Source organism: Microbacterium sp. STRO-2N (assembly GCF_057747775.1).
On sequence record NZ_CM173223.1, the window covers coordinates 2,828,981 to 2,886,152 of the forward strand.

General features: G+C 70.1%; 48 protein-coding genes and 1 pseudogene (2 of these 49 cut by a window edge). 19 read left to right on the top strand and 30 right to left on the bottom strand.

All coding sequences use genetic code 11. From position 1 onward, the window contains the following. A protein-coding gene (locus AC3ANN_RS13170; protein ID WP_488337849.1) for a DUF2277 domain-containing protein crosses the window boundary here: on the bottom strand, positions 1-184 show its 5' portion. Its footprint begins 101 nt before the window's first position; the window shows 184 of its 285 coding nt (coding positions 1-184); its start codon is at positions 182-184; the stop codon falls past the left edge of the window. 49 nt (positions 185-233) lie between these two features. Next, entirely contained in the window at positions 234-917 is a 684-nt protein-coding gene (locus AC3ANN_RS13175; RefSeq protein WP_488337850.1) for a TetR/AcrR family transcriptional regulator, read from the bottom strand. A gap of 98 nt (positions 918-1,015) precedes the next feature. On the opposite strand from AC3ANN_RS13175, the gene AC3ANN_RS13180 reads away from it, so the two are divergent. Next, complete coding sequence (locus tag AC3ANN_RS13180; RefSeq protein WP_488337851.1) at positions 1,016-2,503, top strand: DHA2 family efflux MFS transporter permease subunit; 1,488 nt, start codon at positions 1,016-1,018, stop codon at positions 2,501-2,503. 59 nt (positions 2,504-2,562) lie between these two features. Here the strand turns inward: AC3ANN_RS13180 and AC3ANN_RS13185 are convergent, their stop codons facing one another. Both AC3ANN_RS13185 and guaB read right to left on the bottom strand, forming a co-directional pair. Next, the gene (locus AC3ANN_RS13185) at positions 2,563-3,240 is read right to left on the bottom strand and encodes a TMEM175 family protein (RefSeq protein ID WP_488337852.1); all 678 of its coding nucleotides are present in this window, start codon (positions 3,238-3,240) and stop codon (positions 2,563-2,565) included. Positions 3,241-3,287: 47 nt separating this feature from the next. Continuing rightward, positions 3,288-4,790 (bottom strand): IMP dehydrogenase, encoded by a 1,503-nt coding sequence (gene guaB, locus AC3ANN_RS13190; RefSeq protein WP_488337853.1) that lies wholly within the window; start codon positions 4,788-4,790, stop codon positions 3,288-3,290. Positions 4,791-5,097: 307 nt separating this feature from the next. Between guaB and AC3ANN_RS13195 the strand changes: the two genes are divergently transcribed. Genes AC3ANN_RS13195 through AC3ANN_RS13210 form a run of 4 tightly spaced genes read left to right on the top strand, consistent with a single transcriptional unit; the run spans position 5,098 to position 9,148 of the window. Further along, on the top strand, positions 5,098-6,405 hold the full coding sequence (locus AC3ANN_RS13195) for a branched-chain amino acid ABC transporter permease (RefSeq protein ID WP_488337854.1): 1,308 nt from the start codon (positions 5,098-5,100) through the stop codon (positions 6,403-6,405). 10 nt (positions 6,406-6,415) lie between these two features. Continuing rightward, positions 6,416-7,396: a branched-chain amino acid ABC transporter permease gene (locus AC3ANN_RS13200; protein ID WP_488337855.1), complete on the top strand. Its 981-nt coding sequence runs from the start codon at positions 6,416-6,418 to the stop codon at positions 7,394-7,396. Then, on the top strand, positions 7,386-8,411 hold the full coding sequence (locus tag AC3ANN_RS13205) for an ABC transporter ATP-binding protein (RefSeq protein WP_488337856.1): 1,026 nt from the start codon (positions 7,386-7,388) through the stop codon (positions 8,409-8,411). The genes AC3ANN_RS13200 and AC3ANN_RS13205 overlap by 11 nt, the downstream gene beginning before the upstream one ends. Next, positions 8,408-9,148, top strand: coding sequence for an ABC transporter ATP-binding protein (locus AC3ANN_RS13210; RefSeq protein ID WP_488337857.1), 741 nt, complete (start codon positions 8,408-8,410; stop codon positions 9,146-9,148). Before AC3ANN_RS13205 ends, AC3ANN_RS13210 begins: the two co-directional genes overlap by 4 nt. Before the next feature lie 146 nt (positions 9,149-9,294). Here AC3ANN_RS13210 and AC3ANN_RS13215 read toward each other — a convergent pair whose 3' ends face one another. Continuing rightward, positions 9,295-10,575, bottom strand: coding sequence for an ABC transporter substrate-binding protein (locus AC3ANN_RS13215; RefSeq protein ID WP_488337858.1), 1,281 nt, complete (start codon positions 10,573-10,575; stop codon positions 9,295-9,297). Positions 10,576-10,815: 240 nt separating this feature from the next. On the opposite strand from AC3ANN_RS13215, the gene AC3ANN_RS13220 reads away from it, so the two are divergent. Genes AC3ANN_RS13220 through AC3ANN_RS13230 form a run of 3 tightly spaced genes read left to right on the top strand, consistent with a single transcriptional unit; the run spans position 10,816 to position 13,612 of the window. Further along, positions 10,816-11,025: a heavy-metal-associated domain-containing protein gene (locus AC3ANN_RS13220; protein WP_488337859.1), complete on the top strand. Its 210-nt coding sequence runs from the start codon at positions 10,816-10,818 to the stop codon at positions 11,023-11,025. Continuing rightward, entirely contained in the window at positions 11,025-13,307 is a 2,283-nt protein-coding gene (locus AC3ANN_RS13225) for a heavy metal translocating P-type ATPase (RefSeq protein WP_488337860.1), read from the top strand. Before AC3ANN_RS13220 ends, AC3ANN_RS13225 begins: the two co-directional genes overlap by 1 nt. Next, complete coding sequence (locus AC3ANN_RS13230) at positions 13,304-13,612, top strand: metal-sensitive transcriptional regulator (RefSeq protein WP_127818564.1); 309 nt, start codon at positions 13,304-13,306, stop codon at positions 13,610-13,612. The genes AC3ANN_RS13225 and AC3ANN_RS13230 overlap by 4 nt, the downstream gene beginning before the upstream one ends. A 140-nt stretch (positions 13,613-13,752) precedes the next feature. Here the strand turns inward: AC3ANN_RS13230 and rarD are convergent, their stop codons facing one another. Together rarD and groES are read right to left on the bottom strand one after the other, a co-directional pair. After that, entirely contained in the window at positions 13,753-14,691 is a 939-nt protein-coding gene (rarD, locus tag AC3ANN_RS13235) for an EamA family transporter RarD (protein ID WP_488340840.1), read from the bottom strand. A 284-nt stretch (positions 14,692-14,975) separates the two neighbouring features. Beyond that, positions 14,976-15,272, bottom strand: coding sequence for a co-chaperone GroES (gene groES, locus AC3ANN_RS13240; protein ID WP_045275440.1), 297 nt, complete (start codon positions 15,270-15,272; stop codon positions 14,976-14,978). A gap of 285 nt (positions 15,273-15,557) precedes the next feature. On the opposite strand from groES, the gene AC3ANN_RS13245 reads away from it, so the two are divergent. From AC3ANN_RS13245 to AC3ANN_RS13260, 4 genes are read left to right on the top strand one after another with little or no spacing between them, the layout of a single operon-like run. Next, positions 15,558-17,531 carry an Hsp70 family protein gene (locus AC3ANN_RS13245; protein ID WP_488337861.1) on the top strand — a complete coding sequence of 658 codons (1,974 nt, stop codon included), beginning with the start codon at positions 15,558-15,560 and terminating at the stop codon, positions 17,529-17,531. An 8-nt stretch (positions 17,532-17,539) separates the two neighbouring features. Then, positions 17,540-20,113 carry a LuxR C-terminal-related transcriptional regulator gene (locus tag AC3ANN_RS13250; protein WP_488337862.1) on the top strand — a complete coding sequence of 858 codons (2,574 nt, stop codon included), beginning with the start codon at positions 17,540-17,542 and terminating at the stop codon, positions 20,111-20,113. A gap of 43 nt (positions 20,114-20,156) precedes the next feature. Then, positions 20,157-20,969: an IniB N-terminal domain-containing protein gene (locus AC3ANN_RS13255; RefSeq protein ID WP_488337863.1), complete on the top strand. Its 813-nt coding sequence runs from the start codon at positions 20,157-20,159 to the stop codon at positions 20,967-20,969. Positions 20,970-20,975: 6 nt separating this feature from the next. Further along, the gene (locus AC3ANN_RS13260; protein WP_488337864.1) at positions 20,976-21,614 is read left to right on the top strand and encodes a hypothetical protein; all 639 of its coding nucleotides are present in this window, start codon (positions 20,976-20,978) and stop codon (positions 21,612-21,614) included. On the opposite strand, the gene AC3ANN_RS13265 is transcribed toward AC3ANN_RS13260, so the two are convergent. The 4 genes from AC3ANN_RS13265 to AC3ANN_RS13280 form a co-directional block, all read right to left on the bottom strand. After that, positions 21,555-23,066, bottom strand: a complete 1,512-nt coding sequence (locus tag AC3ANN_RS13265) for a dynamin family protein (protein ID WP_488337865.1) — start codon at positions 23,064-23,066, stop codon at positions 21,555-21,557. The two genes, AC3ANN_RS13260 and AC3ANN_RS13265, sit on opposite strands and share 60 nt — an antisense overlap. A gap of 13 nt (positions 23,067-23,079) precedes the next feature. Continuing rightward, positions 23,080-24,978: a dynamin family protein gene (locus AC3ANN_RS13270; RefSeq protein WP_488337866.1), complete on the bottom strand. Its 1,899-nt coding sequence runs from the start codon at positions 24,976-24,978 to the stop codon at positions 23,080-23,082. Between the two features lie 44 nt (positions 24,979-25,022). Then, positions 25,023-25,325, bottom strand: a complete 303-nt coding sequence (locus tag AC3ANN_RS13275; protein WP_488337867.1) for a hypothetical protein — start codon at positions 25,323-25,325, stop codon at positions 25,023-25,025. Between the two features lie 125 nt (positions 25,326-25,450). Beyond that, complete coding sequence (locus AC3ANN_RS13280) at positions 25,451-26,410, bottom strand: hypothetical protein (RefSeq protein WP_488337868.1); 960 nt, start codon at positions 26,408-26,410, stop codon at positions 25,451-25,453. 165 nt (positions 26,411-26,575) lie between these two features. Between AC3ANN_RS13280 and AC3ANN_RS13285 the strand changes: the two genes are divergently transcribed. Beyond that, the gene (locus tag AC3ANN_RS13285; protein WP_488337869.1) at positions 26,576-27,763 is read left to right on the top strand and encodes a THUMP-like domain-containing protein; all 1,188 of its coding nucleotides are present in this window, start codon (positions 26,576-26,578) and stop codon (positions 27,761-27,763) included. Between the two features lie 5 nt (positions 27,764-27,768). Here AC3ANN_RS13285 and AC3ANN_RS13290 read toward each other — a convergent pair whose 3' ends face one another. The 10 genes and pseudogenes from AC3ANN_RS13290 to AC3ANN_RS13335 form a co-directional block, all read right to left on the bottom strand. Further along, positions 27,769-28,332 carry a hypothetical protein gene (locus tag AC3ANN_RS13290; protein WP_488337870.1) on the bottom strand — a complete coding sequence of 188 codons (564 nt, stop codon included), beginning with the start codon at positions 28,330-28,332 and terminating at the stop codon, positions 27,769-27,771. Then, complete coding sequence (gene tsaD / locus AC3ANN_RS13295; RefSeq protein WP_488340841.1) at positions 28,329-29,396, bottom strand: tRNA (adenosine(37)-N6)-threonylcarbamoyltransferase complex transferase subunit TsaD; 1,068 nt, start codon at positions 29,394-29,396, stop codon at positions 28,329-28,331. The genes AC3ANN_RS13290 and tsaD overlap by 4 nt, the downstream gene beginning before the upstream one ends. Positions 29,397-29,555: 159 nt before the next feature. Continuing rightward, a pseudogene (gene rimI / locus AC3ANN_RS13300) lies at positions 29,556-29,972 on the bottom strand (ribosomal protein S18-alanine N-acetyltransferase); the annotation flags it as partial. Next, a complete protein-coding gene (gene tsaB, locus AC3ANN_RS13305; protein WP_488337871.1) occupies positions 29,969-30,628 on the bottom strand; it encodes a tRNA (adenosine(37)-N6)-threonylcarbamoyltransferase complex dimerization subunit type 1 TsaB in 660 nt (219 codons plus the stop codon). The pseudogene rimI and the gene tsaB, both read right to left, overlap by 4 nt. A 237-nt stretch (positions 30,629-30,865) precedes the next feature. Beyond that, a complete protein-coding gene (gene tsaE, locus AC3ANN_RS13310; protein ID WP_488340842.1) occupies positions 30,866-31,312 on the bottom strand; it encodes a tRNA (adenosine(37)-N6)-threonylcarbamoyltransferase complex ATPase subunit type 1 TsaE in 447 nt (148 codons plus the stop codon). Positions 31,313-31,362: 50 nt separating this feature from the next. After that, positions 31,363-32,487, bottom strand: a complete 1,125-nt coding sequence (alr, locus tag AC3ANN_RS13315; protein WP_488337872.1) for an alanine racemase — start codon at positions 32,485-32,487, stop codon at positions 31,363-31,365. Next, on the bottom strand, positions 32,484-32,855 hold the full coding sequence (locus AC3ANN_RS13320) for a holo-ACP synthase (protein WP_488337873.1): 372 nt from the start codon (positions 32,853-32,855) through the stop codon (positions 32,484-32,486). The genes alr and AC3ANN_RS13320 overlap by 4 nt, the downstream gene beginning before the upstream one ends. A gap of 48 nt (positions 32,856-32,903) precedes the next feature. Continuing rightward, positions 32,904-34,754 (bottom strand): glutamine--fructose-6-phosphate transaminase (isomerizing), encoded by a 1,851-nt coding sequence (glmS, locus tag AC3ANN_RS13325; protein WP_488337874.1) that lies wholly within the window; start codon positions 34,752-34,754, stop codon positions 32,904-32,906. Positions 34,755-34,962: 208 nt separating this feature from the next. After that, positions 34,963-35,919: a type I pantothenate kinase gene (gene coaA / locus AC3ANN_RS13330; RefSeq protein WP_488337875.1), complete on the bottom strand. Its 957-nt coding sequence runs from the start codon at positions 35,917-35,919 to the stop codon at positions 34,963-34,965. Positions 35,920-36,067: 148 nt separating this feature from the next. After that, positions 36,068-37,672, bottom strand: coding sequence for a M28 family metallopeptidase (locus AC3ANN_RS13335; protein WP_488337876.1), 1,605 nt, complete (start codon positions 37,670-37,672; stop codon positions 36,068-36,070). A gap of 202 nt (positions 37,673-37,874) precedes the next feature. Here AC3ANN_RS13335 and AC3ANN_RS13340 point away from each other — a divergent pair, with 202 nt between their 5' ends. Next, positions 37,875-38,804 (top strand): Ppx/GppA phosphatase family protein, encoded by a 930-nt coding sequence (locus AC3ANN_RS13340; protein WP_488337877.1) that lies wholly within the window; start codon positions 37,875-37,877, stop codon positions 38,802-38,804. A gap of 18 nt (positions 38,805-38,822) precedes the next feature. Here AC3ANN_RS13340 and AC3ANN_RS13345 read toward each other — a convergent pair whose 3' ends face one another. The 8 genes from AC3ANN_RS13345 to AC3ANN_RS13380 form a co-directional block, all read right to left on the bottom strand. Continuing rightward, the gene (locus AC3ANN_RS13345) at positions 38,823-39,530 is read right to left on the bottom strand and encodes a hypothetical protein (protein WP_488337878.1); all 708 of its coding nucleotides are present in this window, start codon (positions 39,528-39,530) and stop codon (positions 38,823-38,825) included. Positions 39,531-39,778: 248 nt separating this feature from the next. Then, positions 39,779-41,800, bottom strand: a complete 2,022-nt coding sequence (locus tag AC3ANN_RS13350; protein ID WP_488337879.1) for a glycoside hydrolase family 32 protein — start codon at positions 41,798-41,800, stop codon at positions 39,779-39,781. A gap of 88 nt (positions 41,801-41,888) precedes the next feature. After that, positions 41,889-42,857, bottom strand: coding sequence for a glycosyl hydrolase family 32 (locus AC3ANN_RS13355; RefSeq protein ID WP_488337880.1), 969 nt, complete (start codon positions 42,855-42,857; stop codon positions 41,889-41,891). A gap of 91 nt (positions 42,858-42,948) precedes the next feature. Further along, the gene (locus tag AC3ANN_RS13360) at positions 42,949-43,920 is read right to left on the bottom strand and encodes a carbohydrate kinase family protein (RefSeq protein WP_488337881.1); all 972 of its coding nucleotides are present in this window, start codon (positions 43,918-43,920) and stop codon (positions 42,949-42,951) included. Next, entirely contained in the window at positions 43,917-44,876 is a 960-nt protein-coding gene (locus tag AC3ANN_RS13365) for a carbohydrate ABC transporter permease (protein WP_488337882.1), read from the bottom strand. The genes AC3ANN_RS13360 and AC3ANN_RS13365 overlap by 4 nt, the downstream gene beginning before the upstream one ends. 2 nt (positions 44,877-44,878) lie before the next feature. Beyond that, the gene (locus AC3ANN_RS13370; protein ID WP_488337883.1) at positions 44,879-45,820 is read right to left on the bottom strand and encodes a carbohydrate ABC transporter permease; all 942 of its coding nucleotides are present in this window, start codon (positions 45,818-45,820) and stop codon (positions 44,879-44,881) included. 58 nt (positions 45,821-45,878) lie between these two features. After that, on the bottom strand, positions 45,879-47,168 hold the full coding sequence (locus AC3ANN_RS13375; protein ID WP_488337884.1) for a sugar ABC transporter substrate-binding protein: 1,290 nt from the start codon (positions 47,166-47,168) through the stop codon (positions 45,879-45,881). Positions 47,169-47,209: 41 nt separating this feature from the next. Further along, positions 47,210-48,274: a LacI family DNA-binding transcriptional regulator gene (locus AC3ANN_RS13380; protein ID WP_488337885.1), complete on the bottom strand. Its 1,065-nt coding sequence runs from the start codon at positions 48,272-48,274 to the stop codon at positions 47,210-47,212. A 221-nt stretch (positions 48,275-48,495) separates the two neighbouring features. On the opposite strand from AC3ANN_RS13380, the gene AC3ANN_RS13385 reads away from it, so the two are divergent. Both AC3ANN_RS13385 and AC3ANN_RS13390 read left to right on the top strand, forming a co-directional pair. Then, a complete protein-coding gene (locus tag AC3ANN_RS13385; protein ID WP_488337886.1) occupies positions 48,496-50,112 on the top strand; it encodes a glycoside hydrolase family 68 protein in 1,617 nt (538 codons plus the stop codon). 96 nt (positions 50,113-50,208) lie between these two features. Next, on the top strand, positions 50,209-51,858 hold the full coding sequence (locus AC3ANN_RS13390) for a glycoside hydrolase family 32 protein (RefSeq protein ID WP_488337887.1): 1,650 nt from the start codon (positions 50,209-50,211) through the stop codon (positions 51,856-51,858). 3 nt (positions 51,859-51,861) lie between these two features. On the opposite strand, the gene AC3ANN_RS13395 is transcribed toward AC3ANN_RS13390, so the two are convergent. Beyond that, positions 51,862-52,911 carry a LacI family DNA-binding transcriptional regulator gene (locus AC3ANN_RS13395; RefSeq protein WP_488337888.1) on the bottom strand — a complete coding sequence of 350 codons (1,050 nt, stop codon included), beginning with the start codon at positions 52,909-52,911 and terminating at the stop codon, positions 51,862-51,864. A gap of 182 nt (positions 52,912-53,093) precedes the next feature. On the opposite strand from AC3ANN_RS13395, the gene AC3ANN_RS13400 reads away from it, so the two are divergent. The 3 genes in view from AC3ANN_RS13400 to AC3ANN_RS13410 are tightly spaced (at most 50 nt apart) and all read left to right on the top strand, a layout consistent with a single transcriptional unit that may run on beyond the window. After that, complete coding sequence (locus AC3ANN_RS13400) at positions 53,094-53,861, top strand: TRIC cation channel family protein (protein WP_488337889.1); 768 nt, start codon at positions 53,094-53,096, stop codon at positions 53,859-53,861. A 50-nt stretch (positions 53,862-53,911) separates the two neighbouring features. After that, positions 53,912-56,491: an ATP-binding protein gene (locus AC3ANN_RS13405; RefSeq protein WP_488337890.1), complete on the top strand. Its 2,580-nt coding sequence runs from the start codon at positions 53,912-53,914 to the stop codon at positions 56,489-56,491. Next, positions 56,475-57,172, top strand: the 5' portion of a protein-coding gene (locus AC3ANN_RS13410) for a hypothetical protein (protein WP_488337891.1). Its footprint extends 190 nt past the window's final position; 698 of the gene's 888 nt are visible here — the first part of the coding sequence; it begins with the start codon at positions 56,475-56,477; its stop codon lies beyond the right edge, outside the window. Before AC3ANN_RS13405 ends, AC3ANN_RS13410 begins: the two co-directional genes overlap by 17 nt.

Genomic DNA, 57,172 nt, shown 5'->3' on the forward strand with positions numbered 1-57,172 from the left:
CGTCGAGCAGGTGCTGTGTCACGTGGGCGATCTCGTGCACCGCTCGGTCGAAGGCCTCCTGGTTCGCCTTGGACGGCTTCGTCGTGCCCGCGATCTTGCGCACGTACTGGAGGGCGGCGGCGTGGACCTCTTCGGAGGATGCCGCGGGCTCGAAGTTGTGGAGCGTGTGGATGTTCCGGCACATGCCACCGACGATACGCCCGCTCTCCGACGGGTGACCAGGCCGAAGTGCCCTACCAGCGTTCGGTGCCGCGGGGCACCAGATCGAGCACGTGCGGGAGCTCGGTGGGGAAGCACGCGCGGAAGAGCTCGGTGATCTGCGGATCCGACCCGTAGTCGTCGACGAGGCGCAGCCCGATCATCGTGCTGATGAGCATGCCCTCGGCCATGAAGGACCGCGCCTCGTCGGCATCGAGGGCCATCTCATCGCGGAAGAAGCGCCACACCGCCGCGAACCCGCGCCGGGCGGCCGGGCCGATGACCGGGTGGCCTCCGAGCAGGTACGCGTGGGCGAGGGTCTGGTGCAGGCCCCGCACCTCGAGGAGGTCGACGTAGGCCTGGCCGATGCGCTTGCCCTTGGCCTTCTCGGGACTCAGACCCTTCTCGCGATCACCCTCGGGATCCTCCGCCGGGAGAGCGGCCCGGAAGGCGGTGAGCAGGCGCGTGAGAGAGTCGTCGAGCGCCGCGAGGAACAGGTTCTCCTTCGAGCCGAACAGCCGGACCACGTACGGCTGGCTGACACCGGCCGCTCGAGCGACCTCGTCGGTCGTCGCGCCCTCGTAGCCGCGCGCGCCGAAGACGGCGAGCGCTGCGACGAGGATCTGCCGGCGGCGTTCGTCCGACGACAGCCGCCTGCTCGGATCGGCGGTCTCATCGAGGGCGACGGCGTCGTCGCCGTGGAGCCGTGGGGAAGTCATGCACGAAAGGTTATCAGCGAATGACTTGACTTTGTAATCAGTCGATTACTACATTGCTCCTTGAAGGTAATCATCCAATAACAACCGGAGTTCACGGAATGACCGATACGCCCCTCGCCACCTCATCCCGACGGACGCGGCCGTTCGCACTCGTGCTGGCCGCGGCATCCCTCCCGATGTTCATGGCCACGCTCGACAACCTCGTCATGACCAACGCGCTCCCCGTCCTGCATCGCGACATGGGCGCGAGCGTCGAAGAGCTGCAATGGTTCGTGAACGCCTACACGCTGGCCTTCGCCGGCGCCATCCTCATCGCCGCCGCACTCGGCGACCGATTCGGCCGCCGCACCGTGTTCGCGATCGGCATCGCCCTCTTCGGTGCCGGCTCGGTGTTCGCCGCGCTCAGCACCGACCCCGGCCAGCTCATCGCCGCCCGCGCAGTTCAGGGGCTGGGCGCCGCCGCCGTCATGCCGCTGTCGCTCGCGCTGCTGAGCGGCGCCGTGCCGCGCGAGCGCCGGGCCCTTGCGATCGGCATCTGGGGCGGCGTCTCGGGTCTCGGCGTCGCCGTCGGACCGCTCGTCGGCGGCGCGATCATGGAGGGCTGGAACTGGCAGGCCATCTTCTGGATCAACGTGCCGGTCGCCCTCATCGCCATCCCCCTCGCGCTCGTCGTGCTGCGCAACGACTTCGGAGCGCGCGAGCGCATCGACGTGCCCGGTGCCGTGCTCGCCGCCGGCGGCGTGCTCGCCCTCGTCCACGCCATCGTGCGGGGCAACGAGGACGGCTGGGACTCCTTCGGCGTGATCGCCGAGATCGTCCTCGGCGCGGTTCTCCTCGTGGCGTTCTTCGTGTGGCAGACGCGGGCCAAGGCGCCGCTCGTGCCGCTGCGGCTCTTCCGCGACCGGTCGTTCTCGGTCACGAACATCATCGGCTTCGCGTTCAGCTTCGGCACGTTCGGGGCCGTGTTCATCCTCATCCAGTACCTGCAGGTCGTGCAGGGTTCGACCCCGCTCGAGGCCGCCGTGCAGACGACTCCGTGGACGCTCGCGCCGATGTTCGTCGCCCCGATCGCGGGCATGCTCGCGCCGCGCGTGGGCACGCGCGTCCTCATGGTGACCGGCCTCGCGCTGCAGGCGCTCGCGCTCACGTGGATCGGCACCGTGATGTCGGCCGACCTCGACTACCCCGTGCTCATCGCGCCGTTCATCATGGCGGGCGTCGGCATGGCGCTGGTCTTCGCGCCTTCGGCGACCGCGCTGCTGGCGACCCTCGGGCTCGTCGACCACGCCAAGGCGTCCGGCGTGAACTCGACCGTCCGTGAGCTCGGCGTCGCACTCGGCACGGCTGTCATGACCGCGATCTTCGTCGGCGCGGGCGGCGAGCTGCTGCCCGACCTCTACGTCGACGCCGCGCGTCCCGCCGTGCTCACCGGAGCGGCTGTTCTGTTCGCGGCGACGATCGCGGCGTTCTGGCTCCCGGCGGGGAGGTCCACGACGACGGTTCCGGATGCCGCGGCCGAGGCATCCGGAACCTCCACCGAGTCCGCGACCGATCCCGAAGCGACCCTGCCCGTCGGCATCCGCTGAGCGAAGACGCCACTCGCGTCGAGAACACGCGATACACGCGGGATCCGGGATCCCGCGTGCTATCGCGTGTTCTCGTCGCGAAGGGTCGGGCCGCCGGGCTCCGTCGCCTCGGACGTGGACCTGCGGCCCTCGAGCAGCCTCGTCACCACGCCGTCGAGGAGGAAGAGCAGGAACCCTGCGGAGCCGATCCACGGCGCCAGCACCACGCTGCCCGCCGAGAGCAGGAGGGCACTGAGCGAGCCGCGGCCCTGGACCACGGCATCCGTCTCTGTCACGTCCGGCATGAGCACGTCGCGGCGGCGGCGCGCCCAGCCCCATTCCAGCGCGCCGAGCAGGATCGCGAAGAAGAAGGTCACCGGCATCGCGAGGCGTCCGGCGAGGTACTCGGAGTACTCGGTCGTCAGCCCGGTGGCGAACGGCACCAAGACGATGAACAGCAGTCGCGCGCTGTTCAGCCACAGCAGCATCGTGTCGACGCGCGCGATGTATTCGAACTGGCGGACGTGCACCATCCACAGCAGGCACAGCAGCACGAAGCTCAGCGCGAAGTTGAAGAACAGCTCCGTCATCCCGCCGAGCGCGCTCCAGAGCTCCGCGTCGCTCTCGACCTCGCCCAGCTGGTGGGTCGTGAGGTCGAGCACGAGCAGCGTCGCGGCGATCGCGAACACCCCGTCGGTGAACGCCTCGAGCCGCAGGGTCCCCTGGGTCGCCGCCGGATGCCGCCGCTGCCTGATCACGTCAACAGGCTAGCGAGCGATCGCCGGGGGCCACGGCATCCGCGCTGTCAGCGCTTGTAGTTGGGCGCCTCGACGACGATCTGCACGTCGTGGGGGTGCGACTCCTTGAGGCCCGCCGCGGTGATGCGCACGAACTTGCCCTTGGCCTTGAGCTCGTCGATCGTGCGCGCGCCGACGTAGAACATCGACTGACGCAGCCCGCCCACGAGCTGGTACGCCACCGCCGAGACCGGGCCGCGGTAGGCGACCTGACCCTCGATGCCCTCGGGGATGAGCTTGTCGTCGCTCGGGACGTCGGCCTGGAAGTAGCGGTCCTTGGAGTACGAGGTCTTCTTGCCGCGCGTCTGCAGCGCACCGAGCGACCCCATTCCGCGGTACTGCTTGAACTGCTTGCCGCCCTGGAAGACGATCTCCCCCGGCGACTCGTCGGTGCCGGCGAGCAGCGAGCCGAGCATGACGGTGTCGGCGCCGGCGACGAGGGCCTTCGCGATGTCGCCCGAGTACTGCAGGCCGCCGTCGGCGATCACGGGGACCCCCGCTTCGCGGGCGGCGAGGGATGCCTCGTACACGGCCGTGACCTGCGGCACGCCGACCCCGGCCACGACGCGCGTCGTGCAGATCGAGCCCGGGCCCACGCCGACCTTGACCGCGTCGACGCCGGCGTCGATGAGCGCCTGGGCGCCCTCGCGCGTCGCGACGTTGCCGCCGATGACGTCGATGTGGTCGAAGCTCGCGTCGGCCTTGAGGCGACGGACGATGTCGATGACACCCGCGGACTGGCCGTTCGCGGTGTCGACCACGAGCACGTCGACGCCGGCGTCGCGCAGCGCCTCGGCGCGCTGCCACGCGTCGCCGAAGAAGCCGATGGCCGCGCCGACGCGCAGGCGACCCTGTTCGTCCTTGGTGGCGAGCGGGTACTTCTCGCTCTTGTCGAAGTCCTTGATGGTGATGAGGCCCGCGAGCTTGCCGTCGTCGTCGATGAGCGGCAGCTTCTCGACACGGTGATGCGCGAACAGCGCGATGACCTCGCCGGCGCTGATGCCCACTCGGCCGGTGACCAGGCCCTCGCGCGTCATGACGTCGCGGACCTTGGTGGTCTGCCGCTCGAAGCCCGACACGAAGCGCATGTCGCGGTTCGTCACGATGCCGACCAGGCGCCCCTCCTCGTCCACGACCGGGAGCCCCGAGATGCGGTACGTCGCGCAGAGGTCGTCGACCTCCTCGATCGTCGCGTCCGGGGTCGTCGTGATCGGGTCGGTGATCATGCCCGACTCGCTGCGCTTGACGCGGTCGACCATCGACGCCTGCTCCTGGATGGAGAGGTTGCGGTGGATGATGCCGAGACCGCCTTCGCGGGCGATCGCGATCGCCATGCGCGACTCCGTGACCGTGTCCATCGCGCTCGAGATCAGCGGCGTCGCCACCGTGATCCGCCGCGTGACGCGGGACGAGGTGTCGGCTTCGCTCGGGATGACGTCGGTGTGCCCGGGCAGCAGCAGCACATCGTCGTAGGTCAGTCCGACGAAGCCGAAGGGGTCGTGGTGCTCCATGGGGTCTCCTGCGCGCGCGGCGCGTGTCTCGGGGATGGACGGCGGCGGCCGGTGCGCTCGTGACGCTCCGTACTCGATTCTAAGCGCCGCAGGACGCCGTTTTGTTCCCGCGCGGGAGGGCCTGCGGGAGCGCCCGCATGCGCGCGCCGACCGGGCGCGGATTGCGATCGGATCACGTATCCACAGGGTGTCGTAGGCGAAACACGGCGGACACATTACAGTCGTACCGTCGTTCATCACGGCCGATGCGACCCGAGCTTCGGTGTACGCGTGGTGCCGAACTGGAGGTTCTGTGGGTCCTACGACTGTGACCACGAGACGTATCGCCGGAGTGCGCACGATCGCCGCGCTCTTCGGGCTGATGCTGATCATGCTCGGGCTGCTCGCCACCGCGACTCCCGCGCTTGCCGACGAAGACGATCCCTACCGCATCAGCGGGAACGTGCAGCTCGATGGAGAGCCGCTCGAAGGGGTCACCCTCACCATCGACGGCCCGGGGGGTGAACAGGAGGTCCAGACGGATGCCGAGGGCCAGTGGCGCGTCGGCGTCCCCGAGCGCGGTGAGACGTACGTCGTCACCCTCGACGAAGACACGCTGCCCGAGGGCATCGCGGTCGTCGATCCCGAGGACGACACCCCCAACGTCAAGGAAGTCGAGATGGGGCAGGGCGGCCGCGTCAGCGTCAACTTCTTCATCGGCGAGGGCGAGCGCAACGTCACGAGCTTCTTCGACCAGTTCATGCAGCGCGTCATCCAGGGCATCAGCTTCGGCCTGATGCTCGCGCTCGCGGCGATCGGCCTCACGCTCGTCTACGGCACGACGGGCATCTCGAACTTCGCCCACGGCGAGATGGTGACCTTCGGCGCCATCGCGGCCTACCTGCTCGTCGCCCCGGTGAGCCTCGCGCTCCCCTGGTACCTCGGCTACCCGGTCGCGGTGATCCTCAGCGCGGCGTTCGGGCTCGTGCTCGACATGATCCTGTGGCGACCGCTGCGCCGACGACGAGTGGGCGTGGTGCAGCTGATGATCGTCAGCATCGGCCTCTCGCTGGCCTTGCGGTACCTCTACCAGCTGTTCATCGGCGGCGGCACCCTGCAGCTCCCGGGGTCGGCCACCACGCAGATCCCGCTCTTCGGCGCCGTGCAGCTGAGCATCATCGACATGGTGTCGCTCGGCATCTCGATCGTCGTCATCGTCGCGTTCGCACTGTGGCTCACGCGGTCGCGCATCGGCAAGGCGACGCGGGCGATCTCCGACAACCCGTCTCTCGCCGCCGCGTCCGGCATCGACGTCGACGCCGTCGTGCGCGTGGTGTGGATCGTGGCGGGCACCCTCGCCGGCCTCGCTGGAATCCTCTACGCCTACTACCGGCCGGGCATCAAGTGGGACATGGGCGCGCAGATCCTGCTGCTCATGTTCGCCGCCGTCGTGCTCGGCGGCCTCGGCACCGCCTACGGCGCCCTCGTCGGCGCGCTGATCGTCGGCGTGCTGGTGGAGGTGTCGAGCCTGTGGATCCCCGCAGACCTCAAGTACGCCAGCGCACTGTTCATCCTCATCGTGATCCTGCTGTTCCGGCCACAGGGCATCCTCGGTCGACGCGAGCGGATTGGTTAAGGACACCCTCATGGACTTGCTGCAGATTCTCTCCAACACCGCCTCGTCGATCCTGAGCCCGGCGACGATCGGCTACGCCCTCGCCGCGCTCGGCCTCGCCGTGCACTTCGGCTACGCCGGACTGATCAACATGGGCATCGCGGGCTTCATGGCCATCGGCGCCTACGGCTACGCGATCTCGATCCTCTCGTTCGGCTTCCCGTGGTGGGCCGGCGCCCTCATCGGTCTCGCGGGTGCGGCGGTCTTCGCCCTCATCCTCGGCATCCCGACGCTGCGTCTGCGCGGCGACTACCTCGCCATCGTGACGATCGCGGCCGCCGAGGTCGTGCGACTGCTCTTCCTCACGACGGCGTTCGACGAATTCACGGGCTCCGCCGACGGCCTCAGCGGCTACCACGGCAGCTTCCGGGGCTCGAACCCGATTCCGGCCGGCGAGTACGGCTTCGGCCCGTGGATCTACAACGAGACCCAGTGGTGGGTGCGCATCATGGGCCTGGTGACGCTCGGCATCGCCGCGCTCGTGGTGTGGATGCTCACGCACAGCCCGTGGGGTCGCACGCTCAAGGGCATCCGCGAAGACGAGGACGCCGTCCGCTCGCTCGGCAAGAACGTGTTCTCGTACAAGATGCAGGCACTCGTGCTCGGCGGTGTGCTCGCCGCGGCAGGCGGCGTCGTGTACGCCCTGCCGTCGGCGGTGAACCCGGGCGTGTACGTGACGTCGCTGACGTTCTTCGTGTGGACCGCTCTTCTCCTCGGCGGCGCCGCGACCGTGTTCGGCCCGATCCTCGGCTCGATCATCTTCTGGGTGCTGCAGACGTTCCTCTCGAACGTGCTCCCGGTGATGGCCCAGGCCGGCTGGCTGCCGGGTCTGAACTCGATCCAGGCGGGCACCCTGCGCTTCATCCTCGTGGGCGTCGCGCTCATGCTGCTCGTCATCTTCATGCCACAGGGACTCCTGGGCAACAAGAAGGAGCTGACCTTTGTCAAATAACGACAACCCCAGCAACGGCACCACGTCCGCTCCGGCGACCGGCTCGGCGCCCGTCGCCCGTCCGAAGACCACGGGTCTTCACGTCGGCGACGCCGTGCCCGGTGTCGCCAAGGTCGATCCGATCATCGTCGCCGACGGCATCCATCGCTCGTTCGGCGGTGTGACCGCCGTCGACGTCGATCATCTCGAGATCCCACGGGGCGCGATCACGGCGCTCATCGGCCCGAACGGCGCCGGCAAGACGACGCTGTTCAACCTCCTCACCGGGTTCGACAAGCCCGACCACGGCACGTGGACCTTCGACGGCAGGTCGCTGCCGAACGTCCCCGCGTACAAGGTCTCGCGCATGGGACTCGTCCGCACGTTCCAGCTGACCAAGGCACTGGGCCTACTGACCGTCATGGAGAACATGAAGCTCGGCGCGAAGAGCCAGCGGGGCGAGAAGTTCTGGGCGGGCATGATCCCGGCGCTGTGGCGTTCGCAGGATGCCGAGATCGAAGAGCGCGCGATGGTGCTGCTGAAGAAGTTCAAGCTCGACGCCAAGGCCGACGACTTCGCCGCGAGCCTCTCCGGCGGGCAGCGGAAGCTGCTCGAGATGGCACGGTCGCTCATGACCGAGCCGACGCTCGTGATGCTCGACGAGCCGATGGCCGGCGTGAACCCGGCACTCACGCAGTCACTGCTCGACAAGATCCTCGATCTCAAGGACGAGGGCATGACCGTGCTCTTCGTCGAGCACGACATGCACATGGTCCGCCACATCGCGGACTGGGTCGTCGTCATGGCCGAGGGCAAGATCGTCGCGGAGGGCGACCCCGAGTCGGTCATGAAGAACCCCGCCGTGATCGACGCGTACCTCGGCGCCCACCAGGAGCTCGACCTGGGCGTCGTGACGGGTCGCATCGACGTCGTCCAGGCGGATCCGACGACGGATGCCGCCGCCTCGGCGTCGGCATCCGCCGCGACCCTCGTCGACGAGGGCGTGGCCGAGGAAGACAAGGAGGACGGCAAATGACAGCTCCCACCGCGACGGGGACCCCCGTCGTTGTCGTCGACGAGGTGCACGCCGGCTACCTGCCCGGCGTGAACATCCTCAACGGCTGCAGCCTTGTCGCCCACGAGGGCGAGCTCATCGGCATCATCGGCCCCAACGGCGCCGGCAAGTCGACGCTCCTCAAGGCGATCTTCGGGCAGGTCAACGTGCGCAGCGGCACGATCTCGCTCGAGGGCGAGGACATCACGGGCCTCAAGGCCAACAAGCTCGTGGCGCGCGGCGTCGGGTTCATCCCACAGAACAACAACGTGTTCCCGAGCCTCACGATCGCCGAGAACCTGCAGATGGGCCTCTACCAGCGCCCGAACGTCTACAAGGAGCGCCTCGAGTTCGTCACCGGCATCTTCTCCGAGCTCGGCACGCGCCTCAAGCAGCGCGCGGGCTCCCTCTCGGGTGGCGAGCGGCAGATGGTGGCCATGAGCCGCGCGCTCATGATGGACCCCAAGGTGCTGCTCCTCGACGAGCCGTCCGCGGGCCTCTCGCCCGTCCGACAGGACGAGGCGTTCATCCGGGTCTCCGAGATCAACAAGGCGGGCGTGACCTGCATCATGGTCGAGCAGAACGCGCGCCGCTGCCTCCAGATCTGCGACCGCGGCTACGTCCTCGACCAGGGCCGCGACGCCTACACCGGGTCGGGCCGCGAACTGCTCGGAGACCCGAAGGTCACCGAGCTCTACCTCGGCACACTCGGCACGTAGAGCCGAAACCCGACAGAAGAAGGGGACGGATGCCGCGGCATCCGTCCCCTTCTTCTTTCGGTACCCGTGCTCCCGGGCGCACGCGTCGGGAGACAGCGAAGCGGCCCCGGGTCCGAGGACCCGGGGCCGCCACGTGTCAGGGCAGATCAGCCCTCGTACGGCGCGAACGTGTTGTCAGGACCGTACTGGTAGATGTTGATGAAGCCCTCGGTCGGGTCACCGACCTCGTCGAACGTCACCGGGCTGGAGACGCCATCGTAGTCCGCGACGCCGCCGCCGAGGATGATGTCGGCGCAGTCCGCGAACGTCTCGCACTTCTCGCCGTCGCCCGAGCCGCCCGAGACCTCGATCAGCTTGGAGGCGATGTCGGCCGGGTCGGTCGACTGAGCCGCCAGCGAGGCCAGAGCGAGCAGCGTGACGGCGTCGAAGGACTCGGGCGCGTACGTGTAGTCCGTCAGCGCCTCGTCGCCGGACTCCTCGACGAACGCGTCGAGGCCGTCGATGAACTCCTGCACCTGCTGCGGGGTCGGACCGGGGTACGTTCCCTTGGCGCCCTCGAGCAGGCCCGCCGGGAAGTCCGCCTCGTACGACGCCATGTTGCCGTCGACCAGGTACAGGTTGTTCGGGTCGAAGCCGCGGTCCATCAGAGCCGGGAGGATCGTCTTGGCCTCGTCGAAGCTGATCACCGAGATCGCGTCGGGGTCGGCCGCGAGCACCTCGGAGATCTGCGCGTCGAACGACGTGTCGCCCTGGTTGTACGTCGGCTGTGCGACGACCTCGCCACCAGCCTCCTCGAAGGCCTCCTGGATGTACTTGGCCAGGCCGGTGCCGTACGCGTCGTTCAGGACGATCATGCCGAGCGTCTGGTGACCCTCCTCGGCGACGAAGTTGCCGTGCACCTCGCCCTGCAGCACGTCGGACGGCGCGGTGCGGAAGTACAGGCCATTGTCTTCGTACGTCGTGAACTGGTCGGACGTGTTGGCCGGCGAGAACAGGATGACGCCCTCACCGATGACCTGGTCGATGAACTGCAGCGACACACCGGACGACGCGGCACCGACGATGGCGGACACGCCCTCGGCGAGGACACGCGGGACCTCGGTCTCGTACGCCTTGTTGTCGAGGTCACCGGAGTCGCCCCACACGACCTCGACGTCGAGACCGGTCTCGGCGGCGTACTCGTTGATCAGCGACTGCGCGTAGGCGACGCCTGCCTCCTCGGGCGGGCCGAGGAACGCGAGGTTTCCGGTCTGAGGAAGCGCCGTCCCGATCGTGAGGCTCATTTCCTCTGCGGGACCGGCCTCCTCGGTCGGCTCTTCCGTGCCTCCTGTGCCGGCGGCACAGCCGGCGAGGACGAGGGCGCTGGCGCCGGCGAGCGCGATGCCACCGAGAAGAGTGGACTTGCGCGAGCGGGTGAAGACGCTCATGTTGCTCCTTGCTGTGTGTGGACCCGGGAACGGCTCGGGTGCCGACCCAATGCGATAAACCTAACCTCGCCACGCGCTTTCGAATGTTGCCATTCGTTAACGGTTTGTAACGCATCCGGATCGATCCGTCGCAGCCGGATCCTCGCCCGACGACCCCGCATACCCCTGCCCGGTATATGCTGATGGCAGGCGTACCCCGAGGGGGTATCGTGAATCGTCTAGTCGAAGGGCCACAGAACCATGGCAGAAGTGCAGTACACCGTGACCGGCATGACGTGCGGACACTGCGAGGCATCCGTGCGTCGCGAGGTGTCGAAGCTCGCGGGCGTCCAGGACGTCCAGGTGAGCGCCGCCGCCGGCACGCTGAAGATCGTCACCGCGGCGGAGCTCGCCGACGAGGCCGTCTTCGCGGCCGTGGACGAGGCCGGCTACACCGCCGCGCGCGCCTGATGGTCGCCGCCCCCGCCGCCCGGATCGAGCTCGAGATCGGCGGCATGACGTGCGCCTCATGCGCTGCGCGGATCGAGAAGCGACTGAACCGGATCGACGGGGTCGAGGCATCCGTCAACTACGCCACCGAGAAGGCCGTCGTGAGCGCCCCCGCGGGCATCGACCCGCAGTCGCTCATCGACGAGGTGGTCAAGACGGGGTACACCGCCGCTCTCCCCGCACCCCCCGCCGCGGAAGCCGCCGACGCGGGCCCCCCGCCGGATCCCGAGCTGACCGGGCTGCGGCAGCGCGTCATCGGCTCGGCGGTGCTCTCGGTGCCGGTGATCCTGCTGGCGATGATCCCGGCGCTCCAGTTCACGTACTGGCAGTGGGCGTCGCTCGCGCTGGCCGCGCCGGTGGTGGTGTGGGGCGCCTGGCCGTTCCACCGCGCCGCGTGGATCAACCTCCGCCACGGCGCCGCCACCATGGACACGCTGATCTCGCTCGGCGTCTCGGCAGCCTTCCTGTGGTCGCTGTACGCGCTGTTCCTCGGCGACGCCGGCATGCCCGGCATGATGGACGCGTTCGAGTGGTCGGTGCAGCCGAGCGACGGCGCGGGCAACATCTACCTCGAGGTCGCCTCCGGCGTCACGACCTTCGTGCTCGCGGGCAGGTACTTCGAGACCCGGTCGAAGCGGCGCGCGGGCGCCGCGCTGCGGGCGCTGCTCGAGGTGGGCGCGAAGGACGTCGCCGTGCTGCGCGTCCCGGCCGGCGGAGGGTCCCCCGTCGAGGTGCGCGTGCCCGTCGCCGAGCTGCGCGTCGGCGAGGAGTTCGTCGTGCGCCCCGGCGAGAAGATCGCGACGGACGGCGTCGTCGTCTCGGGCACCTCGGCGGTCGACGCCTCGATGGTGACCGGCGAGTCCGTGCCCGTCGAGGTCGGACCCGACGATGCGGTCGTCGGTGCCACCGTCAACGCCGGCGGGCGCCTCGTCGTGCGCGCGATCCGGGTCGGCGACGACACGCAGCTCGCCCAGATGGCACGGCTCGTCGAAGAGGCGCAGTCGGGCAAGGCCAAGGTGCAGCGGCTCGCCGACCGCATCTCGGGCGTCTTCGTGCCGATCGTGCTCGTCATCGCGCTCGGCACGCTCGCCGGCTGGCTCCTCACCGGCGCCTCGGCGTCCATGGCGTTCACGGCGGCCGTCGCGGTGCTCATCATCGCGTGCCCGTGCGCGCTCGGGCTCGCCACGCCGACCGCGCTGCTCGTCGGGACCGGTCGCGGAGCGCAGCTCGGCATCCTGATCAAGGGTCCTGAGGTGCTCGAGTCGACGCGCACCGTCGACACCGTGGTGCTCGACAAGACCGGCACCGTGACGACCGGCCGCATGGCGCTCGTCGACGTGGTGCCGGCCGCGACGGACTCCGCCACCGACGCCCGCCGTCAGGTGCTGCGTCTCGCGGGCGCCGTGGAGCACGCCTCGGAGCATCCGATCGCACAGGCGATCGCGCGCGCCGCAGCCGCCGAGACGGGCGAGCTGCCCGAGGTGGAGTCGTTCCAGAACGTGCCGGGCAAGGGCGTGTCGGGTGTCGTGGACGGGCACGCGGTGTTCGTCGGGCGCGACGCGCTGCTGGCGGACTGGGCGCTGACCCTCCCCGCTCCCCTGGCTGACGCGAAGGCGGCGGCCGAGGCATCCGGTCGCACCGCCGTCGTGGTCGCCTGGGACGGCGAGGTGCGCGGCCTCGTGGTGGTGGCCGACCAGGTCAAGCCCACGAGCCGCGAGGCGGTCGCGCAGCTGCGCGCCCTCGGGCTCACGCCCGTGCTCCTCACCGGCGACAACGCCGCGGCGGCGCGCGCGATCGCCGACGAGGTCGGCATCGAACGGGTCACCGCCGAGGTGCTGCCGCACGAGAAGGTCGACGCCGTCAAGGCGCTGCAGGCCGAGGGCCGTGTGGTCGCGATGGTCGGCGACGGCGTGAACGATGCCGCCGCCCTCGCGCAGGCCGACCTCGGCCTCGCGATGGGAACGGGGACGGATGCCGCGATCGAGGCCTCCGACATCACCCTGGTGCGCGGCGATCTGCGCAGCGCGGCCGACGCGATCCGCCTGTCGCGCACCACCCTCGGCACCATCAAGGTCAACCTGTTCTGGGCCTTCGCGTACAACGTGGCGGCGATCCCGCTCGCGGCGCTGGGCCTGCTCAACCCGATGATCGCCGGCGCCGCGATGGCCCTGTCGAGCGTCTTCGTCGTCGGCAACAGCCTGCGGCTGCGCACGTTCCGTTCCCTCCAGGAGAAGAAGTCATGACCGACGTCCAGACCCACGACCACACCCACCACGGCTACATCACCGACAAGGACAAGTACCTCAACCGCCTCAAGCGCATCGAGGGCCAGGCCCGCGGCATCCACAAGATGGTCGAGGACGAGAAGTACTGCATCGACATCCTCACGCAGATCAGTGCGCTGACGTCCGCCCTCGAGGCGGTCGCGGTGGGCCTGCTCGACGACCACCTGCGCCACTGCGTCGTCGACGCCGCACGCCTCGGCGGCCCGGAGGCCGACGCCAAGATCACCGAGGCCTCGCAGGCCATCGCGCGCCTCGTGCGCTGACGCCTCGGCCGCCCCTGCCGCCCCGGCCGCGGCATCCGTCGTCCCTCGTCGAGACCGGGGATTCCCGTCGAGACCGAGGGCGCGGCCGTCGGTCTCGCCGAGGATCCTCGGTTTCGCGGCGCGAAGGGCGGCGGGCAGCGTCAGGACGTGGCGACGGGTGCCGCGGCCGCCCGCGTGCGGCGGGCATGCAGCAGCGAGTCGATCGTGAGCACGATGAGGGCGACCCACACCAGGTCGAATCCGATCCAGCGCTCGAGCGGCATCGGCTCGAGGAGCACGAGCCAGCCGATGAGGAACTGCAGGATCGGCGCGACGAACTGCAGGATGCCGATGAGGGTGAGCGGCGCGCGTCGGGCGCCGGCGGCGAACAGCAGCAGCGGCACGGCCGTGATGACGCCGGCGAGGCTGAGCAGCAGCGCGTGCTCCCACCCGCTCGCGCCCATCGTGAGTCCCTCCGTCACTCCGACGACGATGAGCACGACCGCGGCGACCGGCATGAGCCACAGGGTCTCGAGCGTCAGGCCGCTCACGGCGTCGACCGACGGGCCGACCTGCTTCTTCACCAGCCCGTAGAAGCCGAACGACGCAGCGAGGGTGAGGGCGATCCACGGGAACGCGCGGTAGCCGACGATGATCACGACGACCGCGGCGACAGCGATGCCGATCGCGACCCACTGCGTCGGCCGCAGCCGCTCGTGCAGCACGAGCACCCCGAGCATGACGGTGACGATCGGGTTGATGAAGTATCCGAGGCTCGTCTCGATCACGTGGCCGCTCAGCGCGCCCAGGATGAAGACCTGCCAGTTGATGTAGATGAGCACGCCCGCGAGCGCGGTCAGCCACAGCAGGCGCCGCTGGCGCATGATGGCGGCCAGCCGGCCCCACGAGCGGGTCACCGTCAGCAGCAGCGCGCAGAAGATCAGCGACAGCACGATGCGCCACGCCACCAGCTCGAACGGCTTGGTCGGTGCGAGCAGCAGGAAGTACAGGGGCAGGAAGCCCCACAGGAGGTACGCCGAGAAGGCGTAGACCCCGCCGAGCGAGCGCTCGCGCGCCGACTCGATGCCGGCGGCGGGCAGTGCGATCCCCGCCGTGGATGCCGCCGCCGCCGCGAGATCGTCGACGCCGTCCTCGGCGCGGTTCGAGGTCGGTTCGGGAGTCACCGATCCAGCCTAGGCCCGCGCACGCCTGCCGACGCGGTCGCCCCCGGGACTCGGGTGTCACGACGCGCCGCGACCTCGTGCCCGTAGCGGCAGCTCGTGACACCGGCACCGGAGCGGGGCCGGCGGTGCCGCCAGGCCCGGACACGACGAGAGGGCCGGATGCCTCGGCATCCGGCCCTCTCGTACGTGCGTTGCGCGACTCAGCGGACGACGACCGCCAGGACGTCGCGAGCCGACAGGACGAGGAATTCGTCGCCGCCGAACTTGACCTCGGTCCCGCCGTACTTGCTGTAGATCACGCGGTCGCCGACGGCGACGTCGAGCGGGATACGGTTGCCGTTGTCATCGATGCGGCCAGGGCCGACCGCCACGACCTCGCCCTCCTGGGGCTTCTCCTTGGCGGTGTCGGGGATGACCAGACCGCTGGACGTGGTCTGCTCGGCCTCGACCTGCTTGATGACGATGCGGTCCTCGAGCGGCTTGATGGAAACCGACACGGTCTACCTCTTCTTTCTTGAGACTAAGACTCGTTAGCACCCGCACACTGAGAGTGCTAATGGCAGTCTAGGCAACGCTCTGGCACTCTCGCAACGTGAGTGCCAAACCGGGCGAAAGACGGCCCCGCGAGAGGCTCGCACGAACTCCGGCATCGTGTATCAGGACGCCCCGCGGCAGGCTCTGCGGAATGTGGAGTCCGTCGAGAAGCACCCCCTCGCGCTGGCTCCATATCAGTGGTAGACAATCCGAAGAGGGACCCGTCCTGATCTTTGGGGGATTCGGACATGGCATTGAGCACTTATGTGCTCGCCGTCGACGTAGGGACTAGTCGTACCGCCGCATCGACCGCGCGAGTCACAGCCGTTGGGAACGTCGAGGTTGCCCGGTTCGCGCTGGGGCGCCATGCCGAGAGCGCACCGAGCGCCGTCTTCATCGGTCCGGACGAACTGCTTTTCGGCGAGGCCGCCGAAAGACGCGGTCTGGCACAGCCCGAGCGACTGGTTCGCGAGTTCAAGCGGCGTGTGGGGGACGACGTCCCCGTCGTCGTGGGCGGCCGCTCCCACCCGCCCGAGGAGCTCTTCGCCGGCATGGTCTCATGGGTCGTCGACGCGGTGGTCGAGCGCGAGGGCCGCCATCCCGAGTCGATCATCGCGACGGTCCCCGTGGCATGGGGCGACTACCGTCGCCGCCTCGTCTTCGACGCCCTCACGCGCGCGCTGTCCTGCCCGATCGAACTCATCAGCGAGCCGGTGGCCGCGGCGTGGCACTACGAGTCGACCTCCCCCCTCTCCGATGGGCAGGTGCTCGCCGTGTACGACCTGGGCGGGGGGACGTTCGACGTCGCTCTCGTCGGCAAGAACCACGACGGTGAGCTGGGTGCGATCGGCACTGCTGCGGGCATCGGCGACTTCGGCGGAGCGGACTTCGACGACCTCATTCTGCGACGCACGATCGCGGCGGCCGGCCATTCGGCCGCGGAACTCGCCGGTGCCCTCGATGCCCGAGTCGCCCTGGCCGCGCTGCGTCGCGAGTGCATCGAGGCGAAGGAGGCGCTGTCGTTCGACTCTGAGGCGGCGATCCCGGTCCTCCTCCCCGGCGGCGCGACGACGGTCCGCCTGACGCGAGCCGAGTTCGAAGAGCTGATCGAGCACGACATCGACAGAACGCTCAACGTGCTGCAGTCGACCCTCGAAAGCGCCGGCATCGGTCGTCGCCTCGAAGCCATCCTGCTGACGGGCGGTTCATCGCGCATCCCTCGCATCGCCCAACTCCTGTCTGAGCGATTCGACGCCCCGATCGCCGTCGATGCCGACCCCAAGGCGGTCGTCGCTCTCGGCGCGGCACGCGTGCTCCTCGATCACACGCTCGCTCCGCGACAGGCGGGTGAGGAAGACGCCGAGCAGAGTGGGATCGCCCTCCCGGGCGAGACGGATGCCGCGCCCGCGGCCGCATCAGCGGCGCCGACCCGGCGAGGCTGGCTTCGGCGGCTGCCCGCAACCGCAGCCGTGGCCGGCGGCGCCCTCGTGCTCGCGAGCGGGATCGTGCTCGTGAGCGCGACCACGCTGGCCAGTGGATCGCGCGCCGGCGTGACCGTGGCGCCGGCGTCCCTGACCGACTGGCTCGAGCGTGCGTTCGCCGGCGACGCTGCGACAGCGCCCGAACCGGTCGCCGGTGCCAGGCAGACCGAGACGGAGCCGACGACCCCGAGCGTCGACGCGGGCGCGCGTGATCCCGGGGGAACGGCGAGCGATCCGCGCCGGCGCGCCGCCGAGCGCGCGAATGAGGCGCGCGACCGGATGACGCCGACCTCGGGCGCTGCTGCGCCCACTCCTAGCGGAGGCACGACGCGGGCGCCCGCGTCCTCTTCGACTCCCCCGTCCGGCGGCGCGACGCCGAAGGACACCGGGACTGACGCGGGCACCGACGCGGGAACGGATCCGGGCACCGACCCCGGCACCGATCCCGGAACAGACCCAGCCACCGACCCGGGAACCGATCCGGGCACCGACCCCGGGACAGACCCAGGCACCGACCCGGGAACCGATCCGGGCACCGACCCTGCAACAGACCCAGGCACCGACTCCGGAACAGACCCAGGCACCGATCCGGGAACAGACCCAGGCACCGACCCCGGAACAGACCCAGGCACCGACCCGGGGACCGACCCGGGCACCGACCCCGGCACCGGCGAGGACCCGCCGGATGCGCCCGTCGGTGAACCGGATCCGACGCCGACCGGCACCCCGGTGCCCGAATGATGCCCGCGATGCCGAGCTTGGCCGGTGCCGAGTCCACACGTGGCGGCGTCGGGACCCTGCCCGGCTTTCCCTCGATCGATGCTCTGCGCTTTCCGGGCGAACCCGCACGAGCGGTCGTCATAGGCAGCGCCGGGTCGGGGAAGAGCACGCTTCTGCGCCATCTCGTCGCTCTGTTCGCCGGTGAGGGCACACCCGCCGTACTGCTGCGACAGAGCGGAGACATCGACGTCACGCCGGCAGGCTCCGTCCTCCTCGTCGACGACGCGCACCTTCTCGACGACACCTGGCTGCGAGTCCTGGCCGAGCGCGCCGACGAGCCCGACGCAGGGCTCATCGTGACCGCGCGCAGCTGGCCCGTCGTCCCCGGCTTCGCCGCTGTCAGCCGTCGTCTCGAGCGCAGCCGGCCCGCGATCCTGCTCGGCGAGGTGTCGAGGCACCGTCTGCGCGAGGATGCGGGACCGGCCATCGCAGGTTGCGGTGACGCCGTGCTCGCAATGACCGGAGGTATCGCATGGCTCGTCCACGAGATCCTCCGCGTGCACGACGAACGCGACTGTCACGGCGACCCGCACCACGAGGTGCTCCGCGAGACCCTCAGGCCTCGCATCCTGCACAGGCTCATGTCAGTCGCCCCGCCGGTCCGCCGGCTGATCGACGATCTGGCCCTCGGCCTCACGACGGCGCCCGACGCCGACAGGGAGTCGCTCGTGGCGGAGGGATACGCCGAAGGGCTTCTCACGGCGGCCGGCCGACCCCCGGAGCTCGTCGTCGAGACGGTGCGCGCCGTTGCGCCGGTCGCTCAGAAGATCCATGTCATCGAGGCGAGTTCGCGCGCCGAGCTGCGCGACGCGACGCTGCTGCGAAGCCTCGACGGCCTCACGGATGCGAGGGCGGCGGAGGCGCTGGCCACAAGAGCGCGATCCTTGACGAGGGAGGACCCGACCCTCGCCGACGAGCTGCTGGCGAGGGCAGAGGCCTGCGGCGCCACGCCGGAATCGCTCGCGGAGGACCGGGCCCACGTGGCGTGGCAGCTCGGCCGCCTCGACGAGGCCGGCGCGATCCTCGACGGGTGGATCCAGGCCGCCCCTCTGGGCGGGATGCGGGCGGATCTCGCGGCGGCGATCTGGGCCGACCGCGGCATGATGAGCCTCGCGCACGACACCTACCAGGCCACGGAAGGCCTCGAAGGCGCCGACCGCACCTGGGCGGGCCTCGCCGCGATCGGCGCGGGGCGCCGGCCGGGCGCCGGCGAGGCGGGGGCGCGCGACCGTGGAGCCGACCCGCCCTCGACGTTGCGCGTCGCTCTTCGCCTCCTCGATCGGGGGCTCATCGCCACGCTGTCGCCCGACGCCGACGCGTCGGCGCTTCCCGACCTCCAGCGTGCGTCCGAGCTCTACACCGCCTCCCGCGATGCGAGCGCCTCGGTCGAACTGCCAGCCGTGGTCGCGGCGGCCGCCACGATCGGCCTCGGCGACCTCAAGACGGCGGACGCCATCATCCACGAGGCGCTGCGGGGCAGGCAAGGAGGCGGTCACCGCCAACCGCGCCTCCACCTGTGGGCGGCATGGTTCGCGCTGCAGCGCGAGCGCCCTGCGGATGCCCGCGCCGCCCTCGAGCGTGCGACGTCCGGTCGCCCACTGTCGCCGCGCGACGACGCGTTCGCCGCCACCATCGCCGTGGGCCTGGCACGCCGCTACGACGACGCCGCCGAGCTCGCATCGGTATGGGAATCCGCACGAACGCGCGTGCTGCGCGTCGAGCCCGATCTCTACTCGCTCCTGTCGCTCGGAGAAGCCGTCATCGCCTCGGCCCGCCTCGGCGATGCCGTCTCGATGCAGGCGGCCTTCGACCACGGCCTGCGGATCGTGGCGCAGCTGGGCGATCCACCCGCGTGGGCGGCGCCATTGCACTGGGCAGGCATCCAGCGCGGCATCCTGCTCAGCCGGCCCGAGGCGCTGGCGCCGCATGCGCGCGCTCTCGTCGCGGCGGCTGCGCACAATCGGCTCGCCGCCCGCATGGCGCAGGCAGGACGCGTGTGGACCTTGGTGCTCGCGGGCACCGTGGACCCCGACGCCGTCGAGACGGCCGCGCGAGCGCTCGGCTCGGTGGGGCTCGCGTGGGACGGAGCGCGGCTGGCCGGCCACGGCGCGGGGCGCTCGGTCGACCGCAAGGTGATCGCCCGTCTCCTCGCCTGCGCGCGGGAGCTGCACCCGCGCGAGACCCCGCGTGCGGCCGATCTCGGATCCGCCGGGGCTCCGGCATCCGACCCGTCCTCCGAGTGCGTGCTCAGCGACCGCGAGCGCGAAGTCGCCGAGCTCGTCCTCCAGGGCAAGACCTATGCCGAGATCGGTGCGGCGATCTTCATCTCGCCCCGCACCGCCGAGCACCACATCGCACACATACGTCGGCGTCTGGACGCCACATCGCGCTCCGACCTCCTGTCGAAGCTGCGCGTCGCGATCGAGGGGACTGCCACGCAGCTCGCCACAGACGCCGATCGAAGGGGCCCGCACAAGACCCCGCACCGCCCCCCATCGAGCATCGGGGCAACCCCCGATGCTCGATGGGGTGCCACTTCCTAATCTGAATCCACAGACGTCGAGTCTCATCGCGGAGGTATCGGGAATGAGCACCCCTCTGGCGACAATCGCCAACTCGATCATCGAGTTCATACTGAGTCTGCTGCGCGATCCGGCCGCCATGGCTGCACTGAAAGAGGATCCCGAGGGCACACTGGCGCGCAACAGGATGGAAGGTCTGTGCGCCGATGATGTCCGCGCTGTCGCTCCGGTCATCTACGACCGTCCGGATGTCGTGCCCAAAGCGCATCACACCCCGCCGCCACCGTCCGACAACGACGTCGTCAACGAGATCACGCGCATCACCAGCAACTGGACGTGGGTCGACAGCAGGGCGACGATCGTCGACCAGTCGGTCAACCAGAACATCTGGACCGAGGGCGGGGACGTGACACAGGAGTTCGACCAGAGCGCCGGCGTCGCATCCGGCGACGGCTCGGTCGCCTCCGGCGACGACACCACCGGCGTCGGCGCGCCCGATGACACCCCGCCCGACGAGACGCCTGACGACGGCGTCCCCGATCTTCCCGACCTGCCCGGGCTCGGCGATGACACCGACGACGGCGACGGAACCGGCGAGCCCGGGCAGGCCGATGAGGTCTCGGCTGCGGAGGAGGAGACGCCGGCGCCGACAGGTCAGCTCGACACCGGAGAGCCCGGCGCGTCGCAGCCAGCGGCCGACGCCGTCCCGGTGGTCGAGGCGGCGATCACGGACGCCGAAGCCCCGGCCTCCGAGTCTGCGGCCGCGCCCGCCTACACAGAGCCGGTCGCGGACGTCGACGAATCGGTGTGGAGCGAGCCCGAGACCCACGTCGTGGAAGAGGTCGCGTACCCGGAAGAGCTCGCAGAGGAACAGTAGGAGACGGTGACCGATCCGTCCGAGCAGGCGCGCCCGCCCGCGGTGGTCCCGCAGCGTCCCTCCGGTGCGCGGGAGACCTCGAAGGGGCCTCCGCAGCGCCCGCCCTTGCAGAATCCCAACACCGCCCCGGTGCTGACCAGGCTGACGCCCCCGTTCTCGATCCGGACGGCTCAGTTCTTCTGGATCCTCAGCTTCGCGATCGGCGGCTTCGCCGTCGTCTACTTCTTCGTGATCCGCAAGAACCAGGTTCCGCTCATCTCCGACGCGGTGCGCGCCGTCGATCCTGGACGCGCGGACGAGACCTACACCGCGGCCGCCGACATCATCTACTGGTCGGTCTTCGGTCTCCTGGTGGCAGTGCTGCTCGTGCAGATCACGCTCCTGGTGTCGTTCATGGCGCGACGGCCGAAGATCCGCTGGTGGCAGCTGCTCACCTGGGCCCTCCAGGTGGTGACGCTCGGCCTCTCGCTCGAGCTCGTGCTCACCGGCGAGCCCGCGCAACCGCTGCGCACGGTGCTCGCCGCCCAATGCGCTCTGGTACTGCTGGGCCTCATCTCGAGCGTGATGCCGAAAGCAATCGCCTGGTCAGCCCGGCAGCACGATGTCGTTCGACATCAGCGGGACGACGCGGCGCGGTCGCTCTGAGGCGATCTGCTCCAGACTGCGGATCACAGTGTTGCACAGGCTCACCGCACCACGCTCGGTGAGCGGCGACTCGGCGATTCCACGCCAGCGAGCGAGCAGTTCGTCCACCCGCTGCTGCATCACGGCGCCGTCCGTGTTCTCCTCCACGCCCAGTCGCGCCGCCGCCGACGCGCCCGCGCCTCCGACGATCCGCTCGGCATCGGCCAGCTGCTCCTCGGGCAGGGAGTATCCGCCGGCGCGGGTTCGCGACAGCGCGGCGAGCTCTCGCAACGAGTGCGTCGTCGCTGAGATGCGCTCGATCTCGGCCAGCAGCGCCTCGCTCCCAGGCCGCGGCCGCTCGCGCAGCACCTGGTCGAGCCCGGGAAGCACTCCGTAGACCTTGAGCGTGTCGGCGCGGGCACGGAAGTGATCGCGCACAAGAGCCTGCAGGGCCGTGAGACCGCTCTGCTGAAGCAGACCCTCGGCCAGCTCGGTGGAGGTGACGATGCCGCCGCGGATCAGCGCCGCGGCAAGACGCACGCCGAACAGTCCGAAGCGGGTGAGCAGCGCCCGCCGCGTGCTCTGACTGAGCGGCCCCTCCGCCGAAGGGCGGGCGAACCGATCCGCCGAGACCAGCATCCGCTCGCGCACGGCGCGGTCGAGTTCCGCGATCTGGCGGAGCGCGCGGAACTCGTCTTCGCGGAGCGTCCGCGCCGTCTCGGCGAGCAGCCCCGCGACCGGGATGACGTCCAGCACCAGCGCATGCAGGTCGCCGTCCTCGGAGTATCGACGTGCGACCTTCGCGGCCGAGAGCAGCGAGTCGATGCGCGCCGAGCCGATCTCGTCCGCGCGGGAGAGGACGGCGACGGCGTTCACGGTGAGAGTTCCGACGGCCGCCACATCGCGGAACGACTCCAGGAACTGGCGATCCGACGATCGCAGGTGCCTCATCAGATAGATCACGGCATCAGCCGCGGACGCGCTGCTCTTCTGGGTGAGGAAGCCGGTGGCCCGATCAGACACCTCCTGCGAGAGCGATGCGATGCCCGGGGTGTCGATCAGGACGAGCGAGCGCAGACTCTCGGAAGGCCAGCCGACGTCGATCCATGCCACGTCCGCCGCCGACGCGGCCCCGAGGTCGAACACCACGCAGCCGTCTTCCCGGCGGAAGCGCAGACTGCGTGGCGGGCCCTCGTGCGGATGAAGCGTGATCGTGGGGGTGTCCGACCGGCGATACCACGTGACGACACGGGTGCACTCCCCCGCATCGGTCGCGGCGATCGACTCGCCCAGCAGAGCGTTCAACAGCGTGGACTTGCCGGCTTTGACCATACCTGCCAGCGCGATGCGCAGCGGTCCCTCGAGCCGTCGGTCGTAGGCCCGGATGAGGGCGGATGTCGCCTCGTCGTCCTCGTAGAGCGCGAGCGCCCGCCGCGCGACCGCACGTGCGTCGGCGAGTGCCGGCTCCCTCATGGCTGCGCTCCGTTCATCCTGCGATCGCCGCTTGCTCCGGTCCGGTCGCCCGCTCCGGCGCACGCGGCGCGGTGATCTGGGAGCGCAGCTCCTCCAGCTGGCGCAGGCGACTGCGCAGCAGCCTGACCCGCTCCTCGCGCTTGCCGCTTTCGACACCGGCGGCCTGCTTGGCTGCGGTGACCGCCTCGGCGAACGAGCGGTGCAGCTCGTCGGCCAATGCACCGAAGTGGTCGCGTGCCGTGCGCTGCACGAGCCGCAGCCGATCCTTGAGCTGTTTGCCCGACTGGAAGATGACCTCGTCGATATGGCGACGCACGATGTTCTTCGCCTCCTGCTGGCGGCGCAGCAGTCGGGCGTTCATGTCTTCGCGGTAGGCGCGGCGTCCGACGATCACGCCGGCCAGCAGCGACAGCGGATTGATGAGAGGGAGCCCGATCAGACCGGTCGCGAGCCCGACCATGAGCACGCCGCCGTAAGAACCGCGCACGCCGATGAAGATCTTCTCCGCTGCACTCATCCGTCCCTCGTCGAGGCGGCCTATCGCGTCGACCGGGTCGAGCACGCCCGTCGCGTCGGCAACGTCGATCGCAGGGATCGACTGCTCCCCCTCCAGGAAGAGCTCGGCGACCTGTTCCGACAGCCAGCGCGCGCGTTCATCCGTCCACACGAACGTCTCGGCGACGGCGTCCGAGATCCGCTGGTTCATCCACTCGGTGATCTGATCCCAGATGGGACCGGGATCGCCGTCGTCGATGGATGCCTCGGCCTCGCGCTGCACCTTGCGCAGCCTGTCGCGCAGATCGTGCTCCATGTCGGAGATCAGGTCTGCCACGCCGTCCGTGAGCGTCACCTGCCAGCGCGATGATCTCCCGCGGAACTCATCGGCGCGCGCCTTCGCGTCCTCGAGCCGCTGGATGAGCCGCGGCGTGTTGTTGGGATCGACGAGAGCGCTGAGCTCGGATCGGAACGCCATGGTGAGCTGGTCGACGACCGACCCGAGATCGTGCATGGCGCTGCGCTCATGGATCTGTTCCGCACGCTCGAGGATGTGCCGTCGCAGGTGCGCGACGAGAGCGGGGAAGCCCGATTCCTCGTTGAGCTCGGCATCGCGGTTCTCAGCCGCCAGAAGCCGCAGATCGCTCGAGACGGCGAAGATCGGGATGTCGCCGATCTTCGCCAGATGACGGCGGTCGATGTCCTCGATCTCGCGCCAGTCGGGGTAGAGGTCGGTCTTGGCCAGGACGGCGGCCACATTCGGCGAGACGCGCATCGCATGACGCAGGAACTGCATCTCGGGCGCGGTGTACTCCTGCGACGCGTCCGACACGAGGATCACGGCGTGCGCGGTCGACAGCGCCGAGAGGGTGAGGAGCGCGCTGCGCGAATCGAGACCACCGACTCCGGGCGAGTCGACCAGTCGCAGCCCGCCGCGCAGGATCTCACGCGGGAGCAGCACCTCGGCCGAGACGATCCGCCGGACGTTGTCGGGGTTCCCTTTCGCCGAGACGTACTCGGCCAGCTCGTCCAGGCCGATCTGCTCGCGCACCGGCACGACATCGGTCCCGGTCTCGGGCTGCACCAGAATCGTCGCCGACGGCTCCGCAGCGTAGCCCACCGTCGTGGGCACGGTTGTGGCGACGTCGTCGTCGACCGGACACGCAGGGGCGTTGACGAGGGCATTGACGAGCTTGCTCTTGCCCTGCTTGAACTCGCCCACGACGATGACCCGCACATGCGGGTCGCGCAGCCGCTCCCGCGTCTGCCCGAGTCGCCTCACCAGATCGCGGCGGCCGGCCTGGACCGCGGCGTCGCCGACCTGCCCCACGAGCTCGAGGAGAGCGCCGTCCGATGCGGGCGGAATGCCGACGGCCGCGGCATCGGTCGTGCCGGTCGTATCGTTGCGATCCGTCAACGGCTGCAGCTCCCTTGATCACTCGACGATGCGGGTCAGGTGGGTCAGACCGGGAAGTCCAGCGTCGGACCGGGTGCGGTGCCCAGATCGTAAGGATCCGACGCGACGCCACCCCAGAGGGCATCGGCGTCGACATCCCAATCGGATGCGGCCACGTTCTGGATCTCGTCGGTGAAGGCGTTCGCGAAGAGGTCGCCGTCGCCTTCGGCGACAGTGCCGCCGAAGGTGTCGTCCCCGTCCGACGGGGACACCAGGTCGTCGACGCCGCCTGGGGCGAACGCGCTGCCGTCGGCCCCGCTCGCCGGCGGCGCGTCCGTGACGCCGTCGCGGTCGTCGCTGTCGCTCATCGCCCTCTCCTCACCCGAGGATCCGTGGCCTGTCGCCCTTCAGTATCGCAGCCGGGGTTTCGTGCCGGCACCGGTGTGTGTGCGCCCGGCCGCTCGAGGCGATCGGGCGCACACGCATCCCCCAGTCAGAAGAGATCGACCTCGTTCTGCTCGGCACCGGGGCTGTTCACGATGCCGTCGTTCTCGAGTTCGACGTCGATGTCGGTCTCGTACTCGTTGAACGAGTCGTCGAGGTCGACATCCGTGGAGTTGTCCTGGAACGAATCCTCGACCTCCACATCGGTGTTCGTGGAGTTGTCCTCGTTGAACGCGTCGTCGATCTCGGTGTCGATGTCCCAGTTCGTCGAGCTGTCTGTGTTGAACGCGTCCTCCAGCTCGACATCGATCTCGGTGTCGGTCTCGGTGGAGTTGTCCTGGAACGAGTCCCTGATCGAGACCGAGTTGTCTTGGAACGAGTCCTCGATGTCGACGTCCCAGTTCGTCGAGTTGTCGATGTCGACGTCGTCGCCGGCCGCGATCGCGCCGTCGCCCGAGGCCACGCCGCCCTGCTGCCCGAAGACCTGCGACACGCCCCCCGAGCCGTTCGCCCAGATGTTCTGGTTCACCGACTGGTCGAACATCGTCGAGCGGTTGTCGATCGTGAGCCCACCCGCCGCGGCGGCGCCACCGGCGCCTCCCGTGCCGCCGAGGTCACGGAAGCCCGTCTGGTACTGCCGCACGCCGGTCGTGATGGAGTGATCGTTCAGCGTCTGCTCGTTGAACGAGTCGGTGATGTCGACGTCGGTGTCCCAGTTGTTCGAGTGGTCGTCGTTGAAGGAGTCCTCGATGTCGACCTCCACGTCGGTGTTGGTCGAATTGTCGTTGTGGGAGTCCTCCGTCTCGGTCGAGTTGTCGGAGTTGTCGTTGAACGAGTCCTCGGTCTCGGTCGAGTTGTCGGAGTTGTCGTTGAACGAGTCCTCCGTCTCGGTCGAGTTGTCGGAGTTGTCGTTGAACGAGTCCTCGGTCTCGGTCGAGTTGTCGTTGAGCGAGTCCGCCAGATCGACGTTGGTCTGAAGACCCAGCAGGTTGGTGTTGTCGTCGGCCATGATGATCTTCTTTCTTGAACGGGTGCCAGTCGGCTCGTATTGGAAGTCTGCTGAGGCCCGCGCACGTCGGCATCGGGAGCTGCCCCCGCACTCCCTACGGCCACGACAGGGGACCGATAGGGGGTCCGCGGCGGGGGTGCGGAGCGACGGCCATAGGCTGGGCCGGTGGAGATGGCCGAATTGACAGCGCTGCTCACGCCCGAGGGGCTGCGCCTTCTCGATGCCACCCCGCCGATCGAATCGGCCGACGACGTGGCGCGCGCCGTGTCTCGCCTACGCAAGGACGGCCACTCCCCCGACCTCGTGTCGGCCGTCGTCGGTCAGGCTCGGCTGCGCACTCGGGCGCGCGCCAAGTTCGGGGATCTCGCCGAGCGGATGCTGTTCACGCGCGCCGGTCTCGAGCAGGCCACGCGTCTGCCGATCGCCGCCCGCCACGCCGCGCGGTTCCGCGACGCCGGATTCGAGCGGGTGGCCGACCTCGGCTGCGGCATCGGCGGCGACGCGCTCGGACTCGCCGGCCTGGGTCTGCGCGTCCTCGCCGTGGACGCCGACGACGTGACGGCCGCGATCGCCGCGTACAACCTCGCCCCGTTCGGGGGCGACGTCGAGGTGCGCCACGCGACGGCCGAGGCATCCGATCTGTCGCATGTCGACGCCGTGTGGCTCGACCCGGCACGCCGCACGGCCGGCCACGGCGAGACGACCCGCACGCGGCCCGAGGACTGGTCACCGCCGCTCGACTGGGTGTTCGAGCTCGCAGCACGCATGCCGGTCGGCGTGAAGCTCGGCCCGGCGCTCGACCGCGACCTCATCCCCGACGACGTCGAGGCGCAGTGGGTGAGCGCCGACGGCTCAACGGTCGAACTCGTGCTGTGGTCGGGCGCGCTCGCGCGCGAAGGCGTCCATCGCGCCGCCCTCGTGATCCGCGATGGCGCCGCCCACGAACTCACGTCGGCGACGGATGCCGCGGACGAGCCGGTGCGCGAGCTCGGAGCCTACCTGCACGAGCCCGACGGTGCGGTGATCCGCGCGCGGCTGATCGGCGACGTCGCGCGCTCGCTCGAGGCGGGCATGCTCGACGAGCACATCGCCTACCTGACCTCGGACGCCGCGCTCACGTCCGCCTTCGTCGCGTCGTTCCGCGTGCGGGAAGTGCTGCCCGCCGACGTCAAGGCGCTCGGCAAGGCGCTGCGCGAGCGCGGCATCGGACGCCTCGAGATCAAGAAGCGGGGAGTGGATGTCGACCCCGCCGCGCTGCGGACCCGTCTGAAGCTGCGTGGCTCGGAGTCCGCAACCCTGTTCCTCACCCGCATCGGCTCACGCCGCACCGCGATCCTCGCCGACCGGATCTGAACTCTTCAGCCGACGAGTCCGGCCCGCCAGCCCGCGTACAGCAGCCAGCCCGCGCTGTACAGGATCGACACCGTGCCGATCGCGATCGCCCACACTGCCATGGAGCGGCTCTCGAGCGGGCGACGCAGGGCCAGGATCGCCGAGACGACCGCGACGATCCCGATCGGGAAGCCCCAGCCGACGAACAGCGACACCGCGAGCCCGACGATCGCGAACGCCAGCGCCCAGCCCGCGAGGCCCCGATGGAGACCGGATGCCTCCGCCCCGGTCCACGGCTCCGGCGACGACGGATCCTCGGTGCCCGGTTCGGCCGGCGCCGACTGGACCGTCACCGGGACCGGCGCCGTCGGCAGTCGGCGGAATCCGCCGCGGTGCGCGCCGGGCAGCGGCGACGCATCCTGCGCGAGCGCGATCTCGGGCGAGGGTCCCTCCACGACGGGCGTCGGCGCCACCGGCGAGGTGGGCTCGGGTGCGCTCGGCGCTGCGTCGCCGGGGGCAACCGCGTGGTCTCTCGGCCTCGGGTCCTCGGGGCCGGCGCCGGGGCGCGGCATCCGCTCGTCGTCCGTCATGCCGACTCCGCCACCTGGATCTCGGTCACGGGAAGCGTCGAATCCGCGCCGAACTCGAGCGTCGACGGCGGACGCCCCGACATGATGAGCTCCGAGGCCAGCGCCGCGATCATCGCGCCGTTGTCGGTGCACAGCGAGAGCGGCGGGATGCGCACGCTCACTCCCTCGGCCGCCGCGCGCTCGAGCGCGACGTCGCGCAGGCGCCGGTTCGCGATCACCCCGCCGCCGAGCAGCAGGCGCGGGACGCCGTGGTCGCGGCACGCCGCGAGCGCCTTGGTCACGAGCACGTCGACGACCGCCTCGCGGAAGCTCGCCGCGACATCGGCCACGGGCACCGGCTCCCCCGCCGCCTGCCGCTGCTCGGTCCAGCGGGCGACGGCGGTCTTCAGGCCGGAGAACGAGAAGTCGTAGCGGTGCTTGGGCATGTCGCTCGCGCGCGACAGCCCGCGCGGGAACGGGATCGCGTGCGGATCGCCGGATGCCGCGGCCCTGTCGATCTCGGGACCCCCGGGATAGGGCAGCCCGAGCAGACGCGCGACCTTGTCGAAGGCCTCGCCGGCAGCGTCGTCCATCGTCTCGCCGAGCAGCTCGACGTCGGTCGTGAGATCGCGCACGAGCAGCAGCGAGGTGTGACCGCCGCTCACGAGCAGCGCGACCGTGGGGTACTCGAGCGGCGGTGCATCCCCGTCGAGGATGTCGGCGGCGATGTGGCCCACGAGGTGGTTGACGGCGTACAGCGGCTTCTCGAGCGACACCGCGAGCGCCTTCGCCGCTCCGACGCCCACCATGAGGGCGCCCGCGAGTCCGGGCCCGCTCGTCACCGCGACGGCGTCGATGTCGGCGAGCTCGACGTCCGACTCGGCGAGCGCGGCGCGGATCGCCGGCTCGAGCGCCTCGAGGTGCGCGCGCGCCGCGACCTCGGGCACCACGCCGCCGTATCTGGCGTGCTCGTCCATCGAGCTGGCGATCGTGTTCGACAGCAGCGTGCGCCCGCGCACGACGCCGATGCCGGTCTCGTCGCAGCTCGTCTCGATGCCCAGCACGAGGGGCTCGGCGCGGTTCATGTGCACCACCCCCGTGCGGAACTCCCGAGATCCTCCCCGGCAGAAACCGACGGCTCCCCGTGCGGGGTGGAGCAGTTCTTCAGGAGTTGTGCGCGCCGCGCCGGCGGAAGACGGGTGCGCCGCAGCCCACCCGCGGAGATCGAGCCTCATGACCACGGCGTCGACGTCGTCGGGCTGGTAGTACCGCGGCTTGCGCCCGATCTCGAGGAAACCCTCCGAGAGGTACAGCGCCCGCGCGACGGGGTTGTCGGCGCGGACCTCCAGGAACACCTGGGCGATCCGGCGGCGCGCCGCTTCCTCCAGCAGCGCCCGCAGCAGCGCCCGCCCCCGGCCGCGGCCCCGCGCCGCCTCGGCGAGCGCGATCGTCTGGACGTCGGCATCCGTCGCGTTCTTCACGGCGCGGAGCCCGGCGTACCCGACGATCCGCCCCGCCTCCTCGTCGACGACGTACCAGCCGTGCGGAGACGAGAGCTCCTCGCGCATCATGGCGTCCGACCAGGCGTCGGTCGGGAACGAGGCGCGCTCGAGTCGCATGATCGCCGCGAGGTCATCGGGCGTCGCCGTGCGCAGGGTCATGCGACGACCCGCTTCGGCGCGGACGGCAGCGTGACGTCGGGCGATCGCAGGTACAGCGCCTCGACGGGACCGATCGTGCGTCGGGCGGCGAGAGCCCTGGCCGCGACGAGCGCGAGCATCGTGGCGGGGATGCGCTCGGCATCCCGCCGCACCACGCCTGCATCGGCGAGGAGCCGGTCGAGGTCGTCGCGGGGCGCGAGTGCGGGCTCGGCGATGCGGATCGGCAGCCCGTCATCGTCGAGTCCCCGGTACAACGTGTATGCGAACTCGCGGCGGCGCGCGTCGGTGACCACCGCGAAAGCCTTGTCGTCGGCGTCCTCGTAGCCTCCGGTGAGGGCGTCATGGATCAGCAGCTCGAGGGCGACGGCGTCGTGGCTCACGACGGGCACGAGGGGCACACCGCGCCCGAGCGCGAACGCCCGCGCGGCCGCGATGCCGACGCGCAGCCCGGTGAAGGGGCCGGGACCCATTCCGGCGGCCACGTGCGTGACGCCGGCAGGGGCGACGGATGCCTCGTCCAGCGCCCGCTCGATGAGCGTGCCCACCACCTCGGCGTGCCCGCGGGGATCGGGGCTCTCGACCTGCGACCGGACGACGCCGTCCGGCTCGACCACCGCCACCGCGGAGCCGAGCGACGTGTCGATGCCCAGGATCACGCCTTCCAGCGTAACCGCGGCCGGGCTTCACCCTCCCCGCGTGCCTCGACCACCGTCTGAACGCGGTGTCACATCGGGCGCGGGCAGGGATCCCGCGGCCGTGACCACGCTGCCGCGCGATCGAGGCGGAGCCGTGGCCCGGCCGGTGCCGCGGGCGACCGAATCACGCGGGCGACCGAATCACGCGGGCGACCGAATCACGCGGGCGACGGAAGCACGCGGCGACGGATGCCGCGGCTACGGGCGCCGCGAGACGGTCACGAGCCGCGGAGCCGCGGCGTCGAGCTCGGCCTCATGCGCGACGCCTTCGCACGCGTCGTCCTGCCCGTGCCCGTGCCACTCCCGCTCGATCTCGAGCTCCCACCACGTGTCGCGGATGCCGTCGACCATCCCGCGCCCCCACTCGACGATCACGACGGAGCCCTCGAAGTCGATGTCGAGGTCGTCGAGCTCGGCCGGCGACCCCAGGCGGTACGCATCCACGTGCACGAGCGGCGCGCCGCCGACGAGCGACGGGTGGGTGCGGGCGAGGACGAACGTCGGGCTCTGGACGGGTCCGCGCACGCCGAGACCCTGCCCGATGCCGCGGGTGAGGGTGGTCTTGCCCGCGCCGAGCGGTCCGGTGAGCACCACGAGGTCGCCCGGCCGCAGCATCCGCCCGATCTCCTCCCCCAGCGCCTCCATGTCGGCGGGCGACACGATCTCGCGCTGCCCGAGGATCGGGTCGAGCCCGCTCACTGCGACACCTGCCTGCGGGGAACGCGGGGGCCGACGCGCGTGACGATCTCGTAGTTGATGGTGCCCGCGGCATCCGCCCACTCCGTCGCGGCCGGTGCGCCGAGCGTGGGGTCGCCGAACAGCACGACCTCGTCGCCGACCGAGACCGCCGCGTCTCCGACGTCGACGACGAACTGGTCCATCGCGATGCGGCCCGCCACCGTGAAGCGCCGGCCGGCGATCGTCACCGGCCCGACGCCGGACGCCTGCCGGGGCACGCCGTCGGCGTATCCCAGCGGCACCAGCGCGAGCGTGGTGTCGCGGTCGGTGCGGTAGTCGTAGCCGTACGACACGCCCTTGCCCGCGGGGACGCGGCGCACCGCGGCGACCGCGCCGCGCAGCGTCATGGCGGGGCGGAGGCCCAGATCGGCCGACGAGCGGTCGGCGAACGGAGAGAGCCCGTAGATCCCGATCCCGATGCGCACGCAGCCGAGCCGCGACTCGGGCAGGTCGATGGCCGCGTGCGTCGCGGCGACGTGCCGCAGGGGAGGCGCCAGGCCGAGCGACGCGGCGAGGCCGACCCCCTCCTCGAACGCGCGGAGCGCCGCGCGATCCTCGTCGGCCGACGCGTTGGAGAGATGGCTGAAGAGCGCGACGACACGCAGGCGTCCGATTCGCTCGAGCCGGGCCGCCTCGGCGAACACCACGCGGTAGTCCTCGGGCGGGATGCCGTTGCGCGACAGCCCCGTCTCGAGCTTCAGGTGCACCGCGACGGGGCGGTCGCCGGATGCCGCGGCCGCCGCCTTCTGCAGCTGATCGAGGTTCGAGATGCCGAGCTCGATCCCGTGGGCCGCGGCCTCGCTGAAGACGGCATCGGGTGCGTGCAGCCACGCGACGATCGGCGCGTCGATGCCGGCGCGTCGCAGGACGAGGGCCTCGGCGATGTCCGAGACGCCGATGCGCGTCGCACCGCCCGCGAGAGCCGCCGCCGCGGAGCGGACGGCGCCGTGGCCGTACCCGTCGGCCTTGACCACCGCGATCACCTCGGACTCGGTGAGGCGCCGCAGATGCCGCACGTTGTCTTCGATCGCGCCGACGTCGACGAGCGCCTCCCGCAGCACGCCGCCCGGCAGGCGGCTCATGCGCGGCCTCCTTCGCCGTTCGCCTCGGCGATGACGTATGCGGCGGCCAGCCCTGCGTCGTGCGACAGCGACAGGTGCACGACAGTGATCCCGCGCTCGGCGACGGCGGCCGACGTCGAGCCGGTCAGCAGGAAATGCGGGGCACCGGATGCCGCGGACGCGATCTCGATCTCCGTCCAGTGCACGCCCTCCGAGCCGCCGAGCGCCTTGATGAGCGCCTCCTTGGCGGCGTAGCGCGCCGCGAGCGAGTGCGGCTTGAGCTGGCGCTCAGCGTCGGAGAACAGTCGCTCGAGCAGCCGCGGGGTGCGCTCGATCGTGCGCTCGAAGCGAGCGATGTCGACGAGGTCGACGCCGATCCCGACGATCATGTGGTCCTCCTGGATGCCGCCGACGCGGCATCCGTCACGATATCGCGCCTATTCCACCGTGACGGACTTCGCGAGGTTGCGAGGCTGGTCGACGTCGAGGCCCTTGGCCGTCGCGAGGCCCATCGCGAAGATGTGCAGCGGCACGACGGCGAGGAGCGGCTCGAAGAACGGCCCCGCGAGCGGGATGCGCAGCACCTCGTCGGCCTTCGGCAGCACTGCGGCGTCGCCCTCCTCGGCGATCGCGATGACGCGTGCGCCACGCGCCCGGATCTCTTCGATCGACGAGATGACCTTCTTGTGCATCTCGGCCGACTCGCGCGGCGACGGCACGATGACGAACACCGGCTGGCCGGGTTCGATGAGGGCGATGGGGCCGTGCTTGAGCTCGCCCGCGGCGAAGCCCTCGGCGTGGATGTAGGCGAGCTCCTTGAGCTTGAGGGCACCCTCGAGCGCGATCGGGAAGCCGACATGACGGCCGAGGAACAGCACCGAGCGGGTGTCGGCCATCCAGTGAGCGAACTGCTCGATGCGCGGCTGCTCGCGCTCCAGGATCTGCGAGATCTTGCCGGGCACGGCCTCGAGCTCCCGGACGTGCGCGGCGGCATCCGCCGGCGACACCGCGCCGCGCACGCGGCCGATGTGCAGGCCCATCAGGTACAGCGCGGTGATCTGCGCGACGAACGCCTTCGTCGAGGCAACCGCCACCTCGGGTCCCGCGTGCGTGTAGACGATCGCGTCGGACTCCCGCGGGATGGTCGCGCCCTGGGTGTTGCAGATCGACAGGGTCTTGGCGCCGCGCTCGCGCGCGTACTTCACGGCCATGAGCGTGTCCATGGTCTCGCCGGACTGACTGATCGACACGACCAGCGTGTCGGGCCCGATGACCGGGTCGCGGTAGCGGAACTCGTGCGCCAGCTCGACGTCGACGGGGATACGCGTCCACTGCTCGATCGCGTACTTGCCGACCTGGCCGGCGTACGCGGCCGTGCCGCACGCGATCACGACGATGCGCGAGACGCCGGTGAACAGCTCGTCCATGCCGTCGAGCTCGGGGATCACGACCTCGCCGTCGCGGATGCGGCCGCGCAGCGTGTTGGCGACGGCCTCGGGCTCCTCCGAGACCTCCTTCGCCATGAACGACGACCAGCCGCCCTTCTCGGCGGCCGAGGCATCCCACGTCACCTCGAACGGCTCGACCTCGACCGGGTTGCCGTCGAAGTCCGTGACTTCGACGCCCGACGGCGTGATCGCGACGATCTGGTCCTGGCCGATCGCGAGCGCGTTGCGCGTGTGCTCGACGAAGGCTGCGACATCGGAGCCCAGGAAGTTCTCGCCCTCGCCGAGGCCGATGACGAGGGGCGAGTTGCGGCGCGCGCCGACGACGAGGCCCGGCTGCTCCTCGTGCATCGCGAGAAGCGTGAAGGCGCCCTCGAGCCGTGCGACCACGTGGCGGAACGCGGCGACGAGGTCGCCGGTGCGGCGGTACTCGCGCCCGAGGAGAACGGCGGCGACCTCGGTGTCGGTCTCGCTGCGGAACGTGAATCCCTCCGCGAGGAGCTCGGCCTTCAGCTCGGAGAAGTTCTCGATGATGCCGTTGTGGATGACGGCGAGCTTGTCGTCGTCGGCGAGGTGCGGGTGCGCGTTACCGTCGGTCGGTCCGCCGTGCGTCGCCCAGCGCGTGTGGCCGATGCCGGTCGTGCCGTCGGCGAGCGGGTGCGCCGCGAGGTCGTCGCGCAGGACGCTGAGCTTGCCGGCGCGCTTGCGCATCCCCAGACCCCCGTCGCCGTCGATGACGGCGATGCCCGCGGAGTCGTAGCCGCGGTACTCGAGGCGCGAGAGACCCGACACAAGGATGGCCTGGCTCTGCCGCGGGCCCACGTATCCGACGATTCCACACATGGGCTCAATGGTAAGCCGGGGGTTTTGCGAGGACTCTGAACGAACGACGGATGCCGGAGGCCACGGCCCCGGGTGGGTCTCCCCCGCCTCCGCTTCAACAGGTCAACCACGCTTGCACAGGAGCACGAACGTCCAAGGCTCCTGTGCAGGCGCGGTTGACATGTTGGAGGAATGCGACGGACGCCGCAGACGGGGCCGTGCGAGACCGTCAGAGCTTGCGGAGCAGCACCGTCTCGACTGTGTGGTCGGCGGCCTTCTGCAGCACGAGGTTCGCGCGATGGCGCGTGGGGAGCACGTTCTCCTCGAGGTTGGGGAGATTGATCGTGTTCCAGAAGTGCAGCGCCCGCTCGACCGCCTCGTCGTCGGTGAGCTCGGCGAACACATTGAAGAACGAGTTCGGGTTGCTGAACGCCGCCCGGCGGAGGGCGAGGAAGCGGTCGACGTACCACTGGGCGATGTGGTCGGCATCCGCATCGACGAAGACGGAGAAGTCGAACAGGTCGCTCACCGCCACGTCGTTCGGCGTGGGGGGTGGCTGGAGCACGTTGAGGCCCTCGACGATGACGATGTCGGGCCGGCGCACGGTGACGACCGCGTCGGGCACGATGTCGTACCGCATGTGCGAGTAGAACGGCGCGCGCACTTCGGGTGCGCCACTCTTGACCTCGGTGAGGAACGACACCAGCGCCCGGCGGTCGTACGACTCGGGGAAACCCTTGCGCTCCATGAGCCCGCGCCGCTCCAGCTCGGCGTTCGGGTACAGGAATCCGTCCGTGGTCACGAGCTCGACCCGGGGCGTCCCGGGCCAGCGGCTCGTGAGCTCACGCAGGAGGCGGGCGATCGTCGACTTCCCGACGGCCACCGAGCCCGCGACGCCGACGATGAACGGCGTCGTCGAATCGGACTCGCCGAGGAAGGCCGACTCCTCCGCCCCGAGCCGCTTGGTCGACTCGGCGTACAGCGACAGCAGGCGCGACAGCGGGACGTAGACCTGTTCGACCTCGGCCATGTCGAGGCGGTCGCCGAGCCCCCGGATCTGCACGATCTCGGTCTCGCTCAGGGGCTGGGTCATACCCGCTGCCAGCCGCGCCCAGTCCGCCCGGTCGATCTCGCGGTACAGCGAGAGCACGGGTGCGAGCGTGGCGGCATCGTCGGCGGCGAACATCGCGCCCATCCTATGCGGTCGGGATGCAGGGGTCGTCCTGCGGCATCAGGCCGCGTCGGCACGCGGCATCCCTCTCGGCACTTACGCCCGCGCCGCAACGACGTCGGGCCCGCCTCCGTTGTGGGAGGCGGGCCCGGTGCCATGCGAGTCAGCTCGCGTCGGGTGTGTGGTCGTGGCCGTGGTAGCCGCCGCCACCGCTCGCCCACGTGCCCTCGGGGCCGGCGGGCTCGGGCAGCAGCAGGCCGCCCGGCACGTCGACGCCCACCACGCCGTTCACCAGCTCGGTCGAGTAGCCGTACGCGAGCACCGCCAGCGCGATGGCGTCGGCGTTGACCTCGAGCGCCTCCATGCTGATGTTGTCGATGTCGTCGCACGCCTGGTGGTAGCACGGGTCGAGCCACTCGCCCGCGGTGCCGCCCCAGATCGCCGCCTGCTCAGCGGTCTTCTCGTCCTCGGCGCCGGTGAAGAGGCCACCCGCCGGAATGCCGGCGAGGATGAACGCCTCGTAGTCGCTGCGCCCGCTGAACTCTGCGTCGTCGTACGGCACGCCGGCGCTCGTGAAGTAGCTCTCGAACAGGTCCTCGATCTCGATGGAGCCCTCGGGCACGACGACCGGTGCCTCCCAGGTCGACTCGTCACCGTCGTAGATCATGAAGATGTAGTTCGGCGACGCGACCATGTCGAAGTTGAGGTAGAGCGCGATGCGCTGCCGCTCCGCCTCGCTGAGCCCGGCCACGTAGGCGGCAGACCCGAGAAGACCCTCCTCCTCGGCGCCCCACCACGCGAAGCGCACAGTGTTCTGCGGCTTCACCTTGCTCATGCTCTCGGCGATGTCGAGCAGGGCCGCCGAGCCGGAGCCGTTGTCGTTGATGCCGGGGCCTTCGGGGACCGAGTCCAGGTGCGCGCCGGCCATGACCACGTTGTCGGGGTTGCGGCCGGGCAGCTCGGCGATCACGTTCTTCTGCGGGTGGTTCTCGAACACGAGGCTGACCGTCGCCGTCGATCCCGGCTGCGCCAGCGAGACGCCGCCCTGGAACGACGTCGAGACGACGGGGATGTCGAGCGCGGTCGGGTTGGCCCCGATCAGCGTCACGTTCGTCATCGGATCCATGCGATCCGGCGCGTTGCCCTGGTTCATGATCACGACCGCTTCGGCGCCCGCGTTCTGCGCGTTGCGCGCCTTGACTCCGAACTCGCAGAAGCCGCGCTGGATGAGCGCGATGTCGGTCGAGCCCGAGAAGTCCAGCCCGGCGAAGTCGGCGGCCTCGCAGCCGCTCGTGCTCGTCGCCGGAGCCGCGAGTGCCAGGTCGACCGGGACGACGTTGCCCGTCACCGTGCCGGCCGCGGCACCCTCGGAGAAGTAGCCCGCGGGGTGCGCGACGTCCACCGGGGTGAGCTGGTGCACGGTGGGGATCGACAGGAAGTAGTCGAACTCGTCGATGGAGACATCCCACCCGGCGGCCTCGAGCGTTTCGACGACGTAGTCGACGCTCGCCTCGTAGCCGGAGGTGTTGGCGGCCCGGTTGCCGTCGTTCTCGTCGGCGATCTGCTGGAACGCCTGCAGGTGCTCGAGCGCGCCCTCGGCGCTCACGCACTCGAGGAGTTTCGCGACGGTGTTGTTGTTCCTCGTGTCACACGCGACTCCGGGAGCGGCGCTCGCGGCTGTCATCGGCGCGAGCGCGAGCGCCAGGGCGGTGGCCCCTGCTGCGGTCAGGCCCACGGCGCGGCGCGCCGAGGTGCGGGATCTGTTCATGTTCTCTCCTTGACGTTCGGCGACCATCGTCGGCCGCCGTGTGCGCGGACGCCCTCGTCGGCGCCCACCTTCAGGAACGGGCGCCGGATCAGCGCCCTGGCGCCGAGGCTAGACCGAGCGTGGGACGCGCGATAGGGGCGGCATCCGCTTCTCATCGTGCGCTCATCCGAGACGGCGCCGGATCGGCCGCTAGCCTTGCACCGTGCGCCTCGGAGTCCTCGACATCGGCTCGAACACCGTCCACCTGCTCGTCGCCGATGTCCGCCCGGGTGGCCGGCCGCTGGCAACAACGAGCAAGCGCACGGTGCTGCGCCTCATGCGCTACCTCGACGACGGCGGCGCGATCAGCGAAGCCGGCGTGACCGCGCTCGTCGACGCCGTGGCCGAGGCGCGCCGCGTCGCCGACGCCGAGCACGTCGACGAGCTCCTCGCGACCGCGACCTCGGCCGTGCGGGAGGCCGCGAACGGTCCGGAGGTGATCTCGCTCATCGAGAAGGCCCTCGGCCAGCCGCTGCAGGTGCTCGGGGGCGAGACCGAGGCGCGCTACACGTTCCTCGCGGTGCGGCGCTGGTTCGGATGGGCCGCCGGCCAGATCCTGCTCTTCGACATCGGCGGCGGCTCCCTCGAGCTCGCGGCAGGGCCCGACGAACTGCCCGAGGCTGCGGCATCCGTCCCCCTCGGCGCCGGCCGCATGACGATCCAGTTCCTTCCCCACGACCCGCCGGGCGAGGAGGCCGTGGAACGGTTGCGTGCCCACGCGCGTGCGACGCTCGCGCCGATCGCCGAGTCGTTCGGGGCGCTGGCGCGGCCCGACCACGTCGTCGGCTCGTCCAAGGCGATCCGGTCGCTCGCGAAGCTCGTGGGCTATCCCGTGCCGGGATGGTCGGGGATCGAACGGATGCTGCTGCCGCGCGCCGCGCTGAGCTCGTGGATCCCGCGGCTCGCGCGCATCCCCGCGTCCGCGCGACAGGAGCTGCCGGGGATCACGCCGGACCGCACGTTCCAGATCGTCGCGGGCGCCGTCGTGCTGCACGAGGCGATGCGCGCGCTCGACGTCGACGAGCTGGAGGTGTCGCCGTGGGCGCTGCGCGAGGGCGTGCTCCTGCGCTATATCGAGGAGCTGGGCTGGTAGCGCGGTCGCGCGCCGCGGCTAGCCGTCGCGTCGCTCGGTGAACGCGATGTAGATGCCGTACACCGCGACTCCCGCGAGGTGCCATTCCGTCGGCGCCTCGGGCCCCAGAGCGATCGTGCGCGGGGTTCCCGCCAGCGACGGGTTGATGCGACTGTGGTCGCTCATGCCCTCGATCGTGGCCATGACGGCGACAGCCAGATCGCGCTCGGTGAGCCCGTCGCGCATTCGAAGTCCGAACGCGTCGTTGAGCCCGCGGTAGATCTCGGCCATGCGGTCGAGGTACCGGCCCTCGAGCTCCGACAGCAGCCCGCGGATCTCCTCGCCTCCCGGCACGGCGTCGCCGCTCGCGAGCGCGGCCGACATCGTCCGGTAGGCCCGCCACGCGATGGTCTTCTCGACGGCGACCATGTTGTGCGCGACGGCGACGCGGATGGCCTCACGGAAGACCGCCTGCCGGCCCTCCGACGTGCGCATCGCCTCGGCGTTCTCGGCGAGCGCCTCCTGGAGGAACCCGCGCGTCTCGTCGTCGAACCCCGTGTCGAAGCCGGGATCGGCCTCGAAGAGCGCCCGGACCAGGTCCGCGACGAAGGCGACCCGATCGGGCCAGATCCGGAACACCGTCGAACGCGGCACTCCGGAGGCCCGGATCAGGTCCTCGAGCTCGATGTTGGCGTAGTCGAGCAGGAGCCCCTCCGCCTTGACCCGCTCGACCGCCGTCTCCAGCATCAGGGCACGAGTCTGACCCGAGGGTCGCCGTGGGCGCGAGGCTGGAAGGGGCATCCCACGATTATCCGCCGCCCACCGCTGTCCGTCGACGGGCGCGAAGTCGCGGTGCCGGGTCCCCAGAACCCGGCACCGACCAGACCCGCCGATGGCGCGGAGCGCCACGGATCTGGTGCTCGACCCCCAGCGTCGAGCACGTGGCCACTCTAGAGACTGGAAGTCTCACATCTCAAACTGCGACCCGACCGCGTTCAGTCGCTGAGCACGATCTGATCCACCATCAGATGGCCCCACTCGCCCGTCGCGTCATCGAGGATCTGGAAGTGCGCCGTCTGCCCGGCGAATTCGCGCACGTCCCACTCCACGTGCCGAAGCCGCGCCGAGTCGTCCCCCGTGGCTGTGCGGACCGGCTGCCCGTCGATGAGCAGCTGCACCGATGTGGCGGGCTCGACCCCCAGTGCGTGATCGCCACCCGCGAGGAGGAAGTGCACGAAGTCGCGGTCGACGGTGAATCCGGGCGAGGTGACCGTGCCTGTGGCCGGATCGCCGCCGCCGACGAACGTGTCCGCGATTCGGTGACCCACCTGCCCGACCAGGTTGGCGTTGCTCGGACCTGCGGTGGCGAACGCGCCGGTGGCCGTCCAGCCGTCACCCCACGTGGCCCGCTCGAAGTCTGCGACCAGTCTCGCCGGGCGTTGGGCGACGTTGCCGAACTCCGTGATGGTGACATCGTGGAAGGTGGCCGGGCCATCTGCGGAGTAGAGGGCGATGCCGTCATCGCCCGGAGGAGCGAAGACCTGGCTGGACTGCACGTGGCGGCCGTCGTCGACGAACACCTCGACCGTCGTGCGATCGACCAGGATCCGCAGATGCACGGTGCCCGCCGCTCCGTCGAACGGGCTGCGGCTCTCGGTCTTCCAGGTTCCGGTCGGGTACCCGGTCTGGCCGCGGTTCAGGTAGGCGTACGTCTCGGTCACACCGACGTCGGCGTGACGCGAGCCGTCGGCCGAACGGCGCAGCTGCAGACCGATGTTGGTCGCGGTCTCCCACGTCACGTCGGCCTCCAACTGGAAGGCGTCGCCCTGGTAGGCGAGCGGATGGAATCCGTCCACGGTGACGTCACCGAGTTCGATCCGCTCCGTCGCGATGCCGGCGAGCGCGGCCGCGGGCTGGGACACGAGGCTGAACGAGCTTCCGAACCTCTTCAGACGGATCTCGCGAGTGATCGAGTCGGTGCCGTTGAAGCCGTCGGCGGTCCAGGTCGGCGTGGAATGCGCGTAGTCCCAGTTGTTCATCCACGCGACGGCGTAGCGGCGGTCGAGCGGTGCGGCAGGGTCCTCCCACGTCACCGCGCCGTACCAGTCGAAACCGTGGTCGAGCCATTGCGGCGCCGTGTGATCGAAGGCGAACGAGGTTCCGTCGAACGAGCCGGTCCAGTACGCGAAGGTGGCCGGCTCGTTCGTGGCATAGCCGTTCGCACTCACTCCGAAGACCCACTTGAGGGTTCCGTCATCGGCGCGGATCGGGAACAGATCCGGGCACTCGATCGTGCCGATGCCCGGATTCACGTACTCCCACGTGCGAGACCAGGTCTTCAGATCCTGAGAGGTGTAGAAGCTCACACGATCGCGCTCCGCGATGAGCGCCACCCAACGGCCGCGCTCCGCGTCCCACACCACTTTGGGGTCGCGGAAGTCCGCGCGGCCGCCGTTCGGGATCACAGGATCCTCTCCAAACGGACGGAAGTTGCGACCGCCGTCCGTCGAGTACCAGAGGAACTGGGCCTGCGGCCCGGAGGCGTTCAGCTGCTGGGCCGGCGTGGGGTGGTCCATCTGGGTCACGAGCATCACCACGGCGCCGGCGCCGAACCCGGCGGTGTCCGCATGGTCGACCACGGCGGATCCCGACCACAGGTCGTAGTTCGCGTTGGTCTTCTTCGGCGCGGCGACGCCCTGATCGGCGAACACGACCCCGTCGTCGGACGTCGCGAGCCGCCACGCCGTACCGAAGTTGCTCGCCGGGTTCGCGTCGTAGTCGCTGTTGTACAGGTAGTAGTAGTGGAACTTGCCGTCGATGAAGACCGGCCGCTGCGGGTCGTTCTTCCAGTGGTCCGGCACCGTGAAGTGGTACTGCGCCCGGTACCGGTCCACGGGTTCCGACGCCTCCGCCGAGTCCTCCCGCGAGCCGTCGACCAGTACCCCCGACAGCACCCCTGTCACCACGATCACCGCGGCCGCAGTGCGCACTCGGCCGCGTCCTGAAGCTGACACCATCGTCATCCTTTCTCGGGGCGGACGTGTCGATCCCGCTGCAACGGGCCGGTGGCCGGGGCCGTCCGCTGAGCCCCGGCGCCGGTGCGCATCAGACGGCCGGCACGCGCGCGTCGTCCCGCCGCACGAGTCGGCCGCTCTCCCAGACCACCGGCATCGGGTCGGTGACGCCCCCGACGAACCGGCCGTCGTCACCGACGTTGCGGAAGGCGAACAGGAGCCACTGGCCGTCGGAACGGCGGCGAAGCAGGCGTCCCACGTAGAGGCTCTCGTCCGTCAGCGGGTATGCCGCCTCGACGTCGAAGGGCCCGAGCAGACCGCCGGCCGGCACCGCCCACGTCCCCGCGGACGCCTCCCGCCGGCCTGGGGTGGCGTGCTCGCCCAGGCACGAGAAGATCAGCACGGGTCGCCCGTCCACGACCTCGGCCTGCAGCACCTCGAGCTGGCCGAAACCCTGCGGACTCGGTACTGTCAGCGGCTCGCGCAGCTGCCACGTGCGAAGATCCGCCGACCACGCGTGCCCCACGACGCCCCGGCCCTCGACCGGGCCGTGCGGCGCGCGTGCGGTGATGAGCATGTGCCAGCCGTCGCCCGCCGGGTCGGGGAAGACCCACGGGTCGCGGAACGCCTCGTCGTGCCACGCCCCGCTCGACAGCTTCTCGTACCAGGGCGCCTGCGCCTCCAGCACCGGGCGTGAGGCTTTCGTCCACACGTGCAGGTCGGGCGACGTCGCGTAGCCGATGCGCTGGACGTTCTTGCCCGACGGCGCCAGCGACGCGCCCGTGTAGAACATGAACCACGTGCCGTCCGGATGCCTCACCACCGAGCCGGTCCACGTCGCGAGGTCGTCGAAGGCGGGAGCGTCGCTGCGCACCAGCGCGTCTTCGACCTGGGTCCAATGGACGAGGTCGTCCGACACCGCGTGGCCGATGGAGGCGCGGTGGTGGCGTGCGTCGGGATCGCGCAGCGCGCGGGAGGCGTAGAGGAAGAACAGGTGGTAGCGGTCGCCGTCGTCGACGAACCAGAAGTCCCATACCCAGGAGCCGGGAAGATCGAACACAGTATTCCTTCGAGGTCTTGCGCGCGGGTCTGTCGATCGCGCGACGTGCATGATCACGGCCGCGGCGGCCGTGAGAGATCGGGAGGTGCGGTCAGATCGCGCGAGCGGCGGCGAGCTCGTCGAGGCGGGGCGGGTCGGCGCCCGGCCGCGACACGGTGATCGCCGCGGCCAGCGCGCATCGACGCAGCAGAGCCTCGATGTCGACGGAACGGATGCCGCGTCCCGGCAGGCGTGCGGCACCCTCGGGCGCGCGCGCGTCGAGGAGGCCGTCGAGGAGGGCACCCATGAACGTGTCACCGGCGCCCACGGTGTCGACGACATCGGTCGAGACGGCGGGGACGAAGACCTCGTCGTCGGCGGTCACCCCGAGCGCGCCGCCCGAGCCGAACGTGACGACGACGAGAGCGGCGCCTCGGGCCACCCACTCGCGGGCCACCTCGACGGTCTCGCGTCTCGGATGGAGCCAGCGGAGGTCGTCGTCGCTCGCCTTCACGACGTCGGCGAGACCCACGAGAGCGTCCACGCGCTCACGGACTCGTGCCGCATCGTCGACGAGCGACGGGCGGATGTTCGGATCGTACGTGATGATCGCGCTCGAGCCTGCCGCCCGCACGAGCGCGGCGACCTCGGAGGCCCCCGGCTCGAGCACGGCCGCCACCGATCCGACGTGGACCGCGTCCGCGACTCCCGCGATGCGGTCCGCGAGCTCCGCCGACTGTGAGCCGAGGTCCCATTCGAGGTCGAAATCGTACGAGGCCGTCCCGTCGACGTCGAGATGCGCGGTCGCGGTCGCCGTACGTGCTGCGCGGACGGCGACGACCTCTACACCCGATTCCTCGAGCCACCGCCGCACGCTGGTACCCCTCTCGTCGTCGGCCAGGCATGTCACGAGCGTCGGCCGCCGGCCGAGACGCCCGAGGGCGAGGGCGGTGTTCGCCGGGCTGCCGCCAGGCGTCTCGTCGACCGTTCCGGTCGCGCGGTGCACGATGTCGACGAGCGCCTCGCCGATCACGAAGACACGTGGCGCGTCGCCGGCGTGCGGAGAGAGCGCGAGGACCGTCATCCCTTCACCCCGCTCGCGGCGATGCTGCTGACGAACGCCCGTTGGAACACCAGGAACACGATGAGCACCGGGATCGTGATGAGAGACGTGTACGCCATCACCTCGCCCCACGCGGTGTTGAGCTGGAAGAAGTACTGCATGCCCACCATGACCGGCCGAAGCTCCTCCTTCTGCACCACCATGAGCGGCCAGAGGTATTGATTCCACGCCGGCAGGAACGTCAGGATCGCGACCGTCGCAAAGGCGGGGCCCGACAGCGGCACCAGGATGCGGCGGTAGATCGTGAACCAGCTCGCGCCGTCGATGCGGGCAGCCTCGTCGAGAGACTTCGGGATCGTCGAGAAGTACTGCGTGAACAGGAAGATCGAGAAAGCGTTCGCGATGAAGGGCACGATCTGCACTTCGTAGGTGTTCAGCCACCCGAAGTCGTACTTGAGGACGCCGCCCTCCATCACGAGGGTCGGCAGCTGCGCGACCCAGTAGACCATCGGCACCGCGATGGTCTCGAACGGCACGATCAGTGTCGCGATCACCAGGGACAGCACGACGATGCGCCCCTTCCACTCCAGCCGCGACAGCGCGAACCCTGCCATCGAGTTCACGATCAGACCGAGGCCCACGGTCAGGACCGTCACCAGCACGGAGTTGAACAGGAACTGGGCGACCGGAACCCGGTCGAAGACGCCGAAATAGTTGTCGAGGCTGATGTCGCCGACCGGCAGGAACGCCATCGGCGAGTCCATGTCCTGCAGGATCTGACTGTCGGGCTTGAGGCTCGACACGAACATGAACACCAGCGGGAAGAGGAAGACGATTCCGAACAGCGACAGCGCCGCATACAGGAAGGCCGTGCCGCGACGGCGCCGGATCGTCTCGCTGCGGACCGGCTGGTCGCGTCGCGAGGGGGGACGCGCGGATGTGCCCGGGGACGTGGTGAGGGTACGCGTGACGGACATGCTCAGCTCTTCTCTCGCGTGATACGGCGCTGGATCAACGCGATGACGAGGACCGCGACGAAGAAGATCAGCGAGATCGCGGCCGCGTAGCCGATCTCCTGCTGCTCGTAGCCCTTCCGCACCGCGTGGAAGACGATCGTCGACGTCGAGTTCACGGGACCGCCCTGGGTCATCACGTCCACTTGGACGAAGAGGCCGAGCGCGGCGATCGTGATGGTCACCAGGACGAACACCATCGTCGGGCGCAGACCCGGCCATGTCACGTTGGTGAACTGGCGCCACGGGCTCGCGCCGTCCATCTTGGCCGCCTCGTAGAGCTCCTCGGGAATCGTCTGCAGTCCCGACAGCCAGATGATCATGTGGAAGCCGACGGCCTGCCAGATGGACAGCACGATGATCGCGCCGAGCGCGGTGTTCGGATCGTTCAGCCAGTCGACTCCCGACCACGCGCCGAACGTCAGCGCGTCGATCATCGAGTTGATGAGGCCGTCCTTCTGGTACATGAATTTCCACAGGATCGAGACCACGACGATCGAGGTCACGACCGGGATGAAGAAGATCACGCGGAACGCGGTCACGCCGCGCATGGGCCGGTTCACCAGGACGGCCAGGAGCAGTCCGAGTCCGGCCTGGACCGGCACGACCACCACGGCGAAGATCGCCGTGTTCCACGCCGACTGGAGGAAGACCGGATCGGCGGTGAACGCACGGATGAAGTTGTCCATGCCGACGAATCGCGGCGGATTCGGCGAGATGAGCCGGGCGTTGGTGAAGGAGAGCGTGAAGGCGAGGATCACGGGGATGACGAGGAAGAGCACGAGGAGGATGCCCGCGGGGGCGATCATCCCGAGCCCCGCCCACGTCTCCCGGCCCTTGATGGAGCGGAAGCGACGGGAGGCGCGCCGAGGCTGTTCGGCAGCGACCGTCGGAGGAGTGACAGTCATGGCAGATCTCTCTGAAGATGCCCCGGCGAGGACGCGTCGTCCTCGCCGGGGCGGTCGATCACTGGAAGCCGTAGCCGTCGTTCGACTCGATGTTCGCGTCGATCTCCGCGACGGCGCGATCGAGCGTCTGCTGCACGTCGGCACCGCTCATGATGTCTTTGGCTGCGGTCTCGAAGGTCTTCGAGATGACCGCATAGGCGGGCGTCTCGGGGCGCAGCACGGCATACTCCTGCGAGAACTCGACGAACGGACGCAGCGCGCCCTCGTCGCCGAAGTACTCGGATGCCTGGGCGGCGGCATCCGTCGCCGGAATCACGACCTGCTTGTCGGCGAACTCGGTGATGTACTCGTCCTGGAAGCTGAACTCCAAGTACTCTCGCGCGCCGTCCGCGTCGTTGCACTCGGACGAGATGGCCCACTGCCACGACCCGCCGCCGATCTTGGGCCCGGCGCCGAGGTCCGGCGGCGGCAGGATGAGGAGGTCGTCACCGACGGCTTCCAGCGCGGTGACGGCGTTCCAGACGCCGGTGTAGCTCAGGGCAACCTCATCGTCCACGAACTCCTGGTTGCCGATCGTGCCGCTGTTGCTCGCGTAGCCGTCGGCGAAGAGCCCGGCGAACCACTCACCCCAGGCGACAGCCTCCGGCCCGTTGAGAGCGCCCTCGGCCGAGAGCATCGTGTCGCGGTCGATGAGGTCGCCGCCGAAGCTCTGCAGGAACGGCGAGTACGCGTACGGCCACCATTCGCCGGTGTCCTCCGCGCCGATGTCGATCGGCGTGTCATAGCCGGCCGCCTTGAGGGTGGCCAGCACATCGCCGAACTCCTGCGCCGTCCACGGCTCTTCGACGGTCGGGATGCGGATCCCGTTCGCCTCGAGCACGGACTTGCGGGCGAAGATGCCGAGCGCGGCATCCCAGTAGCCTGCGGAGTAGATCTCGCCGTCCCACACACCCACGGCGGTGGGAAGCAGGGCATCGGTGATCTCGGTCGGCAGGTCGAGCGGCTGCAGGTAGCCCGCCCATGCCCAGTTGGGCATGATGGGGCCGTCGAGGTCGAGCAGGCAGGGAAGATCCCCGGATGCCGCTGCCGCGACGATCGCGTCGTTATAGGCCCCCTGCGGGAACGACTCGTGCACGACCTCGTACTCGTCCTGCGAGTCGTTGAAGTCCGAGATGATCCGCTCGTACACCTCGAGCTCGGCCGGATTGCCGGCGGAGTGGGTCCACATGGTGAGCTGCGTGCGACCGTCCGAGGTCGTGGAGTCGCCCTGACCTGCCTGACCGCACCCGGTGAGGGCGACCGCGGCGACCAGGCCTGCCGATACGAGGATCGGGATCCTTCTGCGCATTGTTGTGGTTTCCTTTTCTTGGTGACCCACGCCCGCGTGGGTCATCGATCGGGGGCCGCCGACGGCGGCCGCTCGGTGTGTGAAGCCCGTCGCCGGTTCGGTTTGGCGACTTGCGCCGGCGGCGGGCCCACGGAGTCTCGTCGGATGACGGGACACTCCATCAGATGCGTGGCGTCCTCTCCCCCGTCCGCGCGGACGCCGAGCGCGACCTCCATCGCCCAGCGGCCCATGTCGTAGTGGGGCAGAGCGACGGTGGTCAGTGGGGGATCCTGCTCCGCGGCGATGAGCTGCTGATCGTCGTAGCCGACGACCGACAGATCGCGCGGGATGTCGTGCCCGCGGCGGTGCGCGGCGATGTAGACGCCGGCGGCCATGCGGTCGTTGAAGCAGAAGATCGCGGTGGGCCTGCGATCAGGGGGGAGCTCGAGGAGCGCCTCAGCCCCTGCTCGACCGCCCTTCGCCGATGTCTCGGCCCTGACGTGCAGCGCGGGATCGAGGGCGATCCCCGCCTCGGCAAGCACCTCTCGGTACCCCTCGTGGCGAAGTCGCGACGCGATCGGTCCGGGCTCGTCTGTGTCGAGATAGGCGATGCGACGGTGGCCCGCGGCGACGAGCTCACGGACGGCGGCCGCCCCTCCCGCGCGATCGTCGGGGACGACGCTGCGGAAGCCGCCGTCGGCGGGACGGCAGTCGAGGAACACCGTCTGCGCAGGAAGCCCGGGGGGCGCGTCGACGACGCGATGCCACATGCACGCGTAGATCATCGCGTCCACCTGCTGTGCGGTGAGTGCGCGGATGGCCTCGCTCTCGATGGCTGTGTCCCCACCGGTGTCGACGAGGTAGACGAGGTGGCCCTGCTCGCGAGCCACGTCCTGCGCGCCTGCCAGCATCCGTCCCGCGAACGGCGTCGTGGCGATCTGATCGGAGATGAGACCCACAGTGCGCGTCTGCTGCGTGCGAAGCCCCCGGGCCACCGAGCTCGGCTCGTAGCCGACGGCCCGCGCTGCTTCGCGTACGCGGATGCGGGTCTGGTCCGAGATCCGTGCCTCGACGCCGTTCATGACGAGCGAGACGGTGGTCACCGAGACGCCGGCAGCTGCCGCCACGTCTGAGATGCGCGCCCTCGCCATTCCGACACTTCCTCGTGATAAATCGATTTATCGCCCGCGATGATTATGAACTGGGCTGAGCGCGCGCGTCAAGTCGCATTTCTTGTCCGGCCGCGTCCCCCGAACGGCCGACATGCGCGAGGCGGCACCTCGTGTCACCATGGATGAGTCATGCAAATCGATTTGCATGACTCATTCACCCGAACGGAGCATCCAGAATGCACACTCCCCCGAAGCGCGTCAGGCGTATCCTGACCGGCGGTGTCGCGGCGGCGGCCGTCGCGATCTCGGCGTTCATCGCCGTCCCTGCCGCCGCCGTCGCCGGCCCGACCGGACCGGCGGCAACGCCCGATCTGCAGGACGGCCCTCAGCCGACGGTTCACACTCAGGAGTCGTACGCACCCGAGGACGACTTCACCGCGAAGTGGACCCGTGCGGACGCACGCCAGCTAAAGCGCCTGTCCGACCCGAGCACTCCCTCGCGTGAGAACTCCATGCCCGCCGCGCTCACGATGCCGGAGGTGCCGCAGGACTTCCCCGACATGTCGAACGAGCAGGTGTGGGTGTGGGACACGTGGCCGCTGACCGACGAGGACGGCAACCAGTACTCCATCAACGGCCAGGAGGTCATCTTCTCGCTCGTCGCGGATCGCAGCCTCGGCTTCGACGAGCGCCATGTCTACGCGAAGATCGGCTACTTCTTCCGTCCCGCAGGCGTGCCCGCCGAGCAGCGGCCGGAGAATGGAGGCTGGACCTACGGCGGCCTCGTCTTCGACGAAGGCGTGACCGGTCGGATCTTCGAGGATCAGTCATTCAGCCACCAGACTCAATGGTCGGGCTCGGCGCGGGTGTTCAAGGGCGGCGAGGTCAAGCTGTTCTTCACCGACGTGGCCTTCTACCGTGACGCGCAGGGCAACGACCTGAAGCCCTACGACCCGCGCATCGCGCTCAGTGTGGGCAAGGTGCACGCGACCGGCAAGGGCGTGAAGCTCACCGGGTTCGACAAGGTCCACGATCTGCTCCAGGCCGACGGCGAGTTCTACCAGACCGGCGCCCAGAACCCGTATTTCAACTTCCGCGACCCGTTCACGTTCGAGGACCCCGAGAACCCCGGCGAGACGTACATGGTCTTCGAGGGCAACTCCGCGATGACCCGTGGTGAAGCCGTCTGCACGGACGCCGACCTCGGGTATCGGCCCGGCGACCCGCTCGCCGAGACGGTCGAGCAGGTCAACGCCTCGGGAGCCACGTACCAGATCGCGAACGTCGGCCTCGCGAAGGCGACGAACGACGACCTGACGGAGTGGGAGTTCCTCCCGCCGATCCTCTCCGCCAACTGCGTCACCGACCAGACCGAGCGTCCGCAGTTCATCTTCAAGGACGGCAAGGCCTACCTGTTCACCATCACCCACCGCAGCACGTTCGCGGCCGGCATCGACGGGCCCGAGGGCGTCTACGGATTCGTCGGCGACGGCATCCGCTCGGACTTCCAGCCGCTCAACGGCGGCTCGGGCCTCGCGCTGGGCAACCCGACCAACCTCAACCACCTCCAGGGGCAGCCCTTCGCGCCCGACTTCAACCAGCATCCCGGAGCCTTCCAGGCGTACTCGCACTACGTCATGCCCGGCGGTCTGGTGCAGTCGTTCATCGACACCATCGGCACGCACGATGACTTCGTCCGCGGTGGCACGCTCGCTCCCACGGTGAAGGTCGACATCCACGGCGACACGACGAGCGTCGACTACTCGTACGGCGACGGCGGACTCGGCGGCTGGGCCGACGTCCCGTCGAACATCAACATCAACCCGGGCGGCAAGGAGAAGCCCCTGCCCTGACCCGGATGAGCGCCGACGGATGCCTCGGCCCGGCCTCGTGCCGAGGCATCCGTCCCGCCGTCGGACGACCCGCGACCGCCACCGGAAGGATCCTCCATGCCTGATCACGATGCCCGCCTCACGACCCGGCGTCGGCGTGCTCTCGTGCTCGCGGCCGCCCTGATCGCGATCGTCGCGGTCGCCGCCGGCGCGGTTCTCGCCGTGGGCCTGTCATCGCACGTGGCCGTGGACGAGCCCTCCCGCACGGCGACGTCGGCGGACCCGTTCGAGCGGCCCTCGGACTGGTCGCCACACAGGCCCGCGGTGCACATCACCCCCGAGAAGCACTGGATGAACGATCCGCAGAAGCCGTTCCTGCTCGACGGGGTCTGGCACTACTACTACCTCTACAACGCGGATCACCCGCACGGGAACGGCACCGCCTGGTACCACGCGACCTCGACGGATCTCGTCCACTGGGAGGACGCCGGCGTCGCGATCGACAAGTACACGAACGGCCTCGGCGACATCTGGACCGGGACGGCCGTGGTGGACGAGGACGGGACCGCCGGGTTCGGCGCCGGCGCCGTCATCGCACTGGTGACGCAGCAGGTCGACGGCGTCCAGCGGCAGTCGCTGTTCTTCTCACGCGACGGCGGCTACAGCTTCGATTCGTACGACGCGAACCCGGTGATGGACAATCCCGGCGTGGCGGACTGGCGCGATCCCCGCGTCCTCTGGGACGACACCGCAGGCCACTGGGTCATGGCGCTCGCGGAGCACGATCGCATCGGGTTCTACACATCGCCGAACCTGCGCGAATGGACCTACACCTCGGACTTCTCCACGGCCGGGCTGGGCGTGCTGGAGTGCCCCGACCTGTTCCCGATGTCGGTCGACGGCGACCCCGACGACGTCCGGTGGGTGCTCGTCGCAGGGGCCAACGGGGCCGCGGAGGGCAGGACGACCGGCACCGCCTATTGGGTCGGGGAATGGGACGGCGAGCGATTCACGGCGACCGAAGCCGGGCATCAATGGCTCGATCACGGTCCGGACTACTACGCAGCCGTCACGTGGGACGACCCGCGACTCGGCGAGGCAGAGCGTCTGGCATCCCGCTACAGCATCGCCTGGATGAACAACTGGGCATACGCGGGCCGCTTCCCGGGCGCGCAGTGGCAAGGCGGATCCGACACTCTTGTGCGCACGATCACCCTCCGATCCGTGGGCGGCCGGGAGAGCCTGCGCTCGACTCCGGCGGCGGAGCTGCGCGATCTCGAGGGCGCGCCCGAGCGGATCGACGACGCCCGGCTCAGCGCGGAGAGACCCGTGCAGGTCGACGTGCCTGATTCGGGCGCGTACCGACTGCGACTCGCGGCCTCGAGCGCCGCCGGCGAACTCCGGGTGAAGATCCTCACCGGCGACGGGAGCTTCGCGACGGTCGGCTACGACTTCGCAGCGCGCACCGTGTTCGCGGCCCGCGACACCGACGCGATCGCGCGAGAGATGCCCGACACGTACCGCGTCGTGCGCTCCGCGCCCGCAGAGCCCACGGGCGGCCGGATCGAGCTCGACATCGTGGTGGACTCCGCCTCCGTCGAGGTGTTCGCCGGCGGCGGCCAGGCCGCGCTCACGATGGCGACGTTCGGCACGTCCGCCGAACGCGGACTCCAGATCGAAGGGGTGCGCTCAGACGTCGCACTGACGGACGCGAGCCTCACGCCGCTCCGCGTCACTCCGGTCGTTCGCGAGTCCGAGCGGAGGTGATGCTCACCGGTCGGCGGGCGCGGCGACCGACTCCCGCTCCACGAGGTGCCCGCGCACCAGGTGCACGCCCTCGCCGATCGGAGGCGCCGTTCCCTCGATGCGGTCGAGCAGGCGCGTCATGCCCCACCGTCCCATCTCGGCGTGCGGCAGCGCGATCGTCGTGAGCCCGGGGTCGAGCGCGTCCGCCACCGGGTGCAGATCGTCGATTCCCACGACGGACAGCCCGGTGGGCACCGCGATGCCCCGTCGCGCCGCGGCCTGCATCACGCCCATCGCGATCTGGTCGTTGAAGCAGATGACGGCGGTCGGCCGCTGGGTCTGATCGAGCAGCCACCCTCCGGCGTCGCGACCCCCGGCGGCATCGGACGAGCAGAACGCGAGCCGGCCGTCATCGAGCGCGATGCCCGCGTCGCCGAGCGCCGCCCGCACGCCGATGAGCCGCCCGCGGGCGGCACGCGACTCGTCGGTCGTGCCGACGTAGGCGATGTCCCGATGCCCCTCGCGCGTGAGTCGTTCGCACGCGAGCGTCGCGATCTGCGCTTCATCGGGCACCACCGCGTCGACGTCCCAGCCGGACGCAGGAGCGGCGTCGACGAGCACGACGGGCACGTGGTCGGGAACGCTGGGTCGCTCCACCCGCTGGTGGTACATGCGCGCGATCAGCAGGCCGTCGACCCGCTGGGCGAGAAAGCGTGCGATGAGGTCGCGTTCGGCCTCGTCGTCGCGACCGCTCTCGCCCACCATCAGCAGCACGTCGCGCTCGAGCCCGGCGCGTCGCGCCCCCTCGATGATGCGTCCCGCGAACGGCGTGGTCGCGAGGTCGTCGCCGATCAGTCCGACGACGCCGGTACGGCGGCGACGAAGTCCGCTCGCCACCCGGTCGGGGACGTACCCGAGCTCGCGCGCGACCGCGAGGATGCGATCGCGCGTCTCGGCGTTGACCGAGCGCGCGCCGCTGAGCGCGTGCGAGACCGTCGTCGGCGAGACCCCCGCAGCTGCGGCGACGTCGGTGACCCGCGCGCGGCCGCTACCGGGGCTCGCAGCTGTGGGCATGCGTCCAGCCTATGGCGGGGCCGCCAGATCCATCCCCCGCGAGCCGGCGCTCCTGACGCAGGTGACGACGAATCGCGGTTTCCCGCGAATCGCACGATGACCATCCCGAACCTCCGCCGCTAGCGTGTGCGTCGGCGCGCCGTCCGGGTGCGCCCTTGCAGGGAGGACCTCCGATGCACCCGATGGATCTCACGTTCGGCACGTGGTCGCTGTTCGGACAGGGCACCTTCGTCGACCTCATCGCGGCGACGACGAACGCCCTCAACGGCGCACTGCTCGCCCGCCGTCCCGATCACTACCGCAACTACACGTTCGTGGGCATCATCCTGATGGCGATCATCGGCGGGATCGCCGGCGGCGTGACGCGCGACGTGATCCTTGGCAATCCCCCGTCCGCGTTCATGAACCCGGCGTACATCACGTTCTGCGTCGCGGCCGGCGTCGTCGGATACTTCCTGGCGTACGCGAGCGGGCAGCTCTTCCGCGAGGGGCTGTTCCAGTTCATGACGTCGTTCTCGCTGCCGTGGTACGCGATCATCGGCGCGCAGAAGGCCGACGAGGCCGGCTACCCCATCCTCGGCGCCCTCGCGATCGCGGTCATCGCGCCGACGGCGGGCCGCTTCCTCATCGACGTCACAAGCGGGGTCACTCCGAAGCAGTTCGTTCGCGGCGAGTGGTTCGTCGCCACTGCGGTCGGCACGGGTCTGGTGTGGATCATCCTCGACGAGGTCGGCGTTCCGTACTGGCTGAGCGTCGGGATCGCGTTCCTGTTCGGTTTCACCTTCCGCGTGCTCGCCCTCTACCGAGGCTGGGAAGAGCCGCTCGCGAGGGAGCCCAAGGGCCTCAAGGTGCACCCCGACAAGCGGCCGCTGCTCGGCCGCAAGCTCGCCGGCAAGTCCCAGGAGGAGCTGCGGATGCTGGGGCTCACGGTCGACGATCTGGCCCGCTGACCCGCGGCCCGCCTCTTTACGCCGCGCCCGCGGGGCGCGAAGATCGCTGTATGGACGGCGTGCAGCGAGTCATTCGCACGCCCGACCAGCGGATCCGGGTGTTCGTCAGCTCGACCCTCAAAGAGCTCGAGGCCGAGCGGCGGGCAGTCCGCGAGACTCTGGAACGCCTGCAGCTGGCACCGGTGATGTTCGAGCTCGGCGCGCGACCGCATCCGCCACGCGAGCTCTACCGCTCCTACCTCGCACAGAGCGACATCTTCATCGGCCTGTACTGGGAGCGGTACGGGTGGGTCGCGCCCGGCGAAGAGATCTCGGGCCTCGAGGACGAGTACCGCCTGTCGGGCAGCATCCCGTCACTCATCTACATCAAGGAGCCGGCGCCCGGCCGCGAGCCGCGGCTCGACGAGCTGCTCGCCGCGATCCGCGACGACGACCGCACATCGTACAAGTCGTTCCACACGCCCGACGAGCTCGCCGCCCTGGTGCTCGGCGACATCGCGACGCTGCTCGCCGAGCGCTTCGACGCCACGAGCGCGCGCGCAGCGGCGGATGTTCCGGCGCGAGAGGCCCCCGGCATACCCGCTCCGTACACGGCGCTCATCGGCCGCGAGCGCGAACGGGCCGACGTCGGGGCGCTGCTCGCGCGGCCCGACGTGCGCATCCTCTCGCTCGTCGGGCCGGGCGGCGTGGGCAAGTCGCGTCTGGCGATCGAGATCGCGATGGATGCTGCGGCCGCCGGTCGTGAGGTCGCCTTCGCGGCTCTTGAGTCGATCACGCACGCCGACCGCGTCATCACCGTGATCGCGCGGGCGCTCGATGTGCGCGATCCCGGTGACCGTCCGCTCGAAGACAAGGTCGTCGACGCGGTGGCCGGCCGGGACGTGCTGCTCGTCGTCGACAACATGGAGCACGTGCTCGACGCCGCGCCGCTGCTGGTGCGGCTCGTGAGCGAGGCCCCGCGGCTGCAGCTGCTCGTCACGAGCAGGACCGCCCTCCGTGTGCGCGCGGAGCGCCGCTATCAACTGGAGCCGCTCGAGGTGCCGGTACCCGGCGCGGGTACCGATGAGGCGACCCGGGCATCGTCGGTCGTGCTGTTCATCGAGCGGGCGGTCGCCGTCGAGCCCGGGTTCCGGCTCACACCGGCGAACGTGGCGGCGGTCGCCGCGATCTGCCGGGCGCTCGATGGCATGCCTCTCGCGATCGAGCTCGCCGCGGCGCGCGTACGCACCCTCACACCCGACCAGATCCTGACGCGGCTCGACTCCGCCCTGACGCTGCTGGCGAACGGCGCCCGCGACCTGCCCGAACGGCAGCGGGCGCTCGGCCGAACGATCCAGTGGAGTGCGGATCTGCTGGAGGCACAGACCCGCCGCGCCCTCGCAGCGCTTTCGGTGTTCTCGGGTACGTTCTCGGTCGCTTCCGCCGAGCGCGTTCTGCTCGAGGCCGGCGTCGAGGACCCGTATGCCGCGCTCGAGGCGCTCGTGGACGCGAGTCTGGTGAGCCGCGGACACCCGGGTGCCACCCCGGCGTTCCGGCTGCTGGCGCTCGTCCGCCGGTATTCGGCGACGCTGCTCGAGCCGGACGAGCGCGACCGCGCGGTCGCCGCGTGGATCGGAACCTATCGCGCGCTCGCGCACGAGGCGGCGGACGGCCTGCGGGGCCCGATGCAGCTGGAGTGGCTCGGTCGGCTCGAGCTCGAGTCCGAGAACCTCGCGAGCGTCATGCGCGCGCTTCTGGACCGCGGCGACCTCGATGCGGCGGCGGAGTACGCGTGGTCGCTCTATCTGTACCTTTGGATCGGCGGATATCTCGGCCTCGTGCAGGCCTGGATGACCGAGCTTCTCGAGCAGGCGGATCGCGCCGGGATCCGCGTCGGCTCGCATGCCCGTGCGATCGCCCTCTATTACGCCAACGCGGTCCGGTTCTGGCAGGATCCGGACTACGACCCGGTCCCCGGCCTGGTCTCGTCGTCCGATCTCTTCCACGCGACGGGCGACGGCTCCGGCGCGGCGCTTGCGGGCGTCTCGATCGGCCTCGCTCACCTGGCGCGAGTGGACGGCCCCGATCTGCCGGCCGCGGTGCACGCGCTCGAGAACAGCCTGGCCGACTTCCGCGCTCACGACGACGCGTGGGGCCAGGCGATGGCCCTCGTCATGCTCGGTCGAATCGACCTCGCGGCCGGCAGCATCGAACGAGCACGCGCGCGGTTCGAAGACAGCTACGCCCTCGCCGCTGCGCAGGGCGAGCGGCTCGGAATCGTCATCGCCCAGAACCACCGGGGTTGGTCGAAAGTGCTCGCCGGCGATCTGGCGGGCGGCATCCACGACTTCGCCGAGGGGCTCGACACGTCGCTCGCACTCGGTCACGATGAGGGCATCGCCTACGGGCTCGAAGCCTTCGTCGGGGTGCGGGCTGCGCAGGGCGACGCCGCCACCGCGGGACGCCTGCTCGGCGCGGCCCTGCGCCTGCGCCGCCTCAAGGGCATCCTCAACCCGGGCGCGTTCGAGTTCTACACGGTACCGCTGCAGGGCCTGCGCGACGCCGGTCGCGGCGACGAGATCGACCGCGCCGTCGCCGAAGGCTTGGAGCTTCCGGTCGAGGCGGTGCTGGACGATGTCCGGGCGGAATGAGACGGATGCTGCGGCATCCGTCTCATCGCAGCCTCCAATCGGTTCCGACCGCATCTTCCGCGTCACCCGATGGGTGGCGATCGCGATCGTGCCGTTCCTGCTCGCGGCGGTCTTCCTGCTGTTCGTCTTCCCCACGCGCACCGGCGAGCTGTTCGCGTGGCCGATCGATCCGCCGATGACGGCGTACCTGCTCGCGTCTGCGTACGTCGGCGGGATCTGGTTCTTCGTGGGCGTGGCGGCCGCACGGCGCTGGCATCGCGTGAAGCACGGGTTCCCGGCGGTCGCCGTGTTCGCGGGTGCGCTGCTGTGGGCGACGCTGACGCACCTCGATCGCTTCTCTGCGAACCTCTCGTTCTGGACCTGGCTGGTGCTCTACGCGACGACGCCCTTCATCGTGACATCTCTGGCGATCGCGCAGCGTCGCGAGGATCCGCGGGTGCCCGACCATGTCGATGTGCTCCTGCCGCGCGCGCTGCGATGGCTGCTCGCTCTCGTGGGGATCAGCGCGCTCCTGTTCGGGACGGCCGTTTTCGTCGCGCCGGCGATCGCGGTCGACAACTGGGCATGGCGGCTGACACCGCTCACAGCGCAGGTGACGGGTGCGGTGCTGAGCCTGACCGGGGTGGTGAACGTCGCACTGCTGTGGGACCGGCGATGGACGGCGTTCCGCCTCCTGTTTCA

Excerpts from the sequence above, each read along its gene's own strand:
- AC3ANN_RS13175 (WP_488337850.1), bottom strand. The coding sequence starts at position 917 with ATGACTTCCCCACGGCTCCACGGCGACGACGCCGTCGCCCTCGATGAG.
- AC3ANN_RS13180 (WP_488337851.1), top strand. The coding sequence starts at position 1,016 with ATGACCGATACGCCCCTCGCCACCTCATCCCGACGGACGCGGCCGTTC.
- guaB (WP_488337853.1), bottom strand. The coding sequence starts at position 4,790 with ATGGAGCACCACGACCCCTTCGGCTTCGTCGGACTGACCTACGACGAT.
- AC3ANN_RS13200 (WP_488337855.1), top strand. The coding sequence starts at position 6,416 with ATGGACTTGCTGCAGATTCTCTCCAACACCGCCTCGTCGATCCTGAGC.
- AC3ANN_RS13210 (WP_488337857.1), top strand. The coding sequence starts at position 8,408 with ATGACAGCTCCCACCGCGACGGGGACCCCCGTCGTTGTCGTCGACGAG.
- AC3ANN_RS13215 (WP_488337858.1), bottom strand. The coding sequence starts at position 10,575 with ATGAGCGTCTTCACCCGCTCGCGCAAGTCCACTCTTCTCGGTGGCATC.
- AC3ANN_RS13220 (WP_488337859.1), top strand. The coding sequence starts at position 10,816 with ATGGCAGAAGTGCAGTACACCGTGACCGGCATGACGTGCGGACACTGC.
- AC3ANN_RS13225 (WP_488337860.1), top strand. The coding sequence starts at position 11,025 with ATGGTCGCCGCCCCCGCCGCCCGGATCGAGCTCGAGATCGGCGGCATG.
- AC3ANN_RS13230 (WP_127818564.1), top strand. The coding sequence starts at position 13,304 with ATGACCGACGTCCAGACCCACGACCACACCCACCACGGCTACATCACC.
- AC3ANN_RS13245 (WP_488337861.1), top strand. The coding sequence starts at position 15,558 with ATGGCATTGAGCACTTATGTGCTCGCCGTCGACGTAGGGACTAGTCGT.
- AC3ANN_RS13250 (WP_488337862.1), top strand. The coding sequence starts at position 17,540 with ATGCCGAGCTTGGCCGGTGCCGAGTCCACACGTGGCGGCGTCGGGACC.
- AC3ANN_RS13255 (WP_488337863.1), top strand. The coding sequence starts at position 20,157 with ATGAGCACCCCTCTGGCGACAATCGCCAACTCGATCATCGAGTTCATA.
- AC3ANN_RS13265 (WP_488337865.1), bottom strand. The coding sequence starts at position 23,066 with ATGAGGGAGCCGGCACTCGCCGACGCACGTGCGGTCGCGCGGCGGGCG.
- AC3ANN_RS13275 (WP_488337867.1), bottom strand. The coding sequence starts at position 25,325 with ATGAGCGACAGCGACGACCGCGACGGCGTCACGGACGCGCCGCCGGCG.
- AC3ANN_RS13280 (WP_488337868.1), bottom strand. The coding sequence starts at position 26,410 with ATGGCCGACGACAACACCAACCTGCTGGGTCTTCAGACCAACGTCGAT.
- AC3ANN_RS13290 (WP_488337870.1), bottom strand. The coding sequence starts at position 28,332 with ATGACGGACGACGAGCGGATGCCGCGCCCCGGCGCCGGCCCCGAGGAC.
- tsaD (WP_488340841.1), bottom strand. The coding sequence starts at position 29,396 with ATGAACCGCGCCGAGCCCCTCGTGCTGGGCATCGAGACGAGCTGCGAC.
- tsaE (WP_488340842.1), bottom strand. The coding sequence starts at position 31,312 with ATGGAGGCGCTGGGGGAGGAGATCGGGCGGATGCTGCGGCCGGGCGAC.
- alr (WP_488337872.1), bottom strand. The coding sequence starts at position 32,487 with ATGAGCCGCCTGCCGGGCGGCGTGCTGCGGGAGGCGCTCGTCGACGTC.
- AC3ANN_RS13320 (WP_488337873.1), bottom strand. The coding sequence starts at position 32,855 with ATGATCGTCGGGATCGGCGTCGACCTCGTCGACATCGCTCGCTTCGAG.
- glmS (WP_488337874.1), bottom strand. The coding sequence starts at position 34,754 with ATGTGTGGAATCGTCGGATACGTGGGCCCGCGGCAGAGCCAGGCCATC.
- coaA (WP_488337875.1), bottom strand. The coding sequence starts at position 35,919 with ATGTTCGCCGCCGACGATGCCGCCACGCTCGCACCCGTGCTCTCGCTG.
- AC3ANN_RS13335 (WP_488337876.1), bottom strand. The coding sequence starts at position 37,672 with ATGAACAGATCCCGCACCTCGGCGCGCCGCGCCGTGGGCCTGACCGCA.
- AC3ANN_RS13345 (WP_488337878.1), bottom strand. The coding sequence starts at position 39,530 with ATGCTGGAGACGGCGGTCGAGCGGGTCAAGGCGGAGGGGCTCCTGCTC.
- AC3ANN_RS13350 (WP_488337879.1), bottom strand. The coding sequence starts at position 41,800 with ATGGTGTCAGCTTCAGGACGCGGCCGAGTGCGCACTGCGGCCGCGGTG.
- AC3ANN_RS13360 (WP_488337881.1), bottom strand. The coding sequence starts at position 43,920 with ATGACGGTCCTCGCGCTCTCTCCGCACGCCGGCGACGCGCCACGTGTC.
- AC3ANN_RS13365 (WP_488337882.1), bottom strand. The coding sequence starts at position 44,876 with ATGTCCGTCACGCGTACCCTCACCACGTCCCCGGGCACATCCGCGCGT.
- AC3ANN_RS13370 (WP_488337883.1), bottom strand. The coding sequence starts at position 45,820 with ATGACTGTCACTCCTCCGACGGTCGCTGCCGAACAGCCTCGGCGCGCC.
- AC3ANN_RS13375 (WP_488337884.1), bottom strand. The coding sequence starts at position 47,168 with ATGCGCAGAAGGATCCCGATCCTCGTATCGGCAGGCCTGGTCGCCGCG.
- AC3ANN_RS13385 (WP_488337886.1), top strand. The coding sequence starts at position 48,496 with ATGCACACTCCCCCGAAGCGCGTCAGGCGTATCCTGACCGGCGGTGTC.
- AC3ANN_RS13390 (WP_488337887.1), top strand. The coding sequence starts at position 50,209 with ATGCCTGATCACGATGCCCGCCTCACGACCCGGCGTCGGCGTGCTCTC.
- AC3ANN_RS13395 (WP_488337888.1), bottom strand. The coding sequence starts at position 52,911 with ATGCCCACAGCTGCGAGCCCCGGTAGCGGCCGCGCGCGGGTCACCGAC.
- AC3ANN_RS13400 (WP_488337889.1), top strand. The coding sequence starts at position 53,094 with ATGGATCTCACGTTCGGCACGTGGTCGCTGTTCGGACAGGGCACCTTC.
- AC3ANN_RS13405 (WP_488337890.1), top strand. The coding sequence starts at position 53,912 with ATGGACGGCGTGCAGCGAGTCATTCGCACGCCCGACCAGCGGATCCGG.